Consider the following 57,671-nt stretch of genomic DNA (forward strand, 5'->3'; position numbering starts at 1 on the left):
AAGAACAATCCTACGCTGATATGTACCTCTCGCGAAGAAAATTGTTTTAAAGTATTTACACTCGATGGGAAATTCATTAAGCGTATTGATATGCCAGGAATGTATGTATGCCGAGCTGTAGTTAATGATTCAAATATCTACGCCGGTGTATGCTGGTCAAAAAATGCTGGGGGTAAACGTTTTGATTACTCGGGCTTTATAACAGTACTTGATGCCAACGATAAAGTAGTGTCGAATCCGGGAGGGGCAGCGCCTGTGTATAAGAATGGTTTATTGCAACAAACGCTGCAGGCAGCAAATCCAATTTTCCAACATGGTCATGATGTTTGTGTCGATGAAGATAAAAATGTATATGTGTGCCAATGGAACGCTTACCATACAGCACCGATAAAATTAACGCGTGTATGATACTGGGGAATATAACTGAATTTTCAGGCCATTTGCATCCGCTTATTGTGCATCTTCCTATTGGTTTTATTTTGCTGGCATGGATTTTCAATATTTTGGCCTATTCAAAAAAATATGAGAACTTAAGCCATGCTGGATCTGTAACTTTACTTATTGGATTTATTTCAGCAGTTTTTGCCTGCGTTTTTGGCTATATCCTTTCCCGATCTGGCGATTACGATCTGTCAACTTTGAACCATCATAAGTTTTCGGGTATTATGCTCGCTGCGATTTCCGGGTTTATGTACTTTATATCAACGGGACGGGTCAAAAAAGAAATGTTTATTCCCGGTAAATTGTTTTCTGTATTACTTTTTGGTTTGATTTTGCTGCTGAGCTATAGCGGTCATCAGGGAGCGAGCCTTACCCACGGTAGCGATTATCTTTCCATGCGTATACTACAGCAGGAGGTACGGGATAAACCAGCTAGTGTTGCAACGGCCATGATATATGAGGATGTTGTCGCGCCTATCCTTCAACAAAAGTGTGCGCGATGCCATCAAGGAGGTAAACAAAAAGGTCACTTTTCTATTGAAACTCTGCAAACCCTACTTAAAGGCGGTAACACCGGTGCCGCAGTTGTAGCCGGAAAGCCTTATGAAAGTGAATTGTTTAAACGGGTAACACTTGATCCGGGGCATAAAGATTTTATGCCTGCTGACGGTAATCCCCCGCTGACCGAAACGGAAGTGCAAATCATTAAATGGTGGATTGAAAAGGCTAATGCGGTAGATGGTAAAATGATAGCCCAGCTTAAATATACTGATAATATTAAACCGAAAATAGGTGCTTATTTAGGTTTCAATAAAGATACTCCGGGTCAGGGCGATGAAAAAAAAAACTTACCGGGTGTTAACCAGGACATTCCGTTGCAAGCTGACACGACCTTGGTTAATCATTTACGTACAAAAGGACTTATGGTACGGATAATGTTGCAAAAGCCTTTAATGCTTGATGTAACCCTCCCCATAAATTCGGGAATAAAAATAGTAAACATTAAAAATGATCTGACACCCCTTGCCAAAAATATTATTTGGCTTAATTTATCGGGGAATAATTTTACGGATAATGATCTTACCCTGCTTAAATCATTTACTAACCTGGAAAAACTGCGGCTCGAAAAAAATCCTGTAACGGATAAGGTCAGTGAAGAACTGGTGGCATTAAAACATCTGGAGGCCGTTAATTTAAATGAAACTAAAATTACCAGACAAGCGATAGAGAATTTGAAAAAAAATTCGGCAATAAAAAGGATATACACCTGGGGCACAGCAGTAAGTGGAATTTCTGATTGATGCAGTTATATCTAATGTTATCCGGAATGCATTAGATAATACAATTAGAGTTAACTTTTTATTCCGACGTTATAAAATAAAAAAACACAATTATTCTAAATGAAATTTAACTGGAAACTTGTCTTCAGCCTAATAGTAAGTATCGGTCTAAATATAAATGGGGCAAATGCCGAAAAAAAGGTTAAAATATCTAATTCAAATACTACTGTTATTTTAAGCAAGCATCCAGCCGAAAACTGGCATGAATGCACACCACTCGGGAATGGCCGTCTGGGAGCAATGGTCTATGGGGGGGTAAACGATGAACGGATCAAAATTAATGAGAGCTCCTTTTGGTCTGGCGAACCTAGAAACCTTCAGAATCCAGAAGCAGCACAATATTTGCCAGAAATTAGAAAGTTACTGAATCAGGGCGATAATGTAAAAGCAGAGGAAATTATAAATTCCAAGCTTTTGGGCCCCAACAATGAATGCTATCTTCCAATGGCAGATATTATGATGAATTTCGGCAGTCGTGGTAAGTTCTCAAACTACAAACGCAAGCTGGATTTAAGCAAAGCTTTACTTACTGTTGAATATGACCAGAATGGGGACCACTTTAAACGGGAATTATTTGTATCCTATCCTTCTCAGGCTATTATAATGCGCATAAAATGTAGCAAAAGTAAATCTATAAATTGCTCGTTTGGTTTGGAGAGTTTAGTCCATTTTGAAACCCACGCTGAAAAAAATCAGCTTATCATTAACGGCCAGGCACCCATACATGCATATCCTAGTTATGAAGGGAAAAAGGAGCCGGTTTACATAGCTGGAGAGGGAATGCGTTTTCAGGGCAAACTTTTAATTCAGTCTACAAACGGCCGGATTACTAGTACTGCAAAAACCTTAGCTATAACAAATGCCTCAGAAATGACCATCGTTTTTACTGCTGCTACTAGTTTTAATGGGTTTGACAAAAAGCCATTTACGCAAGGAAAGGACGAAAAAAAGACTTGTAGTGGATATTTATCAGGAGTCCGTACGAAAAGCTTTTCTCAATTATTAAATGAACATATAAATGATTATTCCTCATTATTCGGGCGTGTTGAGATTGATTTGGGTCGCTCAGAATATTCAAATTTACCTATAGAGGAAAGAATAAAAAATTATAAACCTGATAACGATCCTGGGTTAACAGGTTTATATTTTCAGTTTGGAAGATATCTTCTTATTTCATCATCCCGTCCTGGGAGCCAACCCGCAAATTTACAGGGTATTTGGAGCGACAATCTACAACCGGCCTGGAGTGCAAATTGGACATTAAATTGTAATGCTGAGATAAATTACTGGCCTGCGGAGTGTACCAATCTTAGTGAATGTCATATGCCTTTTCTGCAACTTATTAGAGAGACGACCGTAGACGGAAGTAAGACAGCAAGCAACCTTTACCACTCTAAAGGATGGATGGCCCATCATAACCTCGACATATGGCGGACAACCTGGCCAGTTGGCGGGTCTGGAAAATGGGCGATGTTTCAGATTGGCGGAGCGTGGTTGTGTGAACATATTTGGGAACATTATTTATTTACTCAAAATAGTGTTTTTCTACGGTCAAATTATTTCATTTTAAAGCAAGCATCTCTATTTTTTATAGATAATTTACAAAAAGATGAAAACGGTTTCTATTTGACCAATCCGTCGGTATCTTTTGAAAATGAATATCTTAAACCGAATGGAGAAATAGGGTGGGCAACGAGAGGATCTACTGAAGATATTGAAGCGATACATTCATTGTTTGAGCATGTTTTGCTTGCGGCTTCTATTGTTCATGATAAGGATACTTCATTTTTGTTTCAAATCAAAGATAAACTAGCCCATTTAATCCCATTGAAGATTAGTCCAAGGACCAATCAATTGCAGGAATGGCAAGAAGACGTTTACCCTGCGAGTGCGGCCAATGGGCAAGTACCCCAAGGCTGGGCGCTGATGCCTGGAAATTCAATTTCACTGAAATCAACTCCCCAATTGGCAGCTGCACTAAGAAAAACTATTGAAGTGAGAAAACTGACTGAGGCAAACAATAGCGGTAGTTGGATTGGGGCCTTTGCTGCCAACTACTGGGCGAGGTTACAGGAAGGGGATAGCGTAAAAAAAGTTATTGACCGCCATTTTTCAAAAGCATTGTACCCAAACCTTACATGTAAGTTTAGTGATGAATTTCAAATTGATGGCAATTTGGGAATAACAACCGCAATCGCTCAAATGTTGGTACAAAGTCAGGATGGCGATATTCATTTGTTGCCAGCTTTGCCCTCAACCTATAAAACTGGATTTATTAAGGGAATGAAAGCGCAGGGAAATTATGAAGTTGCTGTATATTGGCAGAAGGGAAGATTGGAAAAGGCTATTATTCATTCTTTGAAAAGCGGTGTCTGTGCAATCAGATATAAAAACATTGAACGAAAACTCACTTTAAAAAAGGGAGCAACTATATTTTTAAACCAAGACCTGCAAACAATATCATATATAGATGTATCATCAAAAGCTTCATTGCCATAATGGTGAAGTAATTGTCATTAGAAAGACCTGAGAATGCTTACATTTGCCGCCTTTCCTATAATTAGGCGCGCTGGGGCATTCTTATTATTTCATATTACAGAAGAATAACTCTAATTTCCTATGCTTTAATGGATTCCAAAGGTTTTTAGTCCATGATATGGCTATTATATTCCTTATAAATTACATTGCTGCTAAAACGGGGTAATCATTAATTTCAACTGAGTTATGCGGGCAATTGACTACATCGTTGGTTGGGTTTCGAAAATGCTTGACAAATGGATTTAAAAATTCATTGTTTGCGGCAACAATGTGCGCCTGTTGCTGAGCAATAGCGGGAGATTTTGGATTTGTAATTAAATTTTAACTGCAATTCCATCTTGACAATCAGATGCTTTGGTTTAGGTATCTGCATGGTTTTCAAACACTAAATTATTAACGTATGTGTCGGTAATGATGATGGAATATTCAGGGGCACTGTACGTTTCTACGATATACCCTACGTTTCTATGATATTTAGATAAGGAACTGTTCCAATGCCATTAAGTTAAGGACGTGAATCCGAAGCGGTCTCAAAGAGTAGCCCCACTCATAACCTGATTCTTTAGACGTTTGTTAGACACATTTAAGTTTTATTTCCAAACGCGATAAATAATAGCCGCATAGATTACGCAGCCGACAAGCACCATATTCAAGGTCTCAAATAAGGTCTCGGGAAATGTAGGTGATTGAATGACATACGCTGAAAAAGACAAGACAATCACTGCTAGCGAACTGATGCTCAATATCCATTTTCTTGGTAGATTCGCTTTGATGGGAATCGAAGGGATTGACTCAGAAACAAGTGAAGACCGATACTCGCAGTTTAAGTCCAGATCAATATGTTCAGCGAGCCTACGCCATGTGTAAAACCTGGGTAATACCTCAGCATTCTCAATGCGCTGAAGAGAACGCAGACTGATACCGGCGAGGCCGGATAATTCCCTTTGGGTCAGCGCTTTTTTAACCCGCCCCTCCCTTACCAGCTTGGCTGTTTGCCCGCGCGTCAAAGAGGATAATTCGTTTATGACATTCAACGACATTTAAGCGACATTTTATTCGGTTATCTTATTTCGCAAACGAAGATAGTAATTTAGCTCCTGCTATGAAAAAGTGGTTTCGTACTTATCCTGATATGTCACGCCTGATCTTGAGTGCCTTTCTATTGGCAACTGCACTGATCGGCAGCGGATTTATTCATATATCTTTTGTACCGGTGGGCATGGTGCTGGTAATCCTGGTGACTTGGGTGATGCTGCGCAGCGAGGGGAGAGATCTGAGTTTTTTAGGCTTTGATGTGAAAGTTCATCACCTACTATTGATACCTGCTGGTTTGGTGTTGGGTATAACTTCGTTCTTACTATCATTCTATGTCGGGACACTGGTACGGGGAGACCATATCATGTTTAATCGAACGATTGACGGTACATTGTTGTTGAAAGAATTTTGGCAGGTTTTGCCGACCGCAGCAGTTCAGGATTTTATTATTGTAGGTTACTGTTATGTTAAGCTTATCGAACTAAGTAATAAATGGATTGCGACTGTGATGTTCGGGATTTTTTTTATTTGTTTACATAATATATGGGGCAGTAATATCGTGAATGATTTGTTTTATGCATCCGGTTTATTCATAGGTTACTTGATGTTTTCTACAGCATTTTTACGTTCGGGAAGTATTTGGCTTGTTATCGGTTTGCATTGGGGGAACAATTTTGCGAATTCTTATCTCTTTACTTTCACTCGTACAGCAACTTCTTGGCTCTTTATTAGCGGACAACAGAAGCACGATCTGACGGTGTGGCAAGCCATTGGCTTGTTTATTGCGCTCAATATTGGCACCGTCAGCGTGATTGCAGCGACTAAACTAATATGGCGAACCAAAAAATGATTCTTATCATGAGCATGTAAATGCTAAATCTCAATGCTATTAAAATAAAATAGTTTTACAGGAAATTATCTTCATTATGCCCGCAAAAGGCAAAATCATTAATGAATTTTATTATCCAGTCTGCAATTCAAACGGAGTTACACGAATTATTTACAAGTTCCAAAAAGGATTTCTCCCGCGATAGAAAATTGGGGTTTGAGCGATTAGTTTTATTATTAATTAATTTTTTCGCAAGAACTAAAGTATTGAAATTGCTGAATTTTATAGTTAATTAGAACCTGATGATCCAATATTAAGTAAATCAGCTTTTGCCAGCAACGGAAGAAAATTAAAGAGTTATTCTTTGCTTGCTGGAAGAAATGTTATGATTAACCAAGCTCTGCCAATTTGATTGACCTTTCTAAACGATTGACGACAAATATCAAAATACTCTATCCAAATTGGCCTGTGTGGGGCAAGATAGCGTGGCTTATCCATTTTTATCATTCTCTGTTCCATTTTGCAATTATTTGATGCAAAAATGTAGCGGATAAAGGATCTTTCTTTTTTATGACCTAACTAACGAAATTGAATCCTGAAAACACAAGGATGGGTATCCAATTGACGGGCTTGAAAATAAAAGAGTCTGAAGTTATTTAACTTCTATTATCTATTTTATTGATAGCGAGCTTATCGTTGTTAACAAAAAAATACTTATCCGTTTAAAAAATGAGTGTTCTTTTCCGTGAACTAACAATACTTAGTATCTACGAACTTTATATGACGAGGCTAATGAATAAAGATAAAAGGTTTGCAGAGAATTTCGTGCCGAGATTCTAAAAGGTGGAATAAAGTCCAATGAGTAAACTCAAAAATACTTTTTTCATAGTTTTAGTTACTCGCCTATGTTTTCCAGACTCCAGACCAATAGTTTATCCACCTAAACTGTTTCGTTTTTTACCAGAGAATAGGCAAAAAGGCTCAGGTACTCGCTGAGCGTTATGATGCCGTATGATCGGATGCCGGTCGAAAATGCGCGCTTTGAAAAAGACCCAAATTCCTGGCCTTCTGCTTCGGAAAGAACACAGGCAACAAGTCAGCAAGGTTACTGAACCATCTTCAGCAACGTCTGAGTGGGCGCGTATGATGCGGCATGGAATAATTTAGCAAGGCCTTCAAAAGGTACGTTATTATCCCTAACGTTTACAATAAGCCGTTGAATAAAGATACAGAGCAGAATTCTTCCTGCTGATAATTAATCCAGTTGAATTTCAAGCAGTGAAAGCTGCATCTCAGTTATATGTTTTGACACTTCAGTCACTTTTTGCTCGGGACAGCATGAATTCATAACTAAACTTGCCATGTTTAAAAATAACAATTATGAAAAAAATAATTTTAGCTCTAACAATTTCGGTCGCAGGTTTAACCAGCGCAAAAGCACAAACAGTTGACATTATACCCAAAGCGGGCATTAGCATTACAACGCAATCAGCCAGTGCACTGCAGGGAGAAAAATCGACAGCCGGTTTTACAGGGGGCATAGCCTTCGATATCCATGCCGGCAAAAGCGGCTTTTCATTTCAGCCTGAAATTAACTACGTAAGTAAGGGGACCAAATTAAAAAATGTCTCCAAAGCTTATAATTTTAACTACCTGGAGTTGCCATTCCTGGCGAAATATAGTTTTAATATGTTTTACGTTGACGCGGGACCTTCCATTGCCATGCAGCTCGGTGGAAAGGATAAATTCACCCAATTATATGGCAGCAAGCCAAGAAATATTGACTTCGGCGTGCAGATGGGTGCTGGTCTTGCCCTCCCGGTGGGTACAGGTAAATTTATTCTCGATGGAAGGTATTCATTAGGCTTGACTGACCAATCTAAGGGCGCCGGTACGGTCAAAAACAGAGGTGTTTATGCAACGATTGGTTATGCCATTCCTCTTTAAGTAAAATATTCACCTTTTAAATAACCGTTTGTTGAATTATGCAATGGGCAGCGATAAATTTCTACCCATTGCATAATTGTTTGACACAGCCGGATTCAGCAACCCGAGCAGTCTGGATTTGTTTCGTTTTACCCATATCTATATGATTTCACAATATTTCAAAAGACACAAATATTTTATGGAAAAAGTATCAGAAATGATCAGGGAATATATTACACCCATCCTGTTGATCACCGTTATGTTATTATCCATGGTAGTACAAATTTTCGTTATACATCCACATCAGTTTTAACATTAACTAAAACAACGTTGCAGCAACTGCCGTTATATAGACGACTCATCAAATAATCTCACTAGATTTTTTTAGACTGAAGGCTTCATTGTTCCAAAACAAAAAATCAGCTTTCAGCTAGCTTCACCGTTCATTTTCTGGTGATATATAAAATTAAAAAAAAATTGCGGAATACATTAAAAACAAGTAGCTTAAAAACATCTCGCTTTGGGGCCCCATCGTAGAACTGTACAAACAGCCAACGCAGTCAGGTATAATCGTGGGTTAAGAATAAACAGGGTATAGGGCGCCTTTAAAACGTTATTGACCCGCAGTGAATATCTTAGAAAACTAGTATGCCTCTTGAGGAAAAAAAGCCATCAGTACCCGTCTATCATAAGATAAAGGACCTATTAATTTCTTTTATAGGTGGGTGCATCATGGGCTTAGCATATTTTTATTTTACCACTCAGCATCATGCTGTAGTTACCTGGAAATCCGCATGTCCGGCAATGTTTACCGGAGCAATGATCGGCATAAGTGTGTTTTGCGCGGAGCGCTTGTATGCTTCTTCGCACCTCACCAGGCTTTCCTTTCTTAAAGCGCTGTTCATCTCCATCATTACCTATAGCCTTATTATTTTTTTTTGGCTTACTGTATTCAATGAAATTCCGTTCGACTCAATTTCAAACCATATTTTATATTCAAGTTTTCAGAAAACCTTTTGGATTGATTTTATTTTTTCAATACTGTCCGCAATTTCCTTTACGATATTCATGGAAGTTAAAAGCCTCCTGGATACAGGATTTTTCTTTAAGTACCTTACAGGAAGGTATCATGTACAAGTCGAGGAAGAACGAATTTTCATGTTTCTGGACCTTCAATCATCCACATCTATTGCCGAGCGGCTTGGTAGTATTACTTATAGTTCGATGCTTAAAGAACTTTTTGACGATTTAACTGTACCCGTGCTTGCAACACACGCTGAAATTTATCAATACGTCGGAGATGAGGTTATTTTAACATGGCCGGGAAGAACCGGAATTAAAAATAACAGGTGCCTTTATTGCTTTCAGTATATTGAAGCTTCTATTGCAAAAAAACGCGATTATTATCAAAAAAAATTTGGTGTAACTCCTCAGTTTAAAGCCGGTCTGCATATAGGCAAGGCTGTAGCAACTATTGTTGGAAAGGTCAAAAAAGAGATTGTGTACCATGGTGATGTTTTAAATACAACCGCAAGGATGCAATCACTTTGTAATCACTATCAGGAAAGTATGATCGTATCAAAGGTATTAATTGATCAACTGAACATAGTGGAGTTGAACGCTATTTCATTAGGCGAAATTGAACTTAGGGGAAAAACAAATTCCTTAGAACTTATTGGGCTTCGTTGGAGTCGACCTTCTATTTGAATAACGTTCAAAGGCCTGTTTAAAGATGTTTAGCAAGGTTGATAAACAGCACACAGTTAGTTCCCTTCAATTTGTGGTTCTACACGTTATTTCGACAATCACATTATTTCATTTAACAAAGGCAAATTTTAGTCGAATTAAAGCTGTTAACCAGTATCAAATTCAAATCGATTATTTCACTGAAAATTAACGGTTAATTTGCCGGCAGGCTGTAGGATAGCTATTTGTATCCCCTTTTTGACCTCATTACAACCTCTCGTTAACTGTTGTTGCCGCTATACTTGTAACATAACCATCTGGATGACCTTGCTTAATCAGCCGAGTTCAAGTTATAATGTATGAATTCAATCACTGTTCTTTTGCATTGTTTTTTGTTTACTACCCCTGGGGAGTAGCAAGGCAAATTGTCTGCGTTGTGTTAATGTGTACAAGGGTTGTTGGATTGCGGTTTACGACTATACTGATTAGTAGTTGGCATCATTTCAAAATTCAATGTATAGGACATCAAATGCTTTTACATGTAGTTACACTGACTCAATTAATAATAGTTTTCAACCAACGCACTTTATTGGGGAGGGGCGGTTAAAAAATTCGATACTTAACCAGGATAATATTCCAATATCCGGTGAAAAAATGGCCACCTTAAAATAAATGAGCAGGTAAAACAACCGAGTAACCTCACAGATTTTGGTGTTTTGGATAACGGTAATTATATCGGGCAATGAGCTAGATTACTCATCGTATAGATTTGAATCTTTCAAACATAATTGTGTTTTTTTTAAAACTATGGTGAACAGTCAGGGCTAAATTGATATTACCCCCCGTTATTCGGACAGAATGACCCCCGTAAGTTGCCTGGTATTTATACAAATTGCACAACCGTCGTCAGTATCATTAATAACATTTATTATTTCTAAAAACATTAACAGACTAACGATATGGTTATTCACCCAATCCTAACTAATCAACTTTTCTCCAGTTAATGAAAATCAGTACATTCAGTTTCAGATTCTTTTTTATTGCAACCGGACTTTACTTCCTCTTTGCAATTGCCCCTGACATTTGCTTTGCTCAAGTTATAGCGCCTAATAAAAATTCAGGCAGAACAGTTCTGAATTTTAACCGTGACTGGAAATTCTGTTTGGGAGATGTAGCCGGTGCTCAGAAAAAAGGAATAGATGATTCGAAGTGGGAAAGTATCGGGCTGCCTCATTCATTTAGTATCCCTTATTTTATGTCCTCGGATTTTTATGTAGGCTACGGCTGGTATAGAAAGCATTTTCATATTGGACACATCAGCGACAATCGGGTTTCTCTGGACTTTGAAGGTGTATTTCAGCAAGCCGAGGTATTTGTTAACGGTAAAGATGTTGGCCGGCATACCGGAGGATATACCGGTTTTAATTTGGACATAACAAATGCATTAAAGCCAGGTGATAATATTCTTTCCGTAAGAGTGAACAATGTTTGGAAAGCTGATGTGGCTCCGAGGGCGGGTGAACATACTTTTTCAGGTGGCATTTACAGGGATGTGCGCCTTGTCATAACCGCACCGGTGCATTTTGCCCCTTATGGCATCTTTATAAGTACGCCAAAAGTTTCCCCTGTATCTGCTACGGTTAATGTGCAGGTAGAATTAAAGAATACCAAATCCGTTTCCGCCAGGATCAGGGTAAGAACAACTATCCTTGACCCGGCTCGTAAGAGGATTCTTGCTTTTGAAAAATATCATACGCTGCAACCAAATAGTACAGACACTGTTACACAATCAGATCCTGTGGTCAGAAATCCAAAGCTTTGGTCCCCTGATCATCCATATTTGTATACTGCCGTGACCACCGTTTACGAAGGGGCTAAAAAGATTGATGAAGAAAGGCATGCATTCGGAATTCGTTCTATCAAATGGACTGCTGACAGCGGATTCTTTCTAAACGGGAAACACCTGTATCTGAAGGGGGCTAACGTCCATCAGGATCACGCAGGCTGGGGCGACGCGGTTACTAATACTGGATTTTACCGGGATGTAAAGATGATCAGGGACGCTGGTTTTAATTTCATACGGGGATCGCATTATCCGCATGATCCTGCTTTTGCTGATGCCTGCGATAAACTTGGGGTGTTATTCTGGGCTGAAAACAATTTTTGGGGAATCGGAGGCAGCGACAGCACACCTGAAGGCTACTGGAATGCCAGTGCATACCCTACTCAAACAAAAGATACTGCTGCTTTCGAGGCATCTGTCAGGCAGGAATTACAGGAAATGATCAGAATAAACCGGAATCACCCGTCCATAATTGTATGGAGCATTTCAAATGAACCCTTTTTTACGGCTAAGCATACCATCATACCTACGCGCGACCTTCTGAAATCCCTGGTCGGACTGGTGCACCGGATTGATCCGACACGTCCGGCCGCTGTCGGTGGTGCGCAACGCCCCCTGGACAGTCTCCGGATCGACCGGATCGGAGATATCGCCGGATATAACGGCGACGGGAGTTCTCTTGCTGTTTTCCAGGATCCGGGTATCGCAAACCTGGTTGCCGAGTATGGCAGCACTACTGCTGACCGTCCCGGTAAATATGAACCGGGATGGGGGGATCTGGCTAAAGATAATGGCGAAGAAAAGCACGCATGGCGCAGCGGGCAGGCAATCTGGTGTGGTTTCGATCACGGTTCTATTGCAGGCGAGGCATTGGGGAAAATGGGTATAATAGACTATTTTCGTTTACCCAAACGTTCGTGGTATTGGTACAGAAACGCATATAAAGGCATTCCACCTCCGGTATGGCCTAAGGCGGGGGTGCCGGCTAAATTACGGCTTGAAGCAGATAAAAAATCAGCCTTGACTGATGGGACCGATGACGTTAAGCTTATCGTTACCGTATTGGATGCCAATGGTATTCCTATAAGTAACAGTCCCGATATCGATTTAAGGGTGGTTTCTGGACCTGGTGAGTTTCCAACCGGCTCTTCCATTCATTTTTCAGCAAAAAGCGATATACGTGTCGCCGATGGTCAGGCGGCAATCGAATACAGGTCCTGGTTCGCAGGGAAATCAATCGTACGCGCTACTTCTCCTGGCTTAGAACCTGCAACAGTCATGGTCGAATTTACCGGTGCGTACCCGTATCATAAAGGGACTCGGGAAACTGTTGAAAAACCCTATGTCAGGTTTACGGGCAGGAGAGCTCCTGTACAGGTCCAGGTATTCGGACCCAATAATCCAACCTTTGCAAGCAGCTCGGATAAAGATCATATCAGCGGTTATGCAGCTGATGGTAATGAAACTTCGTCATGGAAGGCCGAAAGGTCAGATCGAAACCCGTGGTGGATACTTGATACAGAAAAGAAATTGGATGTAATTAATATCAAGGTCGATTTTCCAACCGAAGCGATTTATCACTATAAAATTGAAATCAGTAATGATATGAAGAACTGGCGCCTGTTAGCCGATTTTTCGCAGAACAGGAAAAGTGAGAAAGTGAAGGAACTGGATGTCAAGAATGAGGAAGGCCGGGCTATCCGCATCGTTTTCGACCGGAATGATATTGCGGGACTGGCGGAGGTTAAAATCTCAGGGAAGGTTGTAGATTAAAAAATTTATTGAAACGAAATTGATGATTAAAGATATGATAAAAAGAAATACAGTTTTTTTTAGGGCGTTGCTTTTGGTCCTCTTTTTCTTAGGCAGCGACAAGCTTTTCGCACAACAATCGGTGAAGAAACTTTGGTACGCCCGGCCGGCTAAACGTTGGGTTGAGGCAATCCCTGTTGGTAACGGCAAAATAGGAGCGATGATATTTGGTGACCCGAAGAATGAGCTATTACAATTAAATGAAAGTACACTATATAGCGGGGGACCGGTTAAAAAGGTAATCAATCCTGCATCAGCAACCTATCTGCCCGACATCCGCAAGGCTTTGCTGCGGGATTCGGATTATTCAACCGCAGACAAGTTAGCCAGAAACATGCAGGGGCTTTACACCGAATCGTACCTTCCGATCGGTGATCTAAGTCTGAAACAGGAATTTTCAGGCGCTGAAATCAGCGGGTATTACCGTGATTTGAATTTATCGACGGCATTGGCCACAACGAGGTTCAGCGCATCCGGGGTAAGCTATACCAGGCAGGTTTTTACTTCGGCTCCTGCCAACATCTTAGTGATGAAACTCACTGCAAATAAAGCGGGTGCGATCAGTTTTCTCGCGTCACTTAAAAGCCAGTTACATTTCAGTATTCAAAAAGCGGCAAGCGATGAGCTAATTATGAAAGGTAAGGCACCTGCGCATGTAGACCCTGTTTATTATAATCCTGAAGGGAGAGAGCATGTGGTTTATGACGATACGACGGGATGTAATGGAATGCGTTTTCAGGTACGTTTAAAAATTGTTGCTAAAGGTGGAAGAGTGGTTGCTGACACTGCCGGGATCCGCGTTACAGGTGCCGATGAGGCCCTGGTATATATTGCAGAGGCGACCAGTTTCAACGGATTTGACAAATGTCCTGACAGCCAGGGCAAAGACGAAAATGCCTTGGCAAATGCTTATCTATCAGGTGCACTGAAGAAAAATTACGGTAGTCTTTTGAAGGAACATCTATCCGACTACCGAAAATACTTCGACCGTCTGTCATTTACCCTAAACGACACGCTGGGACTCCGTAACACACAGCGATCACTGCCGACCGACGAACGTCTGAAACAATATTCAAAAGGCAGCTACGACCCTTTTCTCGAGACGCTTTACTTTCAATTCGGTCGATACCTGCTGATTTCCTGCAGCAGGCCAGGCGGCCCGCCTGCCAATTTGCAGGGTATCTGGAATAAGGAATTGCGGGCTCCGTGGAGTTCAAACTACACGATCAATATCAATACGGAAATGAATTACTGGCCGGCTGAAGTGACTAACCTTTCAGAAATGCACTTACCGTTGTTAGCATTTTTAAAAGGTCTATCGGTCACAGGTGCAAATACGGCTAAAGAGTTTTACAATTTAGGGGGCTGGGTAGCGCATCATAATTCAGATATATGGGCAACATCCAACCCGGTAGGGGATGTGGGTAACGGAGATCCAGTCTGGGCCAATTGGGCAATGGGCGGCGCCTGGCTCAGCAGGCATTTATGGGAGCATTATACCTTCACAAATGATAAAAAGTTTCTTGCGGATTCTGCTTACAAGATCATGAAAGGCGCTGCTCTGTTTATCTCGGATTGGTTGGTTGACGACGGTAATGGTCACCTGGTTACCGCTCCTTCGGTATCACCTGAAAATAAGTTTAAAGACACCAGGGGCAAGCCTCAGGGCGTTTCTGTGGCGACTACAATGGACATGGCTATCATATGGGATTTGTTTACCAATGTCACGGCAGCTTCAAAAGAGCTTGGAATAGATAAATCATTCAGAGATTCGATCTTAGCAAAACGAAACAGGTTATTCCCCATGAGGACAGGCAGTGGCGGCCAATTACTGGAATGGTATAAAGAATTTCAGGAAACAGATCCCCAGCATCGCCATATTTCCCATCTCTACGGCCTTTATCCCGGAAGCCAGATAACCGCGGCTACCCCGGAGTTCTTTGCAGCGGCTAAAAAAACGCTGGAACTGCGCGGTGATGGAGGTACCGGCTGGAGCCGCGGCTGGAAGATCAACTGGTGGGCACGCGTTGGAGACGGAGACCACGCCTATCACCTCATCAGACAGTTGCTGCAGTATACAAATACAGATGAAATTGAGATGCACGACAGCGGAGGTACTTATCCCAACTTCTTCGATGCGCACCCGCCGTTCCAAATTGATGGGAACTTCGCCGGAACTGCCGGTATGGCAGAGATGTTGATTCAGAGTCACGAAGGATACATTAATATACTACCGGCCTTGCCGACGGCATGGAAAAGCGGCGAGATTAAGGGATTACGTGCAAGAGGGGGATTTCAGGTGAATATACAATGGCATAACGGACAATTAAGTGCAGCGTCAGTCAAATCCTCCGTGAGCAGGCAATGTTTAATTAAGTATGGGAAAGAATTGAAGATAGCCGGTGTCAAAGGAAAGCTTTCAAAAATCAGTGACGGATATTTGTTCAGCTTCTTTGCAAAAAAAGGGCAGATCTATACCGTTATTCCGGCATCAGACAAGAACAATTCGAAACAGCTTAGATTGTAAAACCTGGTTTTAAGCGGCTAAAGCCCGGCTACCGTGCACCTAAGCCCAATAGCCGGGCCCCGCTATCTTTTTATCAATAAAATTTGGTTCGTAATATTTATTACCTAAAAATCGATTGTTATGAAGCCACAATTACTTAAGGTTAGTAACGAGGCCGAACACTCTTTTACATACAGGCTCGACAGGATCCCTAACATAAACAGCCGGTGGCATTATCACCCGGAAATTGAACTCATCCATTTTCATAAGGGGGCAGGCACACAGTTTGTCGGTGACAATGTCAAAAGATTTTGCCAGGGAGACACTGTTTTAGTAGGAAGGAACCTGCCTCATTACTGGAAATATGATGATGAAACTTCAGAAGGCCCTACGGATGTAGCTTCACCTTATTCTACAGTAATTCATTTCTTTGAAGATTTCTGGAGTGAACGCTTTTTGAATCTCCCGGAAAATAAACAGTTGAAAAATACGCTGGAGGATGCTAAAAGAGGATTGCAGATTTATGGAAAATTATCAGAGGAAGTAGGGCAGCTGATGGATTCTATTGCCCATACAGAAGGCCCTAAAAGAATCATTAAACTAGTAGAGGCCCTTGTCGCTATCGGTGAGTGTGAAAGCAGAACAGTTCTGTCATCGTTAGGTTTCAGTCCGATTTATGAAGAGGCCGATAAAGACAGGCTGGCTAAGATCTACGATTATTCTTTCGCCAATTTTAAAGAAAAGGTGCAATTAAAGGACATTGCTGATATCGCTAATATCGGGCCTAATTCGTTTTGCAGGTATTTTAAGTCAAGAACGGGGAAAACTTATTCTCAATTTCTTACTGAAATCAGGGTCGGTTACGCATGTAAGCTGTTAATAGAGAGTAGGATAAGCGTTAAGAGGATATGCTTTGAATGCGGTTATAATAATTTCTCCTGTTTTCACACCGCTTTTAAATCAATAACAGGAAAAAGCCCACTGAATTATCAGCATGAATACATAAGGAGGTAAGCTCATAAATATTCTATCTAAAACACTTTCGGCATCGCAATAGGGCACCCGGAATGCAGTCAGATCCGCCTATTTTATGCTTTACAGTTTAACGATAATCGCTGCCTGGCAATCGTCAGCTTCTGACGCCATTTCTTCTCTCGTGTTGAACCCTGGAGTTCAGGGAATTTTGTTTTTTAGTTTTTTGATGAGAAAAAACAAAATTGCGTTGATCGAAATCTACGCCGGTGGTTTACAGATATTTTTTGAATTGGCAAAAGTTGTTTGCATATTCAGATATGTTTGTAAATTCAAATGTAAGTTATACGGCCTTCCCCGATGAAAATTATTGAACTTGATGATGCAGAATTGCTGAAAAGACTGCAAAGTGGAGATCGGGAGGCATTTAACACCCTGTACTACCGATATCTTTCAAAGCTATACAGTGTTGTTTACAAAAGGGTAAAATCGAAGGAAGTCGCTGAGGAGATCATACAGGAGTTGTTTACTACCCTTTGGGTCAAACGCGCGGACCTGGCTATAGAGCATGCATTTGCTTCGTATATTTTCACAGCGGTAAAATACATGGTATTCAAGTATTTCAGGAGTGAGCAGGTCAGGCGCACCTATATTGATAGTGCGAAAGCGCAATACGCTGATCTGGATAATTATACTGAAGAAGCCATTCTATTTGAAGATCTCAATAAACGTTTCGAAGGAGCCCTGAAAGATCTGCCGGCGAAGTCGGGGCATGTATTCAGATTAAGCCGTAAGGAAAATAAAAGCAATAAGGAGATCGCCCAGGAGCTGAACATTACAGAAAAGGCGGTAGAATATCATATCACCAAGGCGCTTGCTATCCTTCGCGCCAATTTGAAAGACTTCGTACCATTTATTTTCCTGCTTACAGCTTTTTACCGCTAAACGTAGAGGGTGCGCAAATATTTTTAACTTTTTTTAGGGGTGTATCGTTTTGCGGGTACTTCTGCTATTGTAAACCAAGTTCCATCTTTTCTGCTTGAACAATGAATAATAGTATTCCTGAACTGATAGATAAGTTTTTCGACGGCAAGTGCACTGCCGAAGATATGCTTAGGCTTGATGAATGGTATTATTCTTACGATACCGAAAATGATCCTGATGAACTAATGGATGAGCTTAAGCGTCACGCTTTTGAAATACACATGCTTGAACGTATTAACGACAATATAAGCAAGGTCGAGTGCGAACTGCAGGAAGAGGCTGATGTCCGGGGAAATAGAAAGATCAACTGGATGCCTTGGGCCATATCTGGTATTGCAGCAATGCTGATGATCGCCACAGGATTATATTTTTTATGGCCTTCGGGATTAAACGCTATCAAAGGGAAAGGTACAATTATCACAGTTGCTCCTCCGCAAAATAAACTCATGCTTACCATGTCTGACGGGAAATTAATTTACCTGGATACAGGAATTAAAGAGCTAAGAGAAAGTGACGGCACTGAAATCAGGATAAAGGATAATACCATCACCTACACTAACAATGCCTGTAATAATACCGCAGTGCGTAATACGCTTAGCATACCTGCCGGCCGAACCTACCGCATCAATTTTTCGGATGGTACAGTTGCGTGGTTGAATAATGTATCAGAATTGACATACCCGGTAATTTTCAGCAAGTCGAAAGATAGGATCGTAAAATTAAAAGGAGAGGCTTACTTTGAGGTTTTCCACGATGCTGCGAGGCCATTCAAGGTGAAAATGAGAGAATCGGAGATTACAGTCTTAGGAACCAAATTTAACGTAAATACCTTCAATAAAGACGGAACTACAACCACACTTCTGGAAGGTTCAGTAAAGGTAGCCAGCCATGGAAATGAAGGTATACTCAAGCCAGGGCAGCAGGCAGTGACCGGCAAAACAAACATTAATATTAAAAATGCGGACCTGCAAAAGGTAATCGCATGGAAGGACGGATATTTTCACTTCAAAGAGGACGGGATCGAAACCATTCTGGAGCAGGTCGCCAGATGGTATAACGTAGAAGTGAAGTATTTAGGCCCCATCAATGTGGGAATGCATTACGGTGGCAAGATCCCGCGCTCAAAGTCGCTTAATGAGGTATTGACCATGCTGACCGATATCACAGGCCTCAAATTCAAACGCACCGGGACTACCCTTTGGGTTTATATGAAATAACTTATGAAGTATTAATTCCTAAATAACTTGCCTATGATAAAATGAAGTTTTACGATCTCCCCAAAATGATCTTACGGAAAAAAATAAACCGAAAGTATTCCAGTACTTCCGGTTTTGTCTGGCTAAGATCTCTATGCTATCTAACCAATAACGAATCTGTAACCAAACTTTACTAAATTATGAAATATCTGTTTTATGTCAAAGAACATGAAAGGAAACCGCTTTACTCAATATTTACCCAATGTATAAAGATAATGAAGGTAACTGTTATACTAATTATCATGTTTTCCCTGGGGGGGAGCGCCAGTACCAGAGCACAACAGGTCACCTTATCGTTAAATCACAGCACGCTAAAAGTTTTCTTTACCGAGGTAGAAAAACAAACTAATTATGAGTTTTTGTACAACGAGGAGCTACTGCAGAATTATAACAATATAAGCCTTCATATCAAAAATGTCCCCGTGGAAGACGCTTTAAAACTAGCTTTTGCAGGCAAGCCGCTGTTTTATAAATTTCGCGATAAGACAATCACCATTTTAGAGAGAAAAATGCAGCAACCAGGTGAAGCTGCCGATTTTACGCTCACCGGACAGGTCATAGATAAGAACGGCAATCCTGTGCCGGGTGTAAACGTAAAGGTGGAAAACACCAACAACGGTACAGCTGCAAATTTTGATGGTAAGTTTTCTTTAAAAAATGTGAAGGTCAATGATGTTATCATCATTTCTGCTATGGGATATCTTACGCAAAGGATCGTTATAGGCAATGAAACGACGCTTAAAATTACTTTGCTCGAAGATAATAAAGGGCTCGATGAGGTCGTGGTGGTTGGTCAGGGTATCCAAAAGAAGGCCAGCGTAATAGGGGCCATTTCTTCCGTTTCTACTAAGGAGCTGAGTCAAAGCCCGGTATCTAATATCAGCAATGCCTTGGCGGGCAGGCTGCCCGGCCTGATCTCTATCCAGAGAAGCGGTTTACAGGGAAGCGATGACGCTCAATTATTGATTCGTGGTGTTGCAACGCTCAACGGTTCCGGGCCAATGGTAGTTGTTGACGGCGTGGAAGGCCGAACTATGGCAGATATTGAGCCCAGTGATATAGAAAGCGTGAGTATCCTGAAAGATGCAACAGCAACTGCAGTTTACGGGATCAGGGGTGCTAATGGCGTTGTGCTGATCACCAGCAGAAGAGGTTCGTCTTCAAAGGCACCGGCGATCAGCCTCACCTCCCAGTATGGTTTGCAGTCGCCGACAAGGATTCCTGATGTCGTTAACTCTTATGAATATGCTACGCTTTATAACCAGGCCAATAAAAACAACGGGCAACCGCTAACTTACACCCAGGAACAACTGGACGGTTATAAGAACCACACTGACCCTTACCTTTATCCGGACAACAATTTCGCGTCAATACTTTTGAGAAAGAGATCCGCCATGACCAGAACCAACCTGACGGTTACCGGCGGGTCCAATTTTGCCAGGTTTTTCGTTTCGGCGGGGTATTTGTCTCAGGACGGAATATACAAAACATTTCCGACACCTTATCCTTCAGATCAAGTGGCAAAAAGATACAATTTTCGCGGTAATCTCGATGTTAACGTAACAAACTCTACTATCTTACGCCTGGACTTGTCTGGCAGCTTTGGCTCGGTAAACAGGCCAAGATATTCAAACGAGCCATTTTTCTCGATTGTTCGTGTTCCTCCAAATCTGGCCCCTATTAAAAATCCCAATGGGTCTTGGGGCGCGGCAACATCGCTGGGGGTAAATCCCGTGGCGGAGCTATCGGATCTTGGATATGTCGTATCCTACACAGGACGTTCACAAGGTACGTTTTCGCTTACCCAAAAATTGGAGATGTTAACTAGAGGTCTGTCGGCAACTGTCTCCTTGTCATATGATGCCAACTATTACCAGAATCAGCAAAGGGGAAAAAGCTATGATTCTTTCCACTACAATGCCGACGGTACGTATACGAGGGTAGGTACAGGCTCTAAATTGGGCACAGTAGCCGGGAATTACGGCCTGAGCAGGTTTTCTACCTACCGTGCCACGCTAGCCTATGACAGGATTTTTGGCTCAAGTTCCGTGAGCAGTGCTTTGATCTTCACCCAGCAAAAATCTTATAATAATGTGGATATCCCTGCTGCCGTGCAAGGCTTTTCGGGAAGGACAACCTACAATTATAGGCTCAAATATTTTGCTGAAGCGACTTACGCTTATAACGGATCTGAAAACTTTGCTCCGGGTAAGCGATATGGCTTTTTCCCCGCCGGAGCAATAGGTTGGATAGCAAGCGAGGAACCATTTTTTAAAGAGAATGTAAGTTTTATTTCCTTTTTGAAACTAAGGGCTTCTTATGGTGTGGTTGGTAATGACCAGATTGGTGGTAGCCGTTTCCTGTTCAATAGTTATTATGCTGATGCCGGGGGCAGTTCGTTCGGTAATCCTCCTTCTGGCGCTAACGGACTGCGGGAAGCGTTTTTGGGTAACAAGAACATCACCTGGGAGCGCGGCTACAAAAAGAATATTGCATTTGAAGGTAAGTTCTTCAGTGATATAATCACCCTTAATGTTGACCTTTTCCGTGAGAACAGGAAACAAATTCTGGTAAGCGCCTTGGTTCCCGACGCCGCCGGTCTTCCTAATTCTCCGCCAATCAACAAAGGAGAAGTAATGAACCAGGGCTTTGAGACTGAGTTGGGGGTTCGTAAGAAATTCCATAGCCTGGTGTTAAACTTGAAAGGCAACATAGGATTCAACCGAAGCAAGGTACTGGATAACAATGAGGCTACGCCTGTTTACGGCTATCAGTCAGGTATAGGCAAACGTGTGTATCAACCGCTGGGCCTTGTTGCCGAAGGATTTTTTCAAAACACTGCAGAGATCACATCAAGACCAACCCAGACATATACGAGTAATGTAATTCCCGGTGACCTTAAGTACAAGGATGTTAACGGTGACGGGGTCGTTAATGATTTTGACCGTGTAGCCATCGGTTATACGACTATCCCTGAAATTCAATACGGCATAACCCTAGATCTGAACTACAGGAATTTTGATCTCAGCATCCTTTTCCAGGGTTCGGCCCACTCAAGTGTATATTTTGACCAGTTTGGTTACGTACCATTTGATAGGCAGGGAACCGCCCTTAAGGAGCAGCTTAACAGCTGGACACCGGAGACTGCTGCGACCGCTACTTATCCAAGGATAGACATTGGTGCTAATCCCAATAACACCAGGCTATCCACCTTCACACAGCAGAACGGCGATTACCTGAGGTTGAAAAATGCCGAGATCGGTTATACGTTCTCTCAAGAGCTACTCAGAAAAGCAGGTCTTAAAAAGGTAAGATTATTTGCCAATGGTCAGAATCTTTACACTTGGTCTAAAATCAAGTTCGTAGATCCGGAGTATGGCAGTGGAGGCATAGGCAACACCTACCCGCAACAAAAAGTATATAATTTCGGTGTCAAACTCGACTTCTAAGATCTCATAAATAGTATCATGAAAAAAACTACAATAATAGCGGCGATCTTGTTATTTACATCTTCATTCTATTCGTGTAAGAAATATTTAGATCTCGCTCCAAACGAAAATATCTCTGAGGAACAAGCCTTCAGCACAATGATTCAAACGGAGAACTTCGCTAATAATATTTATGCGGAACTTCCGATATATCAGCAAAGGCTAAGCGACGGCTTCACTACGTTGGATTGCCTGAGCGACGAAGCTGCACCAACTTATTTTCAAGGAGGCAGAACCTTCAACAGCGGCGGTTATGGCCCCACCAACATCACCAATTTTATCGGGAATATATGGGGTAATGCGTTCAAAAATATAAGAAAGTGTAATATTTTGCTGGAAAAATTACCCTCGGTACCGACCATACAGGCAAATGATAATGAAACCAGAAAGAGATTACGGGGAGAAGGATTGTTCTTACGTGCATTCCTGTATTTCGACATCCTCAAAGTATTTGGCAAATTTCCGATCATCGACATGGCGCTAAAACCTGATGACGAATTTAAGGTACAAAGGAATACATATGACGAATGTGTTGCATTTATCCAGAAGGACCTCGACGAGGCTGTCACACTGCTGCCGTTAAATTACCCTACCAATCAATTGGGAAGGGCTAACAAGGGAATGTGCATGGCGTTGAAGTCGCGGCTCTTGTTGTACGCTGCTAGCCCCTTGAACTCGGCAGATAACGCTGCAAAATGGCAGGCTGCTGCTAAAGCTTCGAAAGAGGTTATCGATCTTAACCAATATTCATTATATAACCAGAATTCAGACAAGGCTGAGAATTACAAGGCTATATTCAATGTATTTGCCAACAATGAGATCATCTGGTTTTTGAATTTAGGGAATGGTAAAAGATTTGAGCAGAATTATTATCCTACTTGTAACGGAGGTTGGGGTGATGAAACGCCCACCCAAAATTTTGTGGACGAGTTTCAGATGGACAATGGAAAGGATATCACTGACCCGACATCAGGCTATGATTCCGCAAGGCCTTACCTGCACAGGGAGCCGAGGTTCTATGGCACTGTATGGTACAATGGAAGCGTGATCCGCGGCATCCGCGTTCAGACTAACCCGGGAGGCAATGCAGCTATCAATGGTGGTAACGACAATACGAAAACCGGTTATTACACCCGGAAGTTTAGCGACGAATCTGTGGATCTATACAATGGACCGGGCAAGCAAATGATGAGCATATGGTTCCGATTGGCAGAAATGTACCTTAACTATGCCGAAGCGAGCAATGAAGCTAATTCTAATCCTGCTGCCGACCCTTTTATATATAGCTATGTGAACCTGATCAGGTCAAGGGCCGGCTTACCTGGACTTGTGACTGGTTTATCAAAAACACAGATGCGATTGGCCATCAGGCACGAAAGAAGGATAGAATTAAGTTTTGAAGAGCACCGATTCTTCGATGACAGAAGATGTAAGCTAACCTTTGGCGGCCCGATAAAAGGTATTGTGTGGGCTGATGCAGCAGGCACGAGTTATACGCTGATCACAGCGGAAAACAGGGCATTCGATCCTAAAATGTACTACATGCCAATCCCGCAGCGAGAAATTGATATTACCAAGATGGAGCAAAATCCGGGTTGGCAATAATTAATTCGCTATTAACGTCCCGGGCATTCCAATGTGTAGTGCCCGGGACGTTAAATTTTGTTTATATTCCAAAATAAGCCTGCAAAACCGTGCTAATGACCCCGGTAGTGTGTTTAATGATACGGTGAGCGCCTTGCTTGGCAATTATAATATTCGCAGGGCAGGGCCATCTGCGGCGAAGTTGGATAGAATAGATGCTAATAGAGTGCTGTCTATTTATAAAGAGATATTCGCTGATGCATCAAATACCAAATTTGTATTCACAGGTAGTATAGATACCTCAGTACTAAAACCTCTGTTGGTGAATTATTTGTCGGCACTCCCGAAATCGGCGAAGAAAATGAGCTCAAGTAACCTGGATATTGATATTCCTAAAGGGGAAATAACTAAGACGGTATATAAAGGCACAGACGCTAAGTCAACTGTCGTACTTGTGTTTTCGGGCGATATGCCCTACAGTATAGCAAACCGGATAGGTTTGGACGCATTGAAAGAAGTGTTATCCATTAGATTAACAGAGCGTCTGCGTGAAGAGGAAAACGGTGTATATAGTCCATCGGTATATGCTACGATAAGTAAGTACCCAAGCAATAGATACCGTTTGGTGGTACAGTTTGGCTGTGGTCCCCAAAATGTGGAGAAACTCATAGCATCGACATTAGATGAATTAAATAAAATCAAAAGAGAAGGACCTGCTCAAATAAATGTAGACAAATGGCGTGCCGAAACATTTAGGCAGCGTGAAGTAGAGCTAAAAACCAACGATTGGTGGTTAAGCTATCTTAACGGGCAATTGCAAACCGAAGAGGACGTGCAGCAGTTGAATGAAGTACCGGAGTTGATCAATCATATTACATCTGACGGGTTGAGAGAATTGGCTAATAAATATTTGACAGGAGCTAATTATATTAGAGCAGTATTACTGCCTGAAATCAGTAATTAACTTGAGTTCGGGTTAAGCCGTCAATAAAAGTTGATTGTCATGTCGATCAAAGATAATATTAAGCGATGGCTTTTTCATTTCGGATTCTGCTCGAACAAATTGCCATGGCTATGGTCCAGATAGAAGATGGCGAGTTAAGATCAGAGAGGTTTACATTAAAAATTGCTAAGATTCATGATAGAAAGCGTAAAATTGCATCTGATTTAGATAAACCGATATTCGAAAAAATAATTTATGGCTTTTTATTCAGTGTTAGGTCTGCAATCATAGGCTTTCCTGTCGGTCAAACTTTATTAGGATCATTTTAATTAACCAATACCATTTATAATGCTTTTCAGGGTTATGCTGATATTGATGTATTGAATTGTCATTTCTCATATTTAGCGCTAATCGACAGGGAATTTAACCAACAATAATTCCATCAATTTGTCAACTTGCAAGTAGCAGGAAATCGTGAAGGAAGCGGTCGATACCTTTCCCTATGGGCTAAAATAAGTATTTTTAGTCAGTCCATAGGAAAATCGAATCTTTTCTAAGAAACTTTTAATTCGTTTACAATCTTTAGTTGTTCCAAAAGGTGGTTCGAATTATGTCAAGTCAGGTAAACTGAATTTTATTATATAACCAATATGTTCTTTTACGTAGTTTCTGAATAATCTATATAAATGATTTCAAGAAAAATTGATAAACGATATATATCCGTTAAGCAATTGGACAATGGATAAGTTAATCCCCTTTTACTTAAACTCTCTATCATTTATTTATTAAAATAAGCATATATTAGTCTCATCAAACCGCCTTATCCTCATGATGCCCAAAAATACCTTAAAATCCAAGCCTGAAGCCCTGGCTTTCAGTATACTGGCAGGTGTAGTGCTACAAGAGCATACCTCGAATTCTGCAACTTTTTGTCATCCTTATCATCTTTTCATGAAAAGAATCTGTTTACCTTTTATTTGCTTTCCTGCCGCAATAACCCGCGCTTATCCTCGGGGCGGGCAAAGCCAACAAAGCTATATGAGTGGAATCAAAGTGAAACGACTATCATAATAGGCCGAATAGTCATCGCACCCTATCCAAATCCTATCGGAACATATTCAGGTATGCAATAGCAAATTCAATTATCGACTACATGATAATCGGGGACATGCCATGTGCGTTGTTGCAAGTTTTCAATTATTTGTAAACACGTGGTAAATAAACGGATTAGACTCGGTATTCGAAGGATAGGCAGATTCAACCTCAAACCTTTTAAAAGATGAAGTCTCTTCATCGATGACTTTAGTTGTATCATTTACGGTCTTCCCCACTCATGAGCAAAACGCATTTCCATCCACAGAATGTCAGGCATCAGGACGACGAGTTCACTAGCTCCTTTATAAATAGGTATTAATCAGATGCCGACATAGTTACCGGGCTTTACGCCAGGAAATTAGCGTAGATGTGGGAAATGAACCTGGCAGAGATGGCGTTCATTGATTCTATACCACGATGTCGACTATCTGGTATCGAAGATTTACTTATTTGGGACACGGTTTAGATGCATCGTTAAGCACATTGAATATCACGACCAAGGACAATATCAATAAATACTAATTAACTCATGAAAAAATCAATCTTAATCACGATTCTGTTCGTTTCCATAACGAACTGTCTTTTTGCCCAATGGATGACCAACGGCACCAATATTTACAATAATAATACCGGTAACGTCGGTATAGGTACCACTACGCCAGGTAATTTGTTTGTAGTTTCAGGAACAACTGCAAGTCCTTTAACTGTGGCGCGAACAACTGCTTCATCAAATATCAGTGTGGAATTCAAAAACTCCACCGGTTCCTGGTTTGCGGGACAGGGGGCAACAGGAAACTTTGGTATTGCCACCAATAATAATATTGGAGTAGGCGCTCCATTTAATATTACAACAGTTGGTAACGTTGGTATCGGCACAACAACCCCGGGAAACCTGCTTGAAGTTTCAGGAACGATCCCAAGTCCTTTGACCATTACCCGAACAACCGCATCGAATATCAGTGTAGAATTTAAAAACCCCACGGGTTCGTGGTTTGCGGGTCAAGCTTCAACAGGAAACTTTGGTATTGCTACCAATAATAATATTGGAGTAGGTGCCCCATTTAATATTACAAATAACGGTAATGTGGGTATTGGCACTACTACTCCCAGTGGCAGATTACAGGTGATAGGCACCGTAAATTCCACTGTCACCGGAGCGGCGGGAGATAACAATAACTATATGTTTTCAAATCCGAATGCTGCCAATACAAGCAATGATCCTAGAGGTGGTATTTGGCTGGATAATGACGGGCGGTTTAAATTGCGGTCAGTTACTGGGTATGGATTTGCATTCAGAAGTACCGCTGATACTTTCGATATTCTCAACATCAATGATAATGGCCTTTCTATAGGTACCCAAACGATGCCTTCGGGATATAAGCTGGCAGTTAACGGTAGCGCCATTGCGACTGCTGTTTTCGTCAAGGTCAATTCCGAGTGGCCTGACTATGTGTTTAAGCCAGCGTATCACCTACGCCCTTTGACTGAAGTAAAAGCTTATATCGATCAAAATCGGCATTTGCCAGAAACCCCCTCTGCCGATGAAATAGCAAAGGATGGACTGAACCTTGGCGAGATGAACAAGCTGTTGATGAAGAAAGTTGAGGAACTGACTTTGTACCTGATCGAAAAAGACCAAATTATTACTGAACAACAAAAAAAGTTGTCCGATCAAGAGTTAATAAATAAGACCTCGGAAGAACGTGTGAAACGACTTGAACGCCTTTTGCCTTCTTTAAAAACAAATCCGTAATTCTCAATAATCAACATAGCTACTATCAACTGCCCCGAAAGCGGTTCTTAGGTAGCCTCTTATCACTTCATAAAAACATGAGAAAGTTAAAGAATGTACTTGTTTTAACGACGCTTTTTGCTCATTAAAAAGCACCGCACAGATGAATGTACCATCTCAAACCTCGGGTTCAGGTCCTTTGGGGACATCTGGTTCCCTGTTGACATTTACATCCGGTGGACCGCCATACCCTGCAGCCATACAGAGGGTATGGGGCTTAAACCTTGGCGGAACCAACGTATAGCCGGTTAAGGTTTACAATTCAAGTTTATTGGTGGGGTATCAGTCAAACAATCAGGACTACTGCACAGGGAACATTTTTGCAACCGGATACGTCGATATCGGCACACGGATACCAAAGGATATAAACTTGGCGTGAACGGTAGCGTTATTGCAACTTCGGTTACTGTCAGGCTTTATGGCAGCTGGGCTGATTATGTTTTCAAGCCGACTTATAAGCTTCCATCTTTAACAGAGGTTAAAGCCTATATCGATCAATACAAACATTTACCCGAGATTCCATCCGAGCAGGAAATCGCTAAAAACGGGCAAAATCTTGGGGAGATGAATAAGCTGCTGCTCAAAAAAGTAGAAGCGCTGACGCTGTACCTCATCGAAAATAAAAAACAAATCGACGAATTGAAAACCCAAGTTTCCTTATTGAAAACCGGGAAAAAATAATGTTAACATGAAAAAGACGCTATTTATTCTATTCACATTCCTCGTCTTATCAAAAATTACGTATGCGCAAAATACCTTTTCATCTTCCGGGAACGTAGGAATCGGGACAACCACTCCGGCGACCGCTTTTGATGTCAAAGGTGCCATTTCTGTAAAAGGCATGAACGTGGATGACACTCAGACCATATCTGTTTCCGCTGATGGAACCTATGTGATTGCCAGCGGAAACCGCATTAAAGGAACATATACGCTCAGCTTTGAAGCGCCGAACAGGGTGCAGACAGTTGTACTTCTAGCTAATGCAACCCATTATGATTATATCAGTTCGCTTTCAATATTGCAATCACAAAAAAATTAGAGAGCTATTGTATAGGATTAGTAAATTGCTTACTTTTATTTGAGTTTATAGTTGTCAAAAGAACATTTATATCATCATTAACCTAACCAATCACATCAATATGAAAGCCTTCATTCCTGATATCTCATAAATTTAACTCTCCTGGTTTAGTAGTCTATCCTGTATGCTTCGCGGAACACCCGTGTCTCTAATTAGACATTGGTGCTAATCTGTATGTCAAAAACGATCATATTCAATACCTATCCTTATTCAATTAGACGATGAAAAAACTGTACATAATCATTTTCTCGCTTTTGGCCTTTTCCCAACTTTCAATGGCCCAATGGATGACCAATGTAAATAATATTTATAATAACAATACAGGCAACGTCGGTATAGGCAGTAATAACCCAACAGCCAAGTTAACTGTCTTTCATTCAATACTGTTGGGAAGTTCCGCTAAGAATAGCCTGCTGTTAAGCTCTACCGGTGGCGCGACCGCAAATAACGTTCAAAACAATATTTGGTTGGTCAGGAATTCGGCCGGAAGCGATTTTACCACGGCAAGGCTACACGATGGTATTTCGATAGACGGATCATTTATAACACCACAAACAGATACACGCACCTGGTGGGAACGCGACCCGACAGCGGATGTGCAGTCCTGGGGTTCGGCTGCAACTACCTATCTGACCATTAAACAAGGTAACCTGGGATTAGGAACCATCACTCAGGCCGCGAAGCTGGATGTTACCGTTGGCAGCTCCAGCTTTACCAATAATATCAGGTTTGGCGACGCTAATCCGGGGTATCTTGCTGCAGGAACGGCCGGTATCTTCATGAGTAATAATGTCGGCAGTCCGGTATTCACTGTTCTGCATACCGGTAATGTCGGTATTGGGCAGACCAATCCACAGAATAAGCTGGACGTCAACGGTTCAATTCATTCCAAATCAGTATTGATTGATCTAAATGGCTGGTCAGATTATGTGTTCAAAAAAGACTATCTGCTAATGCCTTTAAGTGAAGTTAAAGCCTATATAGATCTAAACGAGCATTTGCCAGAAGTCCCATCGGAACAGGAAATTGTTAAGAAAGGCCTGGATGTGAGTGAGATGAACAAATTGCTGATGAAAAAGGTGGAAGAACTGACCTTGTACCTCATCGAAAATCAAAAACAAATCGACGAATTGAAAAGCAAGGTTTCCTTATTGGAAACCGACAAAAAATAACCTCAACATGAAAAAGACACTATTTATTTTATTCATGCTCTTCGTTTTATCAAACATCACGTATGCGCAAAACACCTTTCCATCTTCAGGGAATATAGGCGTAGGCACAACTACTCCGGTGACGGCTCTTAATGTCAACGGAGCTATTTCTATTAAAGGAATAAATGTCAATGATACTCAGACTATATCCACTCCAGCCGACGGCACATGCGTAATTGCCGGCGGGGCCCGCATAAAGGGACTTATACGCTCAGCTTTGAAGCAGCGAATAGGGTGCAGACAGTAGTGCTTCTGGCTAATGCAATCCAGTTTGACTATAATAGTTCGGACATCATTGCCCAAGACAATAACAACCATTCACAATCAAAAAATAATTAAAATGAAGAAAACCTTATTATCACTAACTCTCTTGCTTACTTCTTCAATTATTGCTAATGCCCAATGGACAACCAACGGTACGGTGACCTCGACCACGAATTCAGTGGGCATCAGCACGACTGCCCCCATTTCGAGATTCCAGGTCAATAGCACCGTCAACAAGTTTTCAGTGGGCAGCGCCTTCTACCAGGGACTGAATTATGGTACCTCGTACGTTGGGTTCAATGCCGCCCGTACCACGCTTACATCTTCTACGGACTGGACTATCGACGGCGACGGCTATCATAACGGAGGGGGCGTGATCTACGCTGACATTTACGGCAACATCTACTTGTCTCCGCTGGGTTCAACTGGTACTGGTTCCAGAACCCTGACCGACCTTGAGGTCAAGAACAGCATCGCCCTGCGGGTGGGTGCCGATGGTACCGTGTATGCAAAAAAAATAATGGTATCTACCACTACCTTCCCCGACTATGTTTTCAAAAAGGATTACCGTTTGCTTTCGCTGAGCGAAGTGAAAGCATACATAGACCAACACCAGCATTTGCCGGAAATTCCATCTGAGCAGGATATCGTCAAAGATGGTCTGAACCTGGCAGAAATGAACAAGCTGTTAATGAAGGAAGTAGAAGAGCTGACTTTGTATTTGATTGACAGTGAAAAGCGGGCTAGTTTACAGCAGCAGCAAATTAATGAGTTGAAAGATAAAATGACAGCTTTAGCAGAAAAATAATTGTTGATTATTTTTATTCAGGAAATGTCATAAACTATAAAATAACCATTTGTGGGCGAGTCCCTTAAACCAAGAATGTCGTTCTATCCTACGCTTCTATATGAAAACGTAAAGATTGTGTGATGACGCTGCGAAAATGGCGTTGTAAACCCTGAGAACTTTAATATTAAAAACCTATTTTTTTATCAATGAATTTTTCCCGTATCTCAAAATTAATGCTTACCCTTCTGGCGTTATTTTCCATAAAAGGGTTTTCACAAACAAACCTGAAACTTCCTGAAGTGGTGCCTGCATCCCCGCAAAGCAGGGCCTTTCAGCAATTTGGTGACTATCCTGTTAGTTATAACACCGGTGTGCCGGATATTTCTTTGCCACTTTATACTGTAAAAAGCAGAGAATTAGAAATGCCCATTGTATTACGTTATCATGCCGATGGCATCAAACCGTATGATCCTGACTTAAGCAATATCGGCGCAGGATGGACGCTGGACGTTGGGGGCCTGGTTTCCCGTACGATCAAGGGAAGGGGCGATGAGCAGGTTGTGAAACCATCCCCCTTTTTAACGGCTTTTGATATTAACCAAAACACCTTGGACGGGGCCCAATACTTAAATGATATTTTGGGAGCATCGGCTGTAAAGGATACAGAACATGATATATTTAGCTATTCTTTTTTTGGGAAAAATGGAAATTTCGCCATTGATGATCAGGGGAATGGTCAGTTCGTAGCTTACCCTTATCCATTTATACCGTATAAGTTTAATATACAAACTGCCGCTCCGGGCAGTTCGCAAACGTACAGATCAATAGCAGGAATCGACATAACGGATGACAACGGCCTCAACTTCAAGTTCGGGCATAATAATATTGAAACAGTGGCGAGCGGTTCGCTTCCCCGCGGAGCAACAGGCTGGTATCTTGAAGATGTTCTTGATCCCCTCAATAATAACTTACTGCATATCAGTTATGATGCAGTGCCTGAATTTCAAACCCTACGGCAGGATATAGGGACAGTAGTCAGCGGAGATGCAGGACGTATGATCGTCAATTCGAACTGTGCCGGCCCTTCGACCAGCACAGGATGGACAACGTCCAGTCAGGGCACAGGTACTACTTACAATGTCAAAGCCCTGAACACGATCACTTTCAGGGACGGATACATCAAATTTAGCCAGAGCAGTGATAAGCGCCTGCTCTTAAGTATAGTTGTATACAACAACAATAATGAAATCATAAGATCATTTGTTTTTAACAGGGACGTGTTTCCCGGAAGCACGAGTTTAAATAGGCTGACGAGCATAGACGTAAAGAACGGATCAGGTGGATTGGCAGAGCGCTACAGCTTTAATTATAATACACAGGTACAGATAGCAGACAACGACTGCAGTGTTGACGCATGGGGATATTGCAACGGAACCGGAGGCCAGTTTAAATATACTTCGAGGACAATAGGAGCAATTTATAACGCACCGGTTAATGGAGGCAGTTCGTCGTATAATATCCAGGTAGGCAACGCCAGTTTAGACCCTGTTGAACAGTATGCAAAGCGCTATATTCTCGAAAAGATCACATACCCCACCGGTGGCACCACGGAATTTTCCTACCAGGTCAATAAATACCTGGACAACCAGGTAATAAAAGACGGTGGAGGATTACGTATTCAAAGTATTATATCGAAGGACAATACGGGTAATTCTTTGGTAAAAACATACGAATATGACCCGGGATTCATCTATTATTTGCTGAGCGACCCGAATAACTTTACTAAATCCAGCTTTAACATTTTTGTAAATTGTCAGATCAACGGACTTTCGGATTGCCTGAGTAACGCTTATTATCAGTTACGTACCAGGCAATTTGCCAATGGCTGGAACAGCGATCTTGGACCTAACAGAGTTTTTTATACAAGGGTGACCGAGTATACCGGAGACCAGACTAACAATAACGGTAAAACGGTTTTCAATTATACTTATCAGAACCCGGATGGCACAAGTACTAATTCACGTACGGAATCCAGGTTTATCAGTGACATCAGGAACTGGGGGAATGGCCTGCTGCACTATACAGAAATTTATAAGAAAACGGGACCCGGTAGTTACAGTAAAATAAAGGACATTACCGATAATTATACTTTTGCAAACATCAAAACACTCAATAACCTGTCATCTTCTCTTTGTTATTCTTATCAGAATGTTTCGCCATTTCCATTATCGATCTACAATTTCAGGAAGGATAACTGTTATTTTATGAGTTTACCTGTTCCGAATGACGTTTTAAATTATACGATCACAACAGGTGCTTACTATAAAAGTTCCAGTGAAGAAAATGAATATACGGATAATGGAACTGTTAATACACTGGTGCAATACGAACATGCCAATCCACTTAATTACTATGTGACCAGGCAAACTGTAACAGATAGCCGGGGACTGATCAAGATTACCACAATGGCCTATCCGCAGGATAAAACGGATGCAGTATCAATAGCTATGACTGGTATAAATAAGATAAGCCCTGTTTTAGAACAAGGCAACTACAAAACAAGTATATCGGCGGCCAATCTGTTGCAATCAACCCGTACTGTTTACTCCGATTGGGGCAATAGTTTTTTTGCGCCTTTAACGATAGACACCCAAACCGGAAATGATCCATATGAGTCACGTATCCGCTTCCAAAGCTATGACAACCTGGGGAACCTTCAAAGTGTTTCGAAAGAAGCGGGCGCAAAAGAGTTGTACGTGTTCGGATATGGAGGAACGTATCCTATCGCAAGAATCTTGAATTCAGATTACAGTACTGTAGAAACAGCTCTAGGCGGAGCCAGTGCCGTTCAAACCTTTCGCAACAATGCATCACCGACAGATGCTGCTGTAAATGCTTTCCTTGCGCCGCTTCGCTCGTCGGCAAGCCTGGCCGGTGCGCAGGTGACCACTTATACTTATCTGCCATTGGTGGGCATGAAGACAGTAACAGACGCGAAAGGCGAAACGACGTATCATGAGTATGACAACTTTCAGCGTTTGATAAACATCAAGAATAAGGATCTGAATATCATCAAGCATTTCGATTATCATTACCAAAACCAGTAAACCTTAAAACATAGTAATAATGGACAATCTCCATATCACCATAAAACCAAAGTTAAAGCTGCTTTATGCGGTCTTTTGCTTGATACTCTGGGTTGTAAATGCTCAGGCTCAGACCTACCTGCCACCCCCCGCAACATTGACCACGGCACCAGCGGCGGGCTCCTATTACAGTTACAGCAGCATTACACTAAACCCGACTTTTAGCTTTACGGCAACTTCAGGCAGCAGCTTGAGCCTGTATATAGCCAATCCCGATTGCCAGCCATTGAATTCATCGTTCAGTGCGAGCCAGAATTATATCCTGACATCTATTCCGCGTATAAGTGGCTTTAAGAATGGGGGCACAGGGGCCAACACGGGAGATTTTGCCGGCCGGGGTACGTGTGAACTGATGCAAACGGTACAGTATTTCGATGGACTGGGCAGGCCCTTACAAACGGCGCAGGTAAAAGGCTCACCGCTGGCCAAAGATATTGTTCAGCCTTTTGCCTATGATCAATACGGCAGAGAGGCCCAAAAATACCTGCCTTATGCAGCGACCACTGCTGATGGGAGCTACAAGAGTGACGGACTGACAACGGGGCCAACTAATTTCTATTATCCGGGTGGTACTGCGGCATCGGGGAGCCAGCAAGCAAATGGAGTGGTTTATAACCCTGTCCCGTATTCGTTAATCAACTTCGAGGCATCGCCATTAAACCGGGTGTTGGAGCAAGGTGCACCAGGTACGGACTGGCAGCCCGTAACTGGCAATACGACCGGGCATACGGTAAAGATGGAGTATGCCACGAACAACGTCAATGACTTTAGCGGAACGGATACGTCACTGAGCAGGAAGGTAATCCTGTATAGGGCAGATATTAACACGGATCAGAGCCGCACACTAAACTACGGGAACACGGCTGGGAACTATTATTCGGCCGGGCAACTGTACGTAACAATTAGTAAAGATGAGAACTGGAAGAGCGGCAGCGGCAACAGCAGAGGAGGGACTACAGAGGAGTACAAGGATAAGGAAGGCCATGTCGTGCTGAAACGGACTTTCTTGTTTAGCGGCGGGGCATTGCAGCAACTGTCGACGTATTATGTATATGATGACTTCGGAAATCTGGCCTTTGTGTTGCCACCAAAAAGCGGGGCTGATGCTGGCATCACCAGTGCAGGCAATTTAACCACGCTGAACAACCTATGCTACCAGTATCAATACGACGGCAGGAACCGGCTTGTGCAGAAAAGATTGCCAGGCAAGGATTGGGAATATACCGTATATAATAAGCTTGACCAGGTTGTGGCCACACAGGACGGGAACCAGCGTTTAACCAACCAGTGGATTTTTATGAAGTACGATGCACTGGGGCGTGTACTGTGGACAGGTACCTGGAACAATGGCGGCACGGCAATCACGCGAAGCGGGGTACAGGCGGCGGTAACCGGCTTTAGCGGGGCACTGTGGGAAAGCCGTCCATCGGGAGGGTATCCCTCCAATTTAGCCTGGCCAACAACCGGGTTTCAGGGCTCATTAACAGTGAATTATTATGACGATTATACCTTTGGGGATTTTAGCTCGATGCCTGCGGCGTATGACTACCGGGCATCAGCAAGCACGATGACCAATGGACTGCTGACCTGTACCAAGACCTGGGTAACCGGCAGTGCTGCTGTATTATATAAAGTATTTTACTATGATGACCTCGGACGTTCATTGCGGACAGTTGCCGAACATTACCTGGGCGGGACTACTGCCGTAGCTAACTTTAATAATTATGATGTGATCGACAATAAATACGATTTCATCAATAATTTGACTAAAACAACGCGGCAGCATTTTACCATAGCTAATACGACTATTCCGGCAGTGACGGTTCGGGATACAATCCTGTATGACCACATGAACCGTAAAATAAAAACACTGGAATCGATCTGGAACGGGAATAATACGCCGCCTGCCTATATAGTGCTCAGTAAGTTAGACTACAATGAGATAGGACAATTAAAGAGCAAGGGATTGCACAGTGAAGATGGCGGAAACTCATTTTTGCAAACGGTAAACTACCGGTATAATGAGCGGGGATGGTTGCAATCATCCCAGGCCGGGCTGTTCAGCGAAAACCTATATTATAATAAGCCTACCGACAACAGTTTTACTAACCAGTACAATGGTAACATTTCGGAAATGACGTATACGAAAACAGGATCATCGAATGTGGTATTCAAATACGGTTATGACCAGTTGAACCGGTTACTGAGCGGGACTTCAACAGGGGGAAGCACCATGGGCGAGCAGCTGACCTATGATCCGTTGGGCAATATATCTACCCTGATGCGTACAGGCCCGAGTTCGGTAAATCTTGTATATACCTATTACAACAGTAATGCCAGTAACCAGTTGCAAACGGTAACCAATGGAGGCGCAGGATTCCGAAGTTATGCTGCTTATGACCCCAATGGTAACGCGCCAAGTGATGGCGGTAACAAAAACATCACCTACAACCTGTTTAATCTGCCGCAAACAGTAACACAGAGTGGTACGACGCTGGCCAGCTACATTTATGATTGTACAGGCCAGAAACTGAGCAATACAGGCAGTGATGGGAGATGGGATTATATCAACGGTATTGTGTATAATGGGACTACTATTGCTAATGAGACGATCGATTTTATCCAGACCGGGGAAGGACGTGTTGAGCCCAACGGCAACTCGTGGAACTATACTTATAATCTGGAAGATCACCTTGGGAATGTACGGTTATCGTTTGACAAAGACCCATCAGCAGGGACTGCACGTCGGATCCAGGAAGATGAGTATTATTCCTTTGGATTGAGGAATGCGTTTTACAACAATTCCAACAACAACCGCTATCTTTATAATGGGAAGGAGATTCAAACAGACCTGACGAACCAATACGATTATGGCGCAAGGTTTTATGATCCGGTGATTGCGAGGTGGACGGCAATGGATAGGTTTTCTGAAAAATATAAAACATATTCGCCCTACCACTACGCTGCCAATAATCCAATTTTAAATACAGATATGCATGGGGACTCAATTATAGTTGGCCAAAATGGCAACGACTATAGTGTAAGAGTTACAGGAAAACTGATTAATGAGTCAAGTACAAATTATACAGAAGAACAATTACAAAATGCAGTTGGACGTATAAATTCTGCAATTGGATCTTACTATACTGTTCAAGGAAGCGATGGAAATTCAACGGGAACTGGTCAGGTGACGGTTGCATCAGCTGAAAACCCGTTAGTGGTAGGAGATCATGCTATCAGAATTGTTGATCCTGGGCAAATTCCCAACGGCTTTGGTGGTATTTATCCTATGAATACTGTTGGCATGACAACTCCTGGAGCAAGTGTAATTTATGTTTCTTCGGCACTTATAGATGGGACACCTGCAACAAGTGGGCCTTATAAAGACACTGGTTTAACGAATATTGGTGGACCAACTTTAGAGAGAACAGTTGGTCATGAACTGTTGCATAATGGAGGAGTTACATTCAATGGGAAGGATCATCCAGGACCAAATGAATCACCCGGAAATCTCCTGAATCCAACAGGCTCAGGAGCAGGAACAAAGGTTACGATTGATCAGGTAAAACAGATGAAAGCGGCGTTTGATAAGGGGCGCTTAAATTATAATAAACAAAAAATAATAGTATTTAAGAAAAACTAATATTTTGATTAATAGATATGAAAAGCAATCATGTATTGAACATTCGGGTTACATTATTCTTGTTATTGTTGTTAATTGGGTTACTTGATAATAAAAATACTTATGCTAATCAAGTAGACACAGCAAAACTTGTCTTTAACATAGAATTTCGCGATAATTTTAAAAATGATTTGGTAAGTTTAGAATTAAATAATAAAGTCATATTAAAAAACGAGCTTATAATTAGCAACACGTCTGGCTTTGCAAATCTTCAAGTTGACTTGTTCAAAAAAAGCTCTAAAAACTTACTTGTTAAATACCTGAATGAAATCCATTACATCAAATCTGCCGAAAACTTAAATCTTATTGTTACACTGAATGGTAAGCGGATTTTTTATAGAATAAATCATAAAAGAGGGCAATACATTGAGTTAAGCAAGAAAGATAGGACTCATATTTATTTTAAACAGTCGAGCGTGCCCACTATTTGGGACTAATACGATTAAGTGATTGCGAGGTGGACAAGTGTCGATCCTTTCGCTGACAAGTTTTTCGGTTCATCTCCTTATTCTTATGTTGTGAATAATCCGATTCTTTTATTGGATCCAGATGGTAGGGACTGGTTAATCAGCTCATATGTTGATAGTCAAGGTGTTATTCACTTTTCTGTTTTGTTTACGGGTACTGTTGTCAATGCGAGCAGCAATAAAAATATCAACACAGAAAAGTTTGCCGCGGCAATCCAAAAGCAATTTAATGATTTATTTAATAAAACTCCCGACGATCAAAGCTATACAGTTGACGCTCGTGCGATAATAAACACAAGGGATGATGAATCTGAAGTTGAAGAAGGGTTTACTCCCTGAAAATTGAAGATAGGAATAATGATAATTTAAAAGCCTATGGTTCCCACGTTTTTGCCAAGGCAATTAATGGTAAACTTATCGTTTTCAACGAGGAGGACGTGCCTGCCATGATAGATGGGAAATCAAACCTTAAAACCCCTGTTCATGAAATAGGTCATTCCGGCGGACTATTCCATCCAGGCGAAGATTACTTTCGAAGATATAAGTAAAATATCAAGGGTCCGGACGGACGATCTCAGGAGAAGTGGTTTAGAATCGGGCCAGGAAGTACAGCGTACCTGGAAAACAGTTTTAATTTCATGAATCCAGGTGACAATAATAAAACCAATCCGACGGGTCCGACCAAAGAACAGCTTAACCGTATATTAGAAATGTATGATAATAAACAGTTAAACAACAAAGATATTCAACCTATAGATCATTAATATGAAGATAATTATTCCATTGATTTTAATTGCCGGAATTTGCAATTCGGGATGTTCAAAAAATGAAAACAATTATAAAAAGCAAACGATTTCATTAACGAATTTAACCCCTACTTTGCTAAAAGACGGTTGTACAGGGGTGACCGTACTGAATAGTTACCATAAAATCTTAGATACTACCCTCGTTAAATTCAAACAAGATTCCCACCTTTTTGTGTGTAAGGACAATACTACTCACGATACAATTCTTGTCTTCCAGTTAAATGGGATTGCCCCTGACTGTGCAACAAATCTGGATGATCGAAAGCAAGGGTGCTGCCTTTATAAGACAACGGATATTAAATCAATAAAAAGCGTCGATATTGCTGTTTTGGATTATCTTCGAATTCCGGCCGGCGGAAAATACGTCTTTGGCGAACTGAAAAATATTTCAGAGTGACCGATATTCGCAATGATTAACATAATCATAGGTACCTATCTAAGAAGCTGTCTAAAAACGGGCGATAAAAAAGTGTAAGTGTTGAAAAGTTAATAAAAGAGCTATCGCCAATTGGCTGAATAGTCACTAATTGAGAATAACGACAAACGCAATTAGCATGACAACGTATCCAACCAACGTAAGCGATAGCCAGTGACAATATATATCAAAATTTTTAGATACTGCCCGGAGCCGCAAATATGAGGCAAGAGAAATAGTAAACGCGATTTTATATGTGGTAAAATCGGGTTGCCAGTGGCGGATGCTGCCAGGAGATTTTGCACCATGGAAGCTGGTGTATTATTATTTTGATACCTGGAAAAAGAATGAAATTTTCGAGTTGATACATAGTTGTTTGGTGGAAGAGACGAGGGTAAAATGTGGCAAAAAAGAGCAACCTACAGTAGAATAATTGATGCCCAATCTGTGAAATCAACGCTTGTAAGTAGTGAAAGTAAGGGTTTTGATGCAGGAAAAAGGATAAAAGGGATCAAAAGACATATCATAGTTGACACCTTGGGGATGATTCTTGCAGTGGTGGTTCAAGGAGCGTCGGTTCAGGACAGGAACGGAGCTATGGATGTCACAGATAAACTCTTTGAAACATGGAATAGAGTTATTAAAATATTTGCTGATTATGGCTATCGGGGCACATTGGTGGAAAAGATAAAAATCAAATTCAACGCAGTCTTTTAGGTCATAAAAAGAAAGGAATTACACGCTTTTAAAATACTACCCAAACGCTGGATTGTGGAAAGAACTTTTGCATGGATTGACTCCAACCGACGGGCTGCTAAAAATTACGAACGCCTTAATGACACGGGTGTCGCTATCATACATTTATCTGCTATAAGAATTATGTTGAACCGTTTTTAGACAGCTTCTAAAGAAATGAGGATTAATTTTCGTTATCAGAACATCATTTTCGACCGGCTGGAGTAATATGAATCGATATTTTCAATTATAATTCAACATTATCAAGGCTCCCTATCGCATTTGTAGTTGATGTAACAGTGTTCGCGCCATTAGTTACCCATTGGGCATATACCAGTGAGGAACAGCCTAAAAACAGGGGTAGTAAAAAGATGCCTTTCTTCATGATGTTTGTAGTTAACAATTATTGATAGATTTAGGTACGTGTTCAATCTGCAAGCGATATATTATTGAGATCTACTGATTAGGTAGAAACGCAATACAAGATTAGCAAATGTTTTTTTTTACTTTTTGCAGCAAAAAGCACTAATCCCGAAAAGGTGTAGCATGTGTATCTATACTGAGCGGCACGGGAACACCTGCAAGTAATCTGCAGATCTATGAGCAATCAACAAGTAAACCGGGTGGCGTTTTAGCACCAACCAAATCAGTTTTTAAACTTTCCAGATTAGGTACTTACGGTTATACCTATAACGAAAGTGCGGAATTCAGAATAGGACACGGTGGTCCGGGTGTATGGGGATCACAGTTAGATTTATTTATAAATGGTGGCAGTAATCAAAATGACATCCCCGATCAGCATGCCATGACCTGGACTTACAATGGGAATGTGGGTATTAGTACGGCGGCTCCAATTGCACGCGTACATTTAGTTGGAAGCGGTGTTTCCATAGAGGGGGGCAATAGCGTCAGCATCAATAATAATGACCTGGCCATTCAGGTTAACACTGGCGGACGATCATCAACTTTAGGTGCCCAGTTGGAATTTGTTATCCCTGCTAATACAGATGGCACAAATGCCTGGGGGCAAGCGAGAATTATAACTGTGGCAGGAAATACAAGCAACGCTAACGCTACCGAGAAAATGATATTGGGCACCAGGCGGATGTTTGATAAGTTGGGGACTGGTGCTCAATAGTATTATGGAAATGATGTTACTATTGACGGCGCCGGGAATGTTGGCGTTGGCACCCTAACGCCCGATCAGAAGCTGTCCGTCAATGGTACTGTTCACGCTAAGTCTGTAGTAATCGACCTGAATGGATGGTCCGATTATGTTTTCAAAAAGGATTACAGTCTAAGACCTTTAAGTGCGGTAAAAGCTTATATTAATCAAAATCAACATTTGCCGGAAATTCCATCGGAACAACAGATAGGTAAAGACGGGTTAAACATAGGGGAAATGAATAAGCTGCTAATGAAAAAAGTCGAAGAACTGACTCTGTATATGATCGAAAAAGACAAAGAAACCTCTCAAATTCAAGTTCAAATGAAAACTAACGCGGTCTTAATCTTTATATTCATTATTTGCAGTTGCTCTTGCAATCGACATCCCCCAAAAATCCAGTCAATAGATAGTACTACCAAAAGCCTAAATGTGACAGATTTAATGAATAAGGCAAAAAAAGATTACAAAATCTCTTTGATTGAGCGAAACAGTGATACATTGAGCATAGTAATTATGAATAGGGGAATTTATTATCCCTTTGGAAAAGCTTCAGAGCTTAGTAGGTTGAAGAATGTTGACTCTCATTTTATGGCATCAGAGGAACAAACACGGGATAAATATTCAAATGACCATGTCACATTATATAAATTGTATTATAAGGACAGCTATTTGAAGTTTTTTGGAGCTGGCGAATCGGAATTACTTGAAATAACTTCAGGTCACATAGTAAATAAAGAGATTATAATGCCGACAAACATTCATATTGAAATGACATTAGCTGATTTGATGAAGGTATACTTTTCAGGGGCTGTAGATAGCTATACAGCTGGGATAAAAGTAGTAAAGCTTATTTCTGGAATAGAGGGGATATGGGAATATTATTATTTCGAGAAAGGAGCACTAAGCTTGATCAAAATCAAAACTGACTACACGTTCGACAATAATTGAGATCCCCCGCTACAGCAAGGCTGTGCCTCGCGGTAAATATGCAAAGTAATGAAAATGCAAAATCCCGGATGTTAATTCTTCCGGGATTTTGTTGTAAATGGGTAAAGCGAACCTACGATTACGGGTATGATAATCTGAACCCTCTCCGGTCGGTCGTATCCACCAGCAATGTTACTATTGTGGATAAACCATTTTGATTGCTTCCTCTTCGCCGATTCGTTTGCATTCATAATTACTTGATTATAATAAGAGAAAGTGCTCAATCCAAATTGTCCGCCTGGGGTCGATGTGTTTTGGTTTACCCATCAATAGCTTTTCATTTAACCAACAAATTTTAAAGCTTTAGAGACATCTTTGCTTCCCGTTTTTGTATGCTGAACAAAGTGAAATATACAGGGTTCGGGTGTCCCGGCAAGCCGTTTTGGTCTGACCAAAACATGGCTTGCTTTACTGAATCAAGATTAAAAGGCGTGACCGAGGCTGGAACAATATTGCGTAATGGATTTTAGGAAGAATCCTGCGCAACAAATGAACTCAATAGTCTGTAAATTTTGATCGATTAGTTTTATTGTATATTTATTGAGGTGAAGATTAAAACATTAGCCAATGATCACCTTTAGCCTCACGAATTTATCCCTTCTAATTATACCTTTTTTCGATGCGACGGAAGAAAGGAAAAGAAGTCGCAACCTATTTAAATGAAATAAATTACATTCGCTTAAACCCTATGCCATTTCTTTATGAGTATCGCCAAAACAAACTCTAATGTATCTCATCAAAAACTCCATGATTTTTTAGAACGCTGGCCTATAGCAGCTGTTGAAAACCTCACCCTTGAACAATATACACAAACCAAAAACCCGGACACATTTACATACTGGCTGGAATATGGTTCGGAGGAGATCGGCATACTAGGTGGCGGCACATCCAGTAAATTTGGAATATGGAATCGCGGTTCTGATAAAGAAAGCACCTATAAAGCATTCTCATCTACATCGGAATATCGTTGGTTTAAGAAATATGGTGAAAATCCTACTGAAGCATTTCAAAAGATAAAAAGCAATATCATACGAATCATTCGAAACGCACAAGCAGGTAATTTCAATATGATTGACAGAATTGATATTGATAGCATGACAAAATGGAAGATCGCATTCATTTATTCCCAATTTCGGTTGCTGCCAATCTATAAAATTGATTTGGTGCGTAAATTGGCAAAACATTTTGAATACGATAATTACGCTATCGCTCCACTTTCTGAATTACACCAATTTATCTTAAGCCATAAAGCGGCAACCGAGGACTTCTTCGATTTTTCCAGTAGGTATTTTCTAATCGCTGACACTGTGCCAGAACGAAATTATTACATAATTGGCTCAAAATATGGCGACGACGATGGCAACGATACTATTGACGTATTTCCTGATATGCTGGAAAAAAGTGCCATATCTACGGGCTTTTTCTGGAATACAAACTTCTCAGCACAAGTAGGCCAAGATCACGCGGCTATCGGAAAATGGATAAAGCAAAATGTTCCTTCTTCTGAATCAAAATATGCTACATCAGCGCGGACTTTTAAATATTTCCTTAATCTGAAAAAAGGTGACCTGATAGCAGTAAAATCACACGGGCGTTTTAATTCGCTAACAATTATTGCCTTTGCAGAAGTCGTGGAGAAAAATGGCTCAGTTTATTCTTTTGGTGACCCTGACCTCGGTCATTTGATACATGTTAATTTCTTAGAAACAGGACTACATATCGATACAGGCCTAAACTACGCACTAACTATTCACCATATTGTACCAGGTGAAAGGGACGGACACTTTGAGAAGATATTCGGCAGTTATGCGATAGACAGCGGGGAAGAATTCTCTCTTGAAGAGGAAGTTATTGAGGAAGAGGATCACGACGAGGTGACTGAAGATGAATGGGGATTAAAAGATGATATTCGGTTGAAAGACACTTCGCCGATCATACGTTCGCCTTCCGAAGTTAAGATTGTTCAACAGGTACATAACAAAATTCAAAATAGCTTTGCCCAATATCTAAAAATGAAATTTCCCGATGATGAAGTATGTACAGAAAGACGGCGCATCGATATTTGGCGAAGAAATAAGAAGGATTTCTTCATCTACGAAGTTAAGCCCTACAATACGGCTTATGTCTGCATTCGGGAAGCGCTGGGCCAGTTAACTGATTATGCCTTTCGAAAGAAAACCGCGTTGAAAAGGCACCTTGTGGTAGTTGGCACTAGCCAACCCAACCAAATGGAAAAAGAATACCTTAAATTTCTGAAAGAGCATGGATTCAATATTAGTTATGAGCACTATGACATTGCGAAAAAAAGTAGCGTCACCTACGCTTAAACTTTAATAATGGTAAATTTACGGTCTCAAATCTTTCGCTATGCAAACTATTATTCCAGCCGTTTTTCCGGTTGTTAGCTATAAAAACAAAATAGCCTCGTTTAAAGGGCACGGAACTGCTTTCTTTATAAGTAAGGAAGGCGTTTTTGTAACCGCCGCCCATACCTTCCGGAACCCGACCAGAGATTTCTTTGCAATTATAAACGGCGTTCAAATGCCATTTAAAACACTTTATCGCGAATATCTGGATTTTGAGGATCAACAATTGTATATTTACAAGGATCTTTTCATTGGGCAGATAGAGAATATTGAATCTGCTAATTTCTTCAACCTGACTACGCCGGATACATTACAAAAGTGTAGCAAATTATTCGCCAGGGGCTTCAGTCTGAAAGAAAAACAGCAAGCAGTATTTACACAATCAACAATGGCTATTGAGGATTTATATGACGACTTGATAGATGGGGTAGACGGCATAATTGAACCAACTGATCCCAAACTGAGCAATTTGGAACTTATCGATATTCCCGTGGTATTTGATCAGTTAAAGTTTAAGCACATTGATAAAACATCAACGATATTAGAACAATTTACAAATGGCTTTACCTTTCAAACCGATGCCCATGAACCACACGGCCACAGCGGTTGCCCTTTAATTGATGAACAGAAAGCCTACGGTATATTAGTCGGCAATCATGGGGCTATCGGAGCGGACTACATTCTCGAAAAATTACGAGCACATGTTCAAATGGAAGTTGATAAAGCGACCGCGCCGCAAATGGCGGTAAAAGTGACAGAGAATAACCGATGGTTATACGAAGCGGCAAATGAAGTACATCAGCAACTAATCGCCAATGAATCGCTTTATCAACAGCACCAAACCGATATTTACTACATATCAGCTGCCGACGTAGACCAATTAGACAATCCTGTGTCGCCGTTCGTTTTGAGAGGGATCGGGGGGCTCCATTCGAATTATTGTCTAAACGACCAAAATGTACATTTAGTTGTAATTAATCCAGACTGCTGTGATGAAGCGGATTTTAGCGAATCAGAAATCCAAGCTGCTATCGTGCATGAGTTGGGGCATATTTTTAATATGTACATACACAAGCCTCTTCCGAGCATATTATCGTTTTACTCAAACGGCACGGAATACAATGTAGAAGAAGTAGAACGCGTTAAGCTTGAAAACAGAACGAATGACGAAATTTACGCGGATGCCTACGCAAGAAATCAAGGATGGGGCAAGGGCCTACAACGGGGACTAATTAAATACCGAAATACGCCCTGGTCAGAAAACATTCCGATGATCGATGATCGACTGGCTAAATTCGATAGCGATGAAATTTTCAATGGTGGTCTGCGACCTCTTAAAAATCTGTAATTAAAGATATCGTAAAGGTCAACCGAACCAGGTACGTAAACTCTGACCCGATAATCACTTAGTGCAAAAGATGAAGAGTATAGTATGTGTTAGTTGAGGATTTCTCAAAATCCTATGGTAAGGCCTGGCAAAATTAATTTAAAAGGACATATGCCTGGAAATTCCGAGGTCATTGACCAACCCATTCCGAAAATGCAGTAAATCGATCCCGTAACACTTTGACCAAGCTTATTTATTAACTTATAGAAATGACTTCGAAAACCCGAATACATAAATCGGTGCTCTAAATCCTTCGGAATAGCATGGTCAAGCCTTCCGGAATCTCCACCTTAGGGCGCCTGGTAAAAGTAAACTTTATGCCTTTCATATTGAAATTGAGGGGACAGTAAACATGGCCCTTATTCATAGGTCATAAATACAAATATAAGCATTACAAACAAACATTTTCTGTTATTTGTATTTTCGTATACGCCGATAGGACAAGCAGGCAAAATATTGCCATATCCATTTCTCCAATGCATAAACCATGTGCGAAATTAATATTCAATATAACTTTATGTATCGGAGCTTACCACACCTCCTTGGTGAGACATGGAAAGATATTCCAGGGTTTGAAGGATCGTATCAAGCTTCAAATTACGGAAGAGTAAAGTCATTGGACCGTGTTGTCCCTCATCCGCGTTTGAAACAGCAATTTGTAAAAGGTCGGATATTAACGCAGTCTGTTTACAAAAACAAAAATATTAAAACAGGTCAACCCATGATCGACCTCTGGGCTGCCTTAAGTATTGAAGGCATACCACATTATTTTAATACCAGGCGGATCATTTATCAAACTTTTATAGATCCTACCTTAAATTATGAAAAGGATGGCTTTTATGTGATTAACAAAGATTATAACGGCTATGATAACAAGCTCGTAAATTTAAGGCTTTGTACGAAAAGTGAAAATCAAAAACGGGCAATCAACAGGGACAGGTAGTACCTTATTTAAAAACGCTTGATCGTTTTACTGGCCGAAGACTTACGGGGGCTACTCCAGGCAAAAGCCAGTGCGCAATGTGACCAGCAGGGAAACTTAATTGGGAAGTACCCAAGTATTAAAGAAGCTTCCAGGAAAGTACAGCTTAACGACAAAGCTATTATAAACGTGGCCAAAGAGGTTTACAACAACGGAATGGTTTTGTCTGGAGGTACATGTAGGCATACTAAATGGAGTCTGTTTATAAACGGATATAAACGTATTTGACACTAGGAAGGAGAACAATATTGGGCTATGCTGCCTTGCAGTTACTTAATTTCGACGATATCGGTTTTCCTGCCTTAGTACGCTTTACTTTTTCACTTTACAAAAAAATAATTAGAGGATTATTGCATAGAATTAATAAAATGCTTAAATTTATCCGACATTATAGTTGTCAAATAAAAATTTATATTATCATTGTTAACCTAACCAATCACATCAACATGAAAGCCCTTATTCCTCATATCTCATAAACTTAACTCTCCGAATTTAGTAGCTTACTCCTGTATGTATCCTGGAACGCCTGTGTTCTAGTCAGACATTGGTATTAATCAGCATGTCAAAAACGATCATATCTAATACCTATCCTTATTCAATTAGAAGATGAAAAAAGTGTACATAACCATTTTCTCGCTTTTGGCCTTTTCCCAGCTTTCACTGGCCCAATGGACGTCCAATGTAAACAATATTTTCAATAACAATACGGGCAACGTCGGCATAGGCAGTAATAACCCGACAGCCAAGTTAACCGTCTTTCACTCAACATTACTGGGAAGTGCAGCTAAGAATAGCCTGCTGTTAAGCTCTACCGGGGGCGCGACCGCAAATAACGTTCAAAATAATATTTGGTTGGTCAGGAATTCTGCAGGAAGCGATTTTACCACGGCTAGGTTACACGATGGTATTTCGATAGACGGATCATTTATAACACCACAAACAGACACTCGCACCTGGTGGGAACGCGACCCGACAGCAGATGTACAGTCCTGGGGTTCGGCTGCAACTACCTATCTGACCATTAAACAAGGTAACCTTGGATTAGGAACCATCACTCCGGCCGCGAAGCTGGATGTTACCGTTGGCAGCTCCAGCTTTACCAATAATATCAGGTTTGGCGACGCTAATCCGGGGTATCTTGCTGCAGGAACAGCCGGTATCTTCATGAGTAATAATGCCGGCAGTCCGGTATTCACTGTCCTGCATACCGGTAATGTCGGTATTGGGCAGACCAATCCACAGAATAAGCTGGACGTCAACGGTTCAATTCATTCCAAATCAGTATTGATTGATCTAAACGGCTGGTCAGATTATGTATTCAAAAAAGACTATCCGCTAAGGCCTTTAAGTGAAGTAAAAGCTTATATAGATCTAAACGAGCATTTGCCCGAGGTCCCATCAGAACAGGAAATGGTTAAGAAAGGCCTGGATGTAAGTGAGATGAATAAACTATTGATGAAGAAAATCGAAGAGATGACTTTGTACTTGATCGAACAAAATAAAAGAATTGAAAAACTGGAAGCAAAAATCAATCATAACACGAATGAATAGTAAAACCATCTTAAAATACTCTCCTGAGAAGCTTAATATAAAAACCTTATTTTTTTGATCAATGAATTTTTTCCGTATCTCAAAATTAACGCTTACCGTTTTGGCGTTATTTTCCATAAAAGGGTTTGCACAAACAAACCTGAAACTTCCTGAAGTGGTGCCTGCATCCCCGCAAAGCAGGGCTTTTCAGCAATATGGCGACTACCCGGTTAGTTATAACACTGGTGTGCCGGATATTTCCATCCCGCTTTATACGGTAAAAAGCGGGGAATTAGAAATGCCTATTGTATTACGTTATCATGCCGATGGCATTAAACCGTATGATCCAGACTTAAGCAACATTGGCGCTGGATGGACGCTGGATGTTGGCGGCCTGGTTTCCCGTACGATAAAGGGACGGGGCGATGAGCAGGTTGTGAAACCATCCCCCTTTTTAACGGCTTTTGATATTAACCAAAACACTTTGGACGGGGCCCAATACTTGAATGATATTTTGGGGCCATCGGCGGTGAAGGATACAGAACATGACATTTTTAGCTATTCTTTTTTAGGGAAAAATGGAAATTTCGCTATAGACGATCAGGGGAATGGTCAATTCATAGCTTACCCTTACCCGTTTATACCGTATAAGTTTAATATACAAACTGCCGCACCGGGCAGTTCGCAAACCTACCGATCAATCGCAGGAATCGATATAACGGATGACAACGGCCTCAACTTCAAGTTCGGGCATAACAATATTGAAACAGTAGCAACCGGTTCGCTTCCCCGTGGGGCAACAGGTTGGTATCTTGAAGATGTTCTTGATCCTCTCAATAATAACTTGCTGCATATCAGTTATGATGCAGTGCCTGAATTTCAAACCTTACGGCAGGATATAGGGACCATAGTCAGCGGAGATGCAGGGCGTATGATCGTCAATTCGAACTGTGCCGGCCCTTCAACCAGCACAGGATGGACAACGTCCAGTCAGGGCACAGGTACCACCTACAATGTCAAAGCCCTGAACACGATCACTTTCAGGGACGGATACATCAAGTTTAACCAGAGCAGCGATAAGCGCCTGCTCTTAAGTATGGTTGTATACAACAAGAATAATGAAATCATAAGATCATTTGTATTTAACAGGGACGTGTTTCCGGGAAGCACGAGTTTAAATAGGTTTACCAGCTTAGAAATAAAAAATGGATCGGGTGGATTGGCCGAGCAGTACAGTTTTACTTATAATACGCAGGTACAGATAGCAGACAACGACTGCAGTGTCGACGCATGGGGATATTGCAACGGAACCGGAGGCCAGTTTAAATATACTTCAAGGACAATAGGGGCAATTTATAACGCACCGGTTAATGGAGGCAGTTCGTCGTATAATATCCAGGTAGGCAACGCCAGTTTTGATCCTGTTGAACAGTATGCAAAGCGCTATATTCTCGAAAAGATCACATACCCTACCGGTGGCACCACGGAATTTTCCTACCAGGTCAATAAATACCTGGACAACCAGGTAATAAAAGACGGTGGAGGGTTACGTATCCAAAGTATTTTATCGAAGGACAATACGGGTAACTCTTTGGTGAAAACGTACGAATATGACCCGGGATTCATCTATTATTCGTTGGGCGATCCGAATAACTTTACTAAATCCAGCTTTAACATTTTTGTGAATTGTCAGATCAACGGGCAATCAGATTGCCTGAGTAACGCTTATTATCAGTTACGTACCAGGCAATTTGCCAATGGCTGGAACAGCGATCTTGGACCCAACAGGGTTTTTTATAACCGGGTGACCGAATATACCGGGGACCAGACTAATAATAACGGTAAAACGGTTTTCAATTATACTTATCAGAACCCGGATGGCACAAGTACTAATTCACGTACGGAATCCAGGTTTATCAGTGACATCAGGAACTGGGGGAATGGCCTGCTGCACTACACGGAAATTTTCAAGAAAACGGGAGCCGGCAATTACAGTAAAATTAAGGACATTACCGATAATTACAGTTTCGCGGATATCAAAATACTCAATAACCTATCAACGTCACTTTATTATTCTTATCAGAATGTTTCGCCATTTCCGTTATCGATCTACAATTTCAGAAAGGATAATTGTTATTTTATGAGCCTTCCTGTCCCGAACGACGTCTTAAATTATACTATCTCGACAGGCGCTTACTTTAAAAGTTCCAGCGAAGAAAATGTATATACGGATAATGGAACTGTTAATACACTTGTTCAATACGAACATGGCAACCCACTTAATTATTATGTGACCAGGCAAACTTCAACAGACAGCCGGGGGCTGACTAAAATTAACACGATGGCCTATCCGCAGGATAAAACAGATGCAGTGTCGGTAGCTATGACCGGCGTAAATAAGATAAGCCCGGTTTTAGAACAAAGCGGTTACAAAACAAGTATATCGGCGGCCAACCTGTTACAATCAACCCGTACTGTTTACTCCGATTGGGGCAGTGGCCTTTTTGCTCCTTTAACAATAGACACCCAAACAGGAAATGCCCCATATGAGTCACGCGTGCATTTCCAAAAGTATGATGACCAGGGGAACGTTCAAAGTGTTTCAAAAGAAGCCGGTGCAAAAGAGTTGTACGTGTTTGGATATGGTGGGTCATATCCTATCGCAAGAATATTGAATTCTGATTACAGTACTGTGGAAACAGCTCTTGGCGGGGCCGGTGCTGTTAAATCTTTTCGCGACAATGTATCACCAACCGATGCTGCTGTAAATGCTTTCCTTGCACCACTTCGCTCCTCCGCAAGTCTGGCCGGCGCGCAGGTGACCACCTACACCTATCTGCCATTGGTTGGTATGAAGACAGTAACAGACGCGAAAGGCGAAACGATGTATTATGAATATGACAACTTTCAGCGTTTGATAAACATCAAGAATAAAGATCTGAATATCATCAAGCACTTTGATTATCATTACCAAAACCAGTAAACCTTAAAACAAAATCATTATGGGTAATCTCCATATCATCATAAAACCAAAGTTAAGGCTGCTTTGTGCGGTCTTGTGCTTGATACCCTGGGCTGTTCAGGCTCAAACCTACCTGCCGCCACCTTCAACAATGACCTCCACCCCTGCAGCAGGTTCCTATTATAGTTACAGCAGCATTACATTGAACCCGACTTTCAGCTTTACGGCAACTTCAGGCAGCAGCCTGAGTCTGTATATAGCCAACCCTGATTGCCAGCCGCTGAACTCGTCGTTCAGCGCGAATCAGAATTATATCCTGACGTCGGTGCCGCGCATAAGTGGCTTCAAGAATGCAGGTACAGGAGTTAACACGGGAGATTTTGCCGGTCGGGGCACCTGTGAACTGATGCAGACGGTACAGTATTTCGATGGATTGGGCCGGGCCTTGCAAACGGTACAGGTAAAAGGCTCACCGCTGGCCAAAGATATTGTTCAGCCTTTTGCCTATGATCAATACGGCAGAGAGGCCCAAAAATACCTGCCTTATGCAGCGACCACTGCTGATGGGAGCTATAAGAGTGACGGACTGACAACAGGGCCAACCAATTTCTATTATCCGGGTGGTACCGCGGCATCGGGGAGCCAGCAAGCCAATGGAGTGGTTTATAACCCTGTCCCGTATTCGTTAACCAATTTCGAGCCCTCTTCGCTAAACCGGGTGGTGGAACAGGGTGCGCCGGGCGCGGACTGGCAGCCCGTAACTGGCAATACGACCGGGCATACGGTAAAGATGGAGTATGCCACGAACAACGTCAATGACTTTAGCGGAACGGATACGTCACTGAGCAGGAAGGTAATCCTGTATAGAGCGGATATCAATGGGGATCAAAGCCGCACGTTAAACTACGGGAATACTGCCGGCAATTATTACCCGGCCGGGCAACTGTACGTAACAATTAGTAAAGACGAGAACTGGAAGAGCGGCAGCGGCAACAGCAGGGGCGGCACCACCGAAGAATACAAAGACAAGACCGGGCATGTCGTGCTGAAACGGACTTTCTTGTTCAGCGGCGGGGCATTGCAGCAACTGTCAACGTATTATGTATATGATGACCTGGGAAACCTGGCCTTTGTGCTGCCGCCAAAAAGCGGGGCTGATGCGGGCATCACCAGTGCAGGCAATTTAACCACGCTGAACAACCTGTGCTACCAGTATCAATACGACGGCAGGAACCGGCTTGTACAGAAAAGATTGCCAGGCAAGGATTGGGAGTATACCGTATATAATAAGCTTGACCAGGTTGTAGCCACACAGGACGGGAACCAGCGTTTGACTAATCAGTGGACTTTTATGAAGTACGATGCGCTGGGGCGTGTACTGTGGACAGGTACCTGGAACAATGGTGGCACGGCAATCACGAGAAGCGGGGTACAGGCAGCTGTAACCGGCTTTAGCGGGGCGCTGTGGGAAAGCCGTCCATCGGGAGGGTATCCCTCCAATTTAGCCTGGCCAACAACCGGGTTTCAGGGGACATTAACCGTGAATTATTATGACGATTATACCTTTGGCGATTTTAGCTCGATGCCTGCGGCGTATGACTACCGGGCATCGGCAAGTGCAATGACCAGCGGATTGCTGACCTGCACTAAAACCTGGGTAACCGGCAGCGCCGCCGTGTTATATAAAGTGTTGTATTATGATGATCTCGGTCGTTTGATCAGGACCTGTGCCGAACATTACCTGGGCGGGACTACTGCCGTAGCTAACTTTAATAATTATGATGTGATCGACAATAAATACGATTTCAGCAATAATTTGACTAAAACAACGCGGCAGCATTTTACTATAGCTAATACGACTATTCCGGCAGTGACGATTCGGGATACAATCCTGTATGACCACATGAACCGTAAAACACAAACGCTGGAATCGATCTGGAACGGGAATAATACGCCGCCTGCCTATGTAGTACTCAGCAAACTGGACTATAACGAGATCGGGCAGTTAAAAAGCAAGGGATTGCATAGTGAAGACGGCGGAAACTCATTTTTGCAAACGGTAAACTACCGGTATAATGAGCGGGGCTGGCTGCAATCATCCCAGGCCGGGCTGTTTAGCGAAAACCTGTATTATAATAAGCCAACCGACAACAGCTTTACTAACCAGTACAACGGCAATATTTCGGAAATGACGTATACGAAAACAGGCTCATCGAATGTGGTGTTCAAATACGGTTATGACCAGTTGAACCGGTTATTGAGCGGGACTTCGACAGGAGGAAGCACGATGGGCGAGCAGCTGACCTATGACCCGTTGGGCAATATATCGACGTTGATGCGTACCGGCCCGAACCCGGTCAATCTCTCATATACCTATTACAACGGTAATGCCAGCAACCAGTTGCAAACGGTAACTAACAATGGCGGCGCGGTATTCCGAAGCTATGGTGCTTATGACCCCAATGGTAACGCGCCAAGTGATGGCGGTAACAAAACTATCGCTTACAATCTTTTTAACCTGCCGCAAACAGTAACACAGGGAGGCACGACACTGGCCAGCTATATTTATGACTGTACAGGCCAGAAGCTGAGCAATACGGGCAGCGATGGGCGATGGGATTATATTAACGGGATCGTGTATAATGGAACCACCATTGCGAATGAGACGATCGATTTTATCCAAACCGGGGAAGGACGTGCGGAACCCAATGGCAACTCGTGGACTTATAGCTATAACCTGACAGACCACCTGGGTAATGTACGGTTATCGTTTTACAAAGATCCATCGGCGGGAACAGCACGCCGGATCCAGGAGGACGAGTATTATTCTTTTGGGTTGAGGAATGCGTTTTACAATAGTTCCAACAATAACCGTTATCTTTATAACGGGAAGGAAATTCAAACAGATCTGACAAACCAATACGATTATGGCGCGCGGTTCTACGATCCCGTGATTGGTAGGAATACAACTATTGACCCGAAAGCTGAATTGAATAGAAGATGGTCACCTTATTCGTATGGACTTAATAATCCTATTAGATTTATTGATCCAGATGGTATGGTACCAAGTGATTTTACTGATGAAGACGGTAATAAAAGACACGTCGAGGATGGTTCAACTGCTCAATATCAAGAAGTAGGTACCGGTGTTAGTAGGCATTATGAGTTTACAGGTTTCGATCAATCAAAAGCCAACCCCGGGATTCCATATGCGCCGCAATCTAATACAGTAAATTTAACAACAGCTATTCAAGAACAGCAGAACTTAAATGCGTCAAATACAGATTTAAATCCAATCCCAGGTGGAGCTACGTTTTGTAATTATGCTACACAAAATATATTAAGCACTGTTGCTTCGGCAACTAATAATTCATCAGGTCTTGCTATAACTGGTATGGCTAATAGTATGGTAGATCAAATGAATTGTAACACTGCTTTTATTAAAACAGATCAAGGTAATGCTCAGGCGGTTGCGGATAAGGGAGGCCTGGGCTTAGTCGGACTAATTGAACCTGGGCATGGTCACGTTGTAAGCTTCTCTGTAGGAAGTAATGAAGATAAAGGACAAATGGCAAACATTGGACGAACAAATGGATTCTTAAATATTAATCCGCAGGGAGATAAAGAACCGTCTGTATTCAGTGCTAAAAAGTTTGAGAATACACAATTCTTTATCTTAAATCCATCGATAACCCCGAAATCTATACCAACACCTGCTCCAAAAACGAACCCATTAAATCCTTTTTAGTAACTAATATGAAAAGAATCGCCTTAATAATCGTGATGATGTTCTTTGGAACTCATTTATTCGCTCAAACATCTGCTATTAGTAAAGATGAAATTATTGGCGTGTGGCAAATTAATAGCCCGCGAGTAGGTAATGGATACGCAGAATCCTTTAGCTTTTTTAAAGGCGGTACTTTCATCTATCAATATGACCCGTCGGATGACACGAGAAATATAACTCAACTGCAAGGGAAATATCAATTAGATGGCGAACGATTGATCCTAACTGTTACCCGTAGAAAAGAACGCATTGGTGGGAAAATAATGGCGGGTGCGGTTGGAACAGATGAATACTTGTTTGTTTTCGATAACGATAAAACAAAAGATGTAACAGAGGTATCACCAAAGCCTTTAGACCCATTCTTTATATCCAAAGTCCACAAGTTATCGGGTAAGATTGATTGTCTTATTAACAATAGGCATTACTATAAGGTATCGAGCGACCCAGATGCCATAAATCATCAATAATCCGTAAACATGACCAAAGCCCCTTAACCGGGGCTTTGGCTTTTAACGCCCGTAAGCTTTACGAGCTTTAGCATCACGCAAAAGCCCATCAAGCGCATATAAAATGCCATCCTTATCCTGCTCGGAGAGTTCGTTTAGATCATTCAACCGCTTAAGCATATCCGGGTCTTTTAAAACGTTGGTCGTATCAACTTCGCCCATCAGGTGGCCTACGGTAGTATCCAGCACTTTTGCAAGTCTGCCAGCTACCTCAATAGATGGCTTCATCTTATCGAGTTCATACTTACCGATAACGGTGTGTACGGTCTTCATGAGCTTAGCCAAGTCCTGCTGCGAAAGCTTCTTTGCTTCCCTGCATTCTCTTAATCGTTTGCCAAATGTGCTCATATCTTTTTTACAGTACACACAAATATACACAGCTTAAACAGTACAATAAAATCCTTTGGTGTATCTAAAAAGCATTGTTGTAAATCAATATTAATCCTAAACAGTTCAAAAAAAACTTAAAACATTGTATATTATAGTTTCATAAAATATATTTGCATCCTATAAAAATCAAATGCTCATTAATCTGCGATGCAAAAAACGGCTAAACTTATCACAGATAACCCGGAGCTGCTGTTTTATCTTGATGGCAAACTGCACATCACGGTATTGGGCGGCATCAAGCTGACGGGCTTCGACCGTTTAAAGGTAACCTTGAAACTGGTGAACACGGATGACAAGTTCAATGTGTTTCGTCATAGCCTGGACCTTTACAACAGCATCCAGACCGAGCAGCTGATCGAGAAATCAGCCTATGCACTGGACACCGGCACACGGGAGATCAGCGCGGCCATCACCGGGCTGACCACCGCCCTGGAAAACTACCGATCCGAACGTTTGGAGGCCATGAAGCCCAAACAGCCCGAAAAGAAACAGCTTACGGAAACTGAGCGTAAAGCTGCCATCACTTACCTAAAAAGCCATAATCTGTTAGACAGAACCAAACTGGCTATCAGCCAGAGCGGTATCGTCGGCGAAGAAACCAACGCCCTGATCGCCTACCTCATTTACACATCCCGCACCCGTGAAACGCCGTTACACCTGTTATGCCTCGGTGCCAGTGGCACCGGCAAGACCTGGTTACAGGAAAAGGTAGGCGAACTGATTCCCGAAGAAGATAAACTGGAGATCACTACGCTGAGCGTGAACGCCTTTTACTACTTCGGGAAGGATGAACTGAAATACAAGCTGCTGTTACTGGAAGATATGGACGGCGCAGAAGACGTGCTGTACCCGATCCGCGAACTGCAAAGCAAGCGCAAAATATCCAAAACGGTAACTTTGAAAGACAGCAAGGGCAACCCAAAAACCATCACCCTACAGGTG

At 41.8% G+C, this 57,671-nt stretch carries 39 protein-coding genes and 1 pseudogene (2 of these 40 cut by a window edge); 37 read left to right on the forward strand and 3 right to left on the reverse strand.

Annotation, left to right across the window (positions count from 1 at the left end):
* The 3 genes from MusilaSJ_RS24585 to MusilaSJ_RS24595 form a co-directional block, all read left to right on the forward strand.
* Nucleotides 1-408, forward strand: the end of a protein-coding gene (locus tag MusilaSJ_RS24585) for an NHL repeat-containing protein (RefSeq protein ID WP_274987406.1). 702 nt of this gene lie to the left of the window's left edge; only the last 408 of its 1,110 coding nucleotides appear in the window; the start codon falls outside the window, past its left edge; its stop codon occupies nucleotides 406-408.
* Complete coding sequence (locus MusilaSJ_RS24590; protein WP_274987407.1) at nucleotides 363-1,742, forward strand: DUF2231 domain-containing protein; 1,380 nt, start codon at nucleotides 363-365, stop codon at nucleotides 1,740-1,742. The genes MusilaSJ_RS24585 and MusilaSJ_RS24590 overlap by 46 nt, the downstream gene beginning before the upstream one ends.
* A 99-nt stretch (nucleotides 1,743-1,841) precedes the next feature.
* The gene (locus tag MusilaSJ_RS24595; protein WP_274987408.1) at nucleotides 1,842-4,280 is read left to right on the forward strand and encodes a glycoside hydrolase family 95 protein; all 2,439 of its coding nucleotides are present in this window, start codon (nucleotides 1,842-1,844) and stop codon (nucleotides 4,278-4,280) included.
* 629 nt (nucleotides 4,281-4,909) lie between these two features.
* Here the strand turns inward: MusilaSJ_RS24595 and MusilaSJ_RS24600 are convergent.
* The gene (locus tag MusilaSJ_RS24600; RefSeq protein WP_274987409.1) at nucleotides 4,910-5,359 is read right to left on the reverse strand and encodes a helix-turn-helix domain-containing protein; all 450 of its coding nucleotides are present in this window, start codon (nucleotides 5,357-5,359) and stop codon (nucleotides 4,910-4,912) included.
* A 62-nt stretch (nucleotides 5,360-5,421) separates the two neighbouring features.
* On the opposite strand from MusilaSJ_RS24600, the gene MusilaSJ_RS24605 reads away from it, so the two are divergent.
* The 24 genes and pseudogenes from MusilaSJ_RS24605 (at nucleotide 5,422) to MusilaSJ_RS28030 (ending at nucleotide 40,826) form a co-directional block, all read left to right on the forward strand.
* Nucleotides 5,422-6,204 carry a CPBP family intramembrane glutamic endopeptidase gene (locus tag MusilaSJ_RS24605; RefSeq protein ID WP_274987410.1) on the forward strand — a complete coding sequence of 261 codons (783 nt, stop codon included), beginning with the start codon at nucleotides 5,422-5,424 and terminating at the stop codon, nucleotides 6,202-6,204.
* Nucleotides 6,205-7,563: 1,359 nt separating this feature from the next.
* On the forward strand, nucleotides 7,564-8,130 hold the full coding sequence (locus MusilaSJ_RS24610; protein ID WP_274987411.1) for a porin family protein: 567 nt from the start codon (nucleotides 7,564-7,566) through the stop codon (nucleotides 8,128-8,130).
* A gap of 627 nt (nucleotides 8,131-8,757) precedes the next feature.
* Entirely contained in the window at nucleotides 8,758-9,816 is a 1,059-nt protein-coding gene (locus tag MusilaSJ_RS24615) for an adenylate/guanylate cyclase domain-containing protein (protein ID WP_274987412.1), read from the forward strand.
* Between the two features lie 982 nt (nucleotides 9,817-10,798).
* Nucleotides 10,799-13,411: a glycoside hydrolase family 2 protein gene (locus MusilaSJ_RS24620; protein ID WP_274987413.1), complete on the forward strand. Its 2,613-nt coding sequence runs from the start codon at nucleotides 10,799-10,801 to the stop codon at nucleotides 13,409-13,411.
* A gap of 34 nt (nucleotides 13,412-13,445) precedes the next feature.
* Nucleotides 13,446-15,977, forward strand: coding sequence for a glycoside hydrolase family 95 protein (locus MusilaSJ_RS24625; RefSeq protein WP_274987414.1), 2,532 nt, complete (start codon nucleotides 13,446-13,448; stop codon nucleotides 15,975-15,977).
* Nucleotides 15,978-16,097: 120 nt separating this feature from the next.
* On the forward strand, nucleotides 16,098-16,970 hold the full coding sequence (locus MusilaSJ_RS24630; RefSeq protein ID WP_274987415.1) for an AraC family transcriptional regulator: 873 nt from the start codon (nucleotides 16,098-16,100) through the stop codon (nucleotides 16,968-16,970).
* A gap of 318 nt (nucleotides 16,971-17,288) precedes the next feature.
* Nucleotides 17,289-17,873, forward strand: a complete 585-nt coding sequence (locus MusilaSJ_RS24635; protein WP_274987416.1) for an RNA polymerase sigma-70 factor — start codon at nucleotides 17,289-17,291, stop codon at nucleotides 17,871-17,873.
* A gap of 101 nt (nucleotides 17,874-17,974) precedes the next feature.
* Complete coding sequence (locus tag MusilaSJ_RS24640; RefSeq protein ID WP_274987417.1) at nucleotides 17,975-19,129, forward strand: FecR family protein; 1,155 nt, start codon at nucleotides 17,975-17,977, stop codon at nucleotides 19,127-19,129.
* A 254-nt stretch (nucleotides 19,130-19,383) separates the two neighbouring features.
* Entirely contained in the window at nucleotides 19,384-22,617 is a 3,234-nt protein-coding gene (locus MusilaSJ_RS24645; protein ID WP_274987418.1) for a TonB-dependent receptor, read from the forward strand.
* Nucleotides 22,618-22,635: 18 nt separating this feature from the next.
* Nucleotides 22,636-24,261, forward strand: a complete 1,626-nt coding sequence (locus tag MusilaSJ_RS24650) for a RagB/SusD family nutrient uptake outer membrane protein (protein WP_274987419.1) — start codon at nucleotides 22,636-22,638, stop codon at nucleotides 24,259-24,261.
* Between the two features lie 31 nt (nucleotides 24,262-24,292).
* Complete coding sequence (locus MusilaSJ_RS24655; protein WP_274987420.1) at nucleotides 24,293-25,204, forward strand: M16 family metallopeptidase; 912 nt, start codon at nucleotides 24,293-24,295, stop codon at nucleotides 25,202-25,204.
* A gap of 65 nt (nucleotides 25,205-25,269) precedes the next feature.
* On the forward strand, nucleotides 25,270-25,512 hold the full coding sequence (locus MusilaSJ_RS24660) for a hypothetical protein (protein ID WP_274987421.1): 243 nt from the start codon (nucleotides 25,270-25,272) through the stop codon (nucleotides 25,510-25,512).
* A 1,295-nt stretch (nucleotides 25,513-26,807) separates the two neighbouring features.
* Nucleotides 26,808-28,031: a PPE family protein gene (locus MusilaSJ_RS24665; RefSeq protein ID WP_274987422.1), complete on the forward strand. Its 1,224-nt coding sequence runs from the start codon at nucleotides 26,808-26,810 to the stop codon at nucleotides 28,029-28,031.
* Nucleotides 28,032-28,445: 414 nt separating this feature from the next.
* On the forward strand, nucleotides 28,446-28,751 hold the full coding sequence (locus MusilaSJ_RS24670) for a hypothetical protein (protein WP_274987423.1): 306 nt from the start codon (nucleotides 28,446-28,448) through the stop codon (nucleotides 28,749-28,751).
* Nucleotides 28,752-28,758: 7 nt separating this feature from the next.
* Nucleotides 28,759-29,109: a hypothetical protein gene (locus MusilaSJ_RS24675; protein ID WP_274987424.1), complete on the forward strand. Its 351-nt coding sequence runs from the start codon at nucleotides 28,759-28,761 to the stop codon at nucleotides 29,107-29,109.
* 260 nt (nucleotides 29,110-29,369) lie between these two features.
* Nucleotides 29,370-30,320 carry a hypothetical protein gene (locus MusilaSJ_RS24680; RefSeq protein WP_274987425.1) on the forward strand — a complete coding sequence of 317 codons (951 nt, stop codon included), beginning with the start codon at nucleotides 29,370-29,372 and terminating at the stop codon, nucleotides 30,318-30,320.
* A 379-nt stretch (nucleotides 30,321-30,699) separates the two neighbouring features.
* Nucleotides 30,700-31,431, forward strand: a complete 732-nt coding sequence (locus tag MusilaSJ_RS24685; protein ID WP_274987426.1) for a hypothetical protein — start codon at nucleotides 30,700-30,702, stop codon at nucleotides 31,429-31,431.
* Between the two features lie 188 nt (nucleotides 31,432-31,619).
* A complete protein-coding gene (locus tag MusilaSJ_RS24690; protein WP_274987427.1) occupies nucleotides 31,620-34,520 on the forward strand; it encodes an RHS repeat domain-containing protein in 2,901 nt (966 codons plus the stop codon).
* Between the two features lie 19 nt (nucleotides 34,521-34,539).
* A complete protein-coding gene (locus MusilaSJ_RS24695; protein ID WP_274987428.1) occupies nucleotides 34,540-38,202 on the forward strand; it encodes a DUF6443 domain-containing protein in 3,663 nt (1,220 codons plus the stop codon).
* A gap of 17 nt (nucleotides 38,203-38,219) precedes the next feature.
* A complete protein-coding gene (locus tag MusilaSJ_RS24700; RefSeq protein ID WP_274987429.1) occupies nucleotides 38,220-38,678 on the forward strand; it encodes a hypothetical protein in 459 nt (152 codons plus the stop codon).
* Between the two features lie 81 nt (nucleotides 38,679-38,759).
* Entirely contained in the window at nucleotides 38,760-39,047 is a 288-nt protein-coding gene (locus MusilaSJ_RS24705; protein WP_274987430.1) for a hypothetical protein, read from the forward strand.
* Between the two features lie 426 nt (nucleotides 39,048-39,473).
* Nucleotides 39,474-39,911, forward strand: coding sequence for a hypothetical protein (locus MusilaSJ_RS24710; RefSeq protein ID WP_274987431.1), 438 nt, complete (start codon nucleotides 39,474-39,476; stop codon nucleotides 39,909-39,911).
* A gap of 202 nt (nucleotides 39,912-40,113) precedes the next feature.
* A complete protein-coding gene (locus MusilaSJ_RS28165) occupies nucleotides 40,114-40,362 on the forward strand; it encodes a transposase (RefSeq protein ID WP_446725153.1) in 249 nt (82 codons plus the stop codon).
* Nucleotides 40,329-40,826, forward strand: a pseudogene (locus MusilaSJ_RS28030) (IS5 family transposase). Before MusilaSJ_RS28165 ends, MusilaSJ_RS28030 begins: the two are co-directional and overlap by 34 nt.
* Nucleotides 40,827-40,911: 85 nt before the next feature.
* Here the strand turns inward: MusilaSJ_RS28030 and MusilaSJ_RS24720 are convergent.
* Complete coding sequence (locus tag MusilaSJ_RS24720; RefSeq protein WP_274987433.1) at nucleotides 40,912-41,049, reverse strand: hypothetical protein; 138 nt, start codon at nucleotides 41,047-41,049, stop codon at nucleotides 40,912-40,914.
* Between the two features lie 420 nt (nucleotides 41,050-41,469).
* Here MusilaSJ_RS24720 and MusilaSJ_RS24725 point away from each other — a divergent pair, with 420 nt between their 5' ends.
* From MusilaSJ_RS24725 to MusilaSJ_RS24765, 9 genes are all read left to right on the forward strand, one after another.
* Entirely contained in the window at nucleotides 41,470-41,802 is a 333-nt protein-coding gene (locus tag MusilaSJ_RS24725; protein WP_274987434.1) for a hypothetical protein, read from the forward strand.
* Between the two features lie 264 nt (nucleotides 41,803-42,066).
* Entirely contained in the window at nucleotides 42,067-42,780 is a 714-nt protein-coding gene (locus tag MusilaSJ_RS24730) for a hypothetical protein (RefSeq protein ID WP_274987435.1), read from the forward strand.
* A 740-nt stretch (nucleotides 42,781-43,520) separates the two neighbouring features.
* Entirely contained in the window at nucleotides 43,521-45,146 is a 1,626-nt protein-coding gene (locus MusilaSJ_RS24735) for a hypothetical protein (RefSeq protein ID WP_274987436.1), read from the forward strand.
* Nucleotides 45,147-45,186: 40 nt separating this feature from the next.
* Nucleotides 45,187-46,533, forward strand: a complete 1,347-nt coding sequence (locus tag MusilaSJ_RS24740; RefSeq protein WP_274987437.1) for a M48 family metalloprotease — start codon at nucleotides 45,187-45,189, stop codon at nucleotides 46,531-46,533.
* A gap of 526 nt (nucleotides 46,534-47,059) precedes the next feature.
* Nucleotides 47,060-47,515 (forward strand): NUMOD4 domain-containing protein, encoded by a 456-nt coding sequence (locus MusilaSJ_RS24745; RefSeq protein WP_274987438.1) that lies wholly within the window; start codon nucleotides 47,060-47,062, stop codon nucleotides 47,513-47,515.
* 645 nt (nucleotides 47,516-48,160) lie between these two features.
* Entirely contained in the window at nucleotides 48,161-49,105 is a 945-nt protein-coding gene (locus tag MusilaSJ_RS24750) for a hypothetical protein (protein ID WP_274987439.1), read from the forward strand.
* A 61-nt stretch (nucleotides 49,106-49,166) separates the two neighbouring features.
* Nucleotides 49,167-52,067, forward strand: coding sequence for an RHS repeat domain-containing protein (locus MusilaSJ_RS24755; protein ID WP_274987440.1), 2,901 nt, complete (start codon nucleotides 49,167-49,169; stop codon nucleotides 52,065-52,067).
* 19 nt (nucleotides 52,068-52,086) lie between these two features.
* Nucleotides 52,087-55,794 carry a DUF6443 domain-containing protein gene (locus tag MusilaSJ_RS24760; protein ID WP_274987441.1) on the forward strand — a complete coding sequence of 1,236 codons (3,708 nt, stop codon included), beginning with the start codon at nucleotides 52,087-52,089 and terminating at the stop codon, nucleotides 55,792-55,794.
* A gap of 8 nt (nucleotides 55,795-55,802) precedes the next feature.
* The gene (locus MusilaSJ_RS24765; RefSeq protein ID WP_274987442.1) at nucleotides 55,803-56,300 is read left to right on the forward strand and encodes a hypothetical protein; all 498 of its coding nucleotides are present in this window, start codon (nucleotides 55,803-55,805) and stop codon (nucleotides 56,298-56,300) included.
* A gap of 42 nt (nucleotides 56,301-56,342) precedes the next feature.
* Here the strand turns inward: MusilaSJ_RS24765 and MusilaSJ_RS24770 are convergent, their stop codons facing one another.
* A complete protein-coding gene (locus tag MusilaSJ_RS24770; RefSeq protein WP_274987443.1) occupies nucleotides 56,343-56,687 on the reverse strand; it encodes a helix-turn-helix domain-containing protein in 345 nt (114 codons plus the stop codon).
* A 189-nt stretch (nucleotides 56,688-56,876) separates the two neighbouring features.
* On the opposite strand from MusilaSJ_RS24770, the gene MusilaSJ_RS24775 reads away from it, so the two are divergent.
* Nucleotides 56,877-57,671: the 5' end (the start) of an MTBMA_p00010-related P-loop-containing protein gene (locus tag MusilaSJ_RS24775; protein ID WP_274987444.1), read on the forward strand. 822 nt of this gene lie beyond the right edge of the window; the window shows 795 of its 1,617 coding nt (coding positions 1-795); it begins with the start codon at nucleotides 56,877-56,879; the stop codon falls past the right edge of the window.

It is taken from the genome of Mucilaginibacter sp. SJ, from assembly GCF_028993635.1.
In the GTDB taxonomy this organism is placed as follows: Bacteria; Bacteroidota; Bacteroidia; order Sphingobacteriales; family Sphingobacteriaceae; genus Mucilaginibacter.

Excerpts from the sequence above, each read along its gene's own strand:
- MusilaSJ_RS24590 (WP_274987407.1), top strand. The coding sequence starts at position 363 with ATGGAACGCTTACCATACAGCACCGATAAAATTAACGCGTGTATGATA.
- MusilaSJ_RS24595 (WP_274987408.1), top strand. The coding sequence starts at position 1,842 with ATGAAATTTAACTGGAAACTTGTCTTCAGCCTAATAGTAAGTATCGGT.
- MusilaSJ_RS24600 (WP_274987409.1), bottom strand. The coding sequence starts at position 5,359 with ATGTCGTTGAATGTCATAAACGAATTATCCTCTTTGACGCGCGGGCAA.
- MusilaSJ_RS24605 (WP_274987410.1), top strand. The coding sequence starts at position 5,422 with ATGAAAAAGTGGTTTCGTACTTATCCTGATATGTCACGCCTGATCTTG.
- MusilaSJ_RS24610 (WP_274987411.1), top strand. The coding sequence starts at position 7,564 with ATGAAAAAAATAATTTTAGCTCTAACAATTTCGGTCGCAGGTTTAACC.
- MusilaSJ_RS24615 (WP_274987412.1), top strand. The coding sequence starts at position 8,758 with ATGCCTCTTGAGGAAAAAAAGCCATCAGTACCCGTCTATCATAAGATA.
- MusilaSJ_RS24620 (WP_274987413.1), top strand. The coding sequence starts at position 10,799 with ATGAAAATCAGTACATTCAGTTTCAGATTCTTTTTTATTGCAACCGGA.
- MusilaSJ_RS24625 (WP_274987414.1), top strand. The coding sequence starts at position 13,446 with ATGATAAAAAGAAATACAGTTTTTTTTAGGGCGTTGCTTTTGGTCCTC.
- MusilaSJ_RS24630 (WP_274987415.1), top strand. The coding sequence starts at position 16,098 with ATGAAGCCACAATTACTTAAGGTTAGTAACGAGGCCGAACACTCTTTT.
- MusilaSJ_RS24635 (WP_274987416.1), top strand. The coding sequence starts at position 17,289 with ATGAAAATTATTGAACTTGATGATGCAGAATTGCTGAAAAGACTGCAA.
- MusilaSJ_RS24640 (WP_274987417.1), top strand. The coding sequence starts at position 17,975 with ATGAATAATAGTATTCCTGAACTGATAGATAAGTTTTTCGACGGCAAG.
- MusilaSJ_RS24645 (WP_274987418.1), top strand. The coding sequence starts at position 19,384 with ATGAAGGTAACTGTTATACTAATTATCATGTTTTCCCTGGGGGGGAGC.
- MusilaSJ_RS24650 (WP_274987419.1), top strand. The coding sequence starts at position 22,636 with ATGAAAAAAACTACAATAATAGCGGCGATCTTGTTATTTACATCTTCA.
- MusilaSJ_RS24655 (WP_274987420.1), top strand. The coding sequence starts at position 24,293 with ATGTGTAGTGCCCGGGACGTTAAATTTTGTTTATATTCCAAAATAAGC.
- MusilaSJ_RS24660 (WP_274987421.1), top strand. The coding sequence starts at position 25,270 with ATGGCTTTTTCATTTCGGATTCTGCTCGAACAAATTGCCATGGCTATG.
- MusilaSJ_RS24665 (WP_274987422.1), top strand. The coding sequence starts at position 26,808 with ATGAAAAAATCAATCTTAATCACGATTCTGTTCGTTTCCATAACGAAC.
- MusilaSJ_RS24675 (WP_274987424.1), top strand. The coding sequence starts at position 28,759 with ATGAAAAAGACGCTATTTATTCTATTCACATTCCTCGTCTTATCAAAA.
- MusilaSJ_RS24680 (WP_274987425.1), top strand. The coding sequence starts at position 29,370 with ATGAAAAAACTGTACATAATCATTTTCTCGCTTTTGGCCTTTTCCCAA.
- MusilaSJ_RS24685 (WP_274987426.1), top strand. The coding sequence starts at position 30,700 with ATGAAGAAAACCTTATTATCACTAACTCTCTTGCTTACTTCTTCAATT.
- MusilaSJ_RS24690 (WP_274987427.1), top strand. The coding sequence starts at position 31,620 with ATGAATTTTTCCCGTATCTCAAAATTAATGCTTACCCTTCTGGCGTTA.
- MusilaSJ_RS24695 (WP_274987428.1), top strand. The coding sequence starts at position 34,540 with ATGGACAATCTCCATATCACCATAAAACCAAAGTTAAAGCTGCTTTAT.
- MusilaSJ_RS24700 (WP_274987429.1), top strand. The coding sequence starts at position 38,220 with ATGAAAAGCAATCATGTATTGAACATTCGGGTTACATTATTCTTGTTA.
- MusilaSJ_RS24710 (WP_274987431.1), top strand. The coding sequence starts at position 39,474 with ATGAAGATAATTATTCCATTGATTTTAATTGCCGGAATTTGCAATTCG.
- MusilaSJ_RS24720 (WP_274987433.1), bottom strand. The coding sequence starts at position 41,049 with ATGAAGAAAGGCATCTTTTTACTACCCCTGTTTTTAGGCTGTTCCTCA.
- MusilaSJ_RS24725 (WP_274987434.1), top strand. The coding sequence starts at position 41,470 with ATGACCTGGACTTACAATGGGAATGTGGGTATTAGTACGGCGGCTCCA.
- MusilaSJ_RS24730 (WP_274987435.1), top strand. The coding sequence starts at position 42,067 with ATGAATAAGCTGCTAATGAAAAAAGTCGAAGAACTGACTCTGTATATG.
- MusilaSJ_RS24735 (WP_274987436.1), top strand. The coding sequence starts at position 43,521 with ATGAGTATCGCCAAAACAAACTCTAATGTATCTCATCAAAAACTCCAT.
- MusilaSJ_RS24740 (WP_274987437.1), top strand. The coding sequence starts at position 45,187 with ATGCAAACTATTATTCCAGCCGTTTTTCCGGTTGTTAGCTATAAAAAC.
- MusilaSJ_RS24745 (WP_274987438.1), top strand. The coding sequence starts at position 47,060 with ATGTGCGAAATTAATATTCAATATAACTTTATGTATCGGAGCTTACCA.
- MusilaSJ_RS24750 (WP_274987439.1), top strand. The coding sequence starts at position 48,161 with ATGAAAAAAGTGTACATAACCATTTTCTCGCTTTTGGCCTTTTCCCAG.
- MusilaSJ_RS24755 (WP_274987440.1), top strand. The coding sequence starts at position 49,167 with ATGAATTTTTTCCGTATCTCAAAATTAACGCTTACCGTTTTGGCGTTA.
- MusilaSJ_RS24760 (WP_274987441.1), top strand. The coding sequence starts at position 52,087 with ATGGGTAATCTCCATATCATCATAAAACCAAAGTTAAGGCTGCTTTGT.
- MusilaSJ_RS24765 (WP_274987442.1), top strand. The coding sequence starts at position 55,803 with ATGAAAAGAATCGCCTTAATAATCGTGATGATGTTCTTTGGAACTCAT.
- MusilaSJ_RS24770 (WP_274987443.1), bottom strand. The coding sequence starts at position 56,687 with ATGAGCACATTTGGCAAACGATTAAGAGAATGCAGGGAAGCAAAGAAG.